The organism is Hymenobacter norwichensis DSM 15439 (assembly GCF_000420705.1).
GTDB classification, from domain to species: Bacteria; Bacteroidota; Bacteroidia; order Cytophagales; family Hymenobacteraceae; genus Hymenobacter; species Hymenobacter norwichensis.
Genome location: NZ_ATVL01000002.1, coordinates 1 through 57,671 on the forward strand (window position 1 = coordinate 1; position 57,671 = coordinate 57,671).

The window sequence follows — 57,671 nt, forward strand, 5'->3', positions numbered from 1 at the left end:
AAAGCTGCCCACTGACGTACTCGAACCTTACGGCGTAGTGGCCGAGCGGCTTTACGTGCCCGTGCAGGCCACGCTCTGGCCCGCCGCTACGCCCGAGGAGCTGCGTACTGCCTTGCTCTGGCCTTGCCAACTCTGGCACCCCCGTATCGGCTTGGTGGGGTTTGATACAACCGATGAACTGGACCTGTTAACGCTACTTGAATACGCTCCCGCACGCGTAACTGATTGGACCCGGGCTCACCCGGGGCTGACTCCCAAGCCCCGTCTGCAGCAGATCCGGGTGCTGCCCACTTCAGTTGGAGAAGTGCTGCGAACCTTGCAGGAAGACATTGGAACGGCTCCCTTAACTGAACTACCCGGCCTAGCTGAATCGACGCCCAGTTGGGGGCAGCAACAGTGGGATGCCGTCCGCTACCGCTTGTTGCATTGGAGCCTGTCGTTGCTGCGTTCGGTGCCGGGAACGGGCAACCGCCAAACTGCCAGAATTCTTGGGCTCTTAGGGACTATTGTCCTGATTGGGATTGCGGGCGTGCTGCTGTTGAGTCTGTTCCGGAGCCTAACCAGTGGCAATATTGGCACGCTAGTCGCGGTGGCAGTTGTTATCTTAATCAGGGCATTGAGCAACGTGTCGAATGGTAAGAGCGGCAGCCCGACTCGACCTAATGTTCCCGCCAGGCCCGGGATATTTCAGCGGTTGGATACGTGGCTGAATGGTAGTATCCAAGGGCTAGAGAAGAAACGCAACCGTGAAATTGAGCGGTTACTGCGCTTGTTTCAGGACAATCCAGCGGAAGCGTTGAAGTATGCCATTCCGCTCGACGGACCGTACCAGGACCGCGGTCGGGCGCCAGCGACGGCTCAACTGGGCCCCCGGGCCACGGACTTCAACCTCGGCCAACTAGGGGGTGGGCGCCCCACGGATGTCTGGGATCTGGCCGAGTATCAGGTGGACCTGCGCCGGCAGTACCTGGCCGCGGCGCGTCAGGAAGTGGCGGCGGGCCGCTACCAGAAAGCCGCCTATATCCACGCTCATTTACTTGGGGATTACCACGCGGCAGCTCAGGTGCTGGAGCAAGGACAGCTCTTCCGCGAAGCCGCCGCGTTGTACCAGGATCATCTCCGTAACCGACCCGCCGCGGCGCAGAGTCTGGAACGGGGAGGACTGCTGTTGGAAGCAGCGGAATTGTTTGCGGATCTGGGACAGCATGAGAAGGCCGGGGACCTGCATCAGCAACTGGCGCAACCGGTAATGGCCGCTCGCCACTACGAGCGTGGCGTGGCAGTGCTACTGGCCAATGGAGACCAGCCCGCGGCCGCCCGCTTAGCAGCCAGCAAGCTCCTGGACCGCCTGCGCGCCCAAACCATATTGCTAACGGGCTGGGCTGGTGCCAAACAGCCCGAAACCTGCCTGGAGCAGTATTTCGACCTAATAGCGGACGAGCCGTCTGCCGACTTGAGTGCGGCGGTGCACACGGTTTACCAAGAGCACACGTCGCTCAGGCAGGGAGTACCCCTATTGCGGGTGCTGGCTACCGTAGTAGAAAGGCACGCTACGCCAACGCTACTCAATGCATCGCGTGAGATAGCCTATGAAGTGGTCAGCCGGGAAGCACAAGCGGGGAATGTGGCCAGCTTAGCGCTGTTGCGGTCCTTTCAGCCCACCGACCGGTTACTTGCCGCCGATTGCAGCCGCTACACCACCCGTCCGCTACGCCTTCCCGTAGCGGAAACGATACCCGTCAATCCCAGCGGTACGCACCTGGACGCCACCATTACGTGGCAAAGCGTCGTCAATCACCACCACCAGTGGGTGGCCGTCGGCATCCGTGACAACCGGGTACAGCTGGCTCGCGGGAACTGGTACGGCAACATCGAATATTACTCGTGGCTGACGCTCGTAGCGCCGCAAACCAATCTCGTCCTGCTGGCGGATGAACGCCACGGCAATCAGCTCCTGTTACGCTGCTCAACTCTGGTGGTACTAGAGCTTCAAGTCCTGCCGCGCAACAAGTATTTTTCGGATGCCCTTACGGTGGACTGTCCGTCCTGGCTGCCCGCCTGGCCCATCCGGGTGGCTCTGCTGCCGGACGGGATGGTTGCAACGGCCGAGGTGCAAGGCAGCACGCTGACTGTGCAACCCTACGCGGCATCCGGGCAGCTCTTGCCTCCCCTGATGCAGTACCTGTCTAGTGACTCCTCTACTTTTGTTGGTATGGAACGCGGGTGGCCCTCTGAGTTACTCTATCGCGACGGCGTGTATTATTCCTATTGGGGAGAGTGGCTAGTTTGGTGGAACGAGCAAGGAAAGGTTGGCACGCATGAGTTAGCGGGCGTAGTCTATCAACTAGTGTGTTCTCCTTACACGCAGGAACTACAGCTGGTGGTGGGACTGGAAGGAGGCATGCAACTGTGGGCACCCACCTCCTTACCAGACGCTAAACCTGACCTCCTTTGCCAGAGCAGCACCCCGGAAGTAGATATGCGTTTTGTTGGACTCGAGCATGTGGTCGGTATCCAGGAAAGCGAAGCACAAGTGCTTCAACTCACGTCGGATGGGCTCCTTGTGACGCAGTCTATCATCGGGGACAAGCCTTTCATCGCTGTCTTGTCTACGGCCGATCGCAAACACTTTGCCTTAGTGGATGTAAGCGGCCGCATCCAGTTATACCCCCTAAATCAACAGGAAGACGAATGACTCCGCTAGCAATTCTAATGCGTAGCATTTTAAGAGCACCCTTTGTAAAATGCCAATTGGACGGAAAGACTTTTAAGCTCCCCTAATCAGGCTTCAGAAAGTCTCGTCCGCTTAACTAGATTTACTTCGCTACATCTTCGGTAATGTCTTCGACTAGGTGCCGCTTCCAGAGCTGAGCCGCGTGGTGGCGAAAGGCGACCGGCGCCACTAGCAGGGCCGCATCGAAGGTGTAAGTTCCACCTTCGCCATAGGGCTTGCCGTTGATGAGCACGCGGCTGGTGCCACGCACGGCATATTTGCGCTGGCCCTCATACATTATGATTTTCTGTATGCTCGGGCTTACGTCACCGCGGCACACGGTGCGGTAGACCAGCCACACTTCGGCCGTACCGTCTTGGTCGAGGTCGGTCACCGTGAGGCCTTGAGGACGAAACCGGGCCTGCAAATCGACGGGACAGTCGGTCACAAAATCGTGGAGTTGCCAGGTGGGGATGGTCCCCGTAGCCGGATATTGGTAAGCATAGAGGTCGGCGCGTTGGGCCTCGTCTACCACCGCACTGGTCGCGCGTACAGCACCGGTTTGGGTCGCCAGGACCGTGTAGGTGCCGGTGCGGTCGGTGTAGCGCAGGGCCTGCACCAAGCGGCCGGTGTGCAGGAGTGTAGTCGGCACGGCGGTTGGCTGCAGTGGGCTGACGCGCAGTTGCGCGTGAGCCGTTAGCGTGGCGAACAGGAAGCTGCCGGTCAGAAAGTAGTGGTTCATCACGAAGGGGGAGAGAAAGCAGAAGACTACGGCGGGGCTTCTCGTTGTCACAGCCTAGGCTGGCCAAGGGGGACGGAGTCAGCTGTCGGATAAAACGTGAAGCATAGGTCCTTGCCATCAGTAACGCTAACCTTCAAGAAAGGAGTTTGTGTTTGCCCTTACAATACTTCCAAGTACGGATAAGTGCTACTAATATCTCTTACGAATTCATTGCTATTACTTTCCATTTTTTAAGGTGGCGCTTATAACTAACATTACGTAAAGCAACTTTTCCGTGGAAATAGCTCAGCTGTTTGTAAGCTTGTGCTAGTAGCAAGATTCAATCTGCGCTCCTTGATGGCTATACGAGAAATAGCATTACTAACTCACTCTAAGACCCAACGGCTCCCATTCAATGCGTCTACAGCTGCCCTGACAAATCTCTACACGAGTTATTTGCCGGCTTTTGCTACGCAGGGGATCGTCAAACTCGTCGTTGACATCGTTGATCAGCCAGGCATTACTACAGCGGCTGACCACAGTGAGGTGGAGAAAGAGTTGCTCCTGCTCAATGTGCTGCAGGTGAAACGTCCCCTGGATCTCACGGTTTATCTTGCCTTATCGAATGACGAGAAGAGCCGCTTACAACTCGAGTTGATCCATACCGCTTGCCTGGTGCTTGGTAGCAAGCGGGAGTGGCCCCAAGCGCCGTTCGAAGAAGCGTATGCGCATTGTTTGCAGGCCAGTTTAACGAATACGTGGGTGATGAAAATTGGGCGCAAGCGCTTTTTTCGCTCCCCGGATGGCCGCTTTACAGCCTGTGCCGTGTGCCAGTGGACCCTCAACCAGTTTATGGTGGACATCGTGCTCATGTCAACGAAGGGGAATGACTACCAGTGTCAGCGGATCGTGGAGAATGAACCGTTCCAGGAGCATGGGTTTAGCGAAGCCCATTGGCTCGATGGGCAAACGTTCCAAGTAACAGCAGCGCGGCCAACTCGACACTGGCAAGCGCATCTAAGAGGCGGAACCTCAACAGCGCTTCACTAACGGTTTGTCCGATACGTAAACGTTACGTTAATTAGTCATTATTCATATATTATCTCGCCGCGAGAAAAGGTGGACATGATCTTGGTACGGGCTTTTCTCGCTGATCTAGGGCAAGCCATCACCACCCATTGTATGAAACTAACTGCACTCTGGCTGGTCTTTTCGTTTCTACTCTCTTGCCAAACTCGAAAAGAAGAACCAACAGATATCTGCGATTGGGGTCGGAATAGCCTCTACCTGTCGGCTTTTCTTTACTCTGGCGAGCACTTACTCGTGCTGCGCGGTAAACAGGTGCTCATTGACACCGTCGCCAGTGCGTCTACCCAGCTGACCCATATTCAACGCGAAGTGCCACGAGCCAAGTCTGGTATTCGAGTCGTCCTCCTCCTAGAGGAGGCAGTCGTATTGGAGCAGCAAATTCCGATGTCAGATCAGATCGCGGCTCTTGGCATTACGCCTCCCCTTGAGAATGCAAAACGAACTGAAGAGACGGACATTTTACTGCCTCCGGTGAAAGGAAAAAGCCGCTTGTTTCGAATAGCGTACTACTTATTCGGTGAGAAAGGCCAGCAGTGAGTAGCTTGCTTGCGTTTACCTCATCCAAAAAAGGCTCGTTTTACGCACACTTTCAGCACCTAGCTCAGCGGCCCCAAAAACGCAGTTTTCTTAGGCTATTTCTCTACCCTTCTATTGGACAGCCGAACGAGGTTGTAAAAGAGCCCTGCTTCTGCTATTCTTGGCCTAAAGCCGGCTAGCTGGTTTGGGTTTTAGCCGCCCTCCATTTCTTATACACGTACTGCTTTCTTGTTTAGCTCTGATGGTGCGTCGGTTACTTCGCTCTCGGTTCTGGTGGTTTCTGCTTTATCCCATCAGTTTTTATGGGACGCGTACGCCCTACGCCTCACGGATGGGTACGTACACGGGCCGCGATACGTGGGGCTTTCCAGCATCAGGGAACCCGAATGGCGGGTACCGTGCTATCTGCGGGCTGGCGGTGAGTGACACCCAATATCAGTTTTGGCAGGGCGTGGCCAGTGGTTGTCTGCTGATCAGTGTTGTGCTGCTCTCTACAGCGCTACGTCGACCAAGACAAGCAACAACTCCTTCCTAGTACTACCCCGAAGAAAGCATGTGCTCTGTCTTTCTGTAGTGTAGTTGACGTACCCCGTAGTTCCTGGACAACTAGGCAAGTGATAACAAGATGACAAAATTACTTCAAGTAGGTTGGCACGTGAGTTGGCGCCTAGTGGTTTCGTTCCTTGGTCTGTCCGGCAGTACCTTCCTAGGCAGATTCGTACACTACCACTTCCGAGGGGAGTACCGCACGCCGATTGCTTGGGTAATTTCTCAGCAATTATGCTTTTATACCTTCTGCTTGTTGGCCAGCGCCTTCGCTATTGGCAGCCGAATGATACGGCCGGCACAACGGACTACCCTGGTCACTGGAATCTGCGTGCTCTATCTCGGGGCCAGCCTGTTTTGGTGCGGAGCCTTCGCGGGCGCACTGGATCGCCCCTATCGCTTCCTGTTGCTTAGTACGTGTGGTCTGCTTGGATTGCTTGCGCCGTGGTCAATCGAGCAACTCAGGAGCAGGTGGACTCGGTCCAACAGCATTAGGTTCACTCCTTAACCGAAAGCTACTAGCGATGGATTTTCTATTGCAACACGCGGCTGAGCCGGAGAAAATACAGTTCGCCTTAACGAGTTTTTATCACCAAGAGGGGCTTGTTAGGGAGCTATGGATAGAAGAAGAGCACTATCACCTAGTTGCTTATGCAGGCGATGTTTCCTGGCTTCTGTCCGTGTATGAAGATGCAGCAGATGAACTAGCACTAGCGCGTTTTTTGGCTCATACCCTACAAACCAAGGTGATTATTAGCGATAGATCCATTAACCCATACACTTGGGTGCTGCTTGATGAAGCAGGAAGGGAGCAGCCCATTTGGCAAGATTCCCTGGCTGAGCAGGAGAGATCTTTTCTCGTCGATCACCGGCACAAGTATCTACTAACTCAGTAAGAGGAACATAAGCAAGTCTGTCGCCTTGTACAATAGACCCTGAACGCTTAAGAAGCAGCGCTCTTAGAATGACAGGCGCTCGAAAAAGAGTGCTATGTCGAACGGTTGCAGCATCCCCGTCAATGCTCCTGAAACGCAGTATTTCGGCGGCATTTTTACCTAGGTAATTCGAACACCTCTAGCGGGTAGGGAGTCTGTTGGCAGGGTTCGCTAGTTTCCTTTCAAAAGAAGCCAGCGCACCCCTCATAGACGCTTTACCGTGAAGAGGAGCTGTCTATTTTTATTGGAAGCGTTCTGCGTTTGCGTTGGATAGGGCGTCACCTCGTGCGCGATCAGTCGGTAGCGGCGATTGTTGGCTTGAATGGTGGCCGAATCGTTCTGGGTGGGCGTGGTCAACCCCACTAAATACAGCCGAACGGCTTGCCGGGTGCCATTTTGTTCTTGCACTTTCAGAACTGTGGCCGCGACGCCAGGACTGAAGCACCGTAGATCCCGCGGGCAGCGCTCGTCTATTAGGCTATCTAGCGTGATGGTCAGTTCTGCTTGTTCTTTGGTGGGGAGCATCACCGGCTGTTGATGGCGTAAGCTTATCGGCTGGTTGAACCCGGATGCAAGAAGCGGGGCCGCGTTTTCTTCTTTCGTGCAGCCACTCAGTAGCAGCAGACCAGTAAGGAGGCAAAGACAGGTTTTCATTAGGATAAAATGGCAAGTAGTATCGGAGAGCAGCCTCTAAGCGACCATCTTCTGTGGGCAGTACTGCCGCGTAGGATTAATATAGTTTATACTTTGTCTATCTGTTAGCTGCTGGCCGATTGTAGGATAGAGCCCTTGCGTTAGAAGCGGCCGGATGGCGGAGATGTTCTACTAAAGCAGCACAGTAACTATTTATTTCGGTGTTACTTGACGTCCTGTTGAACATAACGTTTCCTTACATAGCCATCATACTTGACAGCCTTCTCTTGATCATCTAGCTATTAGGTATTGATAAGCTCGCCTTGCGAAGCCTAACGCATCAACTCAGCTTAGTTGAGTACGAGAGAAAGTGCCCTACTTACTCTATGTCTTCGGTTTTATCTTTATAAAATATAACCTTGCCTTTGGGCTCACCGGCTATTATTTTAATATAGAACGAGTCCCCTTTCGCGATGTCTGTTCGATAGGTTACATTATTGGCCACATAGTTTACTCCTTGGTGAGAAAAGGAATAGGTTAAGCGCACGCCGCCTTTGGCCCCCTCTCGTTCTAAGACGTACGCTCTCTCATAAATCCCGTTCGTTCGAATCTCAGTCATCTTCATACCCCTATTAAGTAGGACCACTCCTAGTAATAGGACAGCCAGCAGGACGCCCACTTTTCTGCTTTTTCCTTCCATCTCTCCTCGTATTTGGCAGGGTAAGAATCGAGCGAGATTGCGGTTGCACTTGAGCAATCCCTACGCCACCGGTTATTTAGGCAAGCTAGCCATGACAAGTAGAGAATGAAAACTGAGTTGCTAATGTCTAGTGGCTGTTGCTTTAAAGCTTTGTACTTCCGCTTCAGTGTATGAATACTACTTCCCTTGCCGGGCTACTTGCAGGCATTAAGCAGCGGCCAGGAATGTATCTAAGCAAATCCTACATATCATGTTTGCAGTCTTTTTTAAATGGCTGGTATTATATGGCCTTTTATAACTCCATAGTAATACAAGATGATTGTATGGGAGAGTTTCAAAAGTGGATAGCGGCGAAGTATCAGGTTACTACTACTCATTCCTGGGCTAGTATTATCTTATTTTACTCTCATGACGAATGCGACGCCCTCAATAGATTCTTTGAACTATTTGAAGAATTTAAACTAGAGTATAAACTCTAATTCTGCGAGTCCGATACGCAACTTTATGTTTACCAAGGTAAGCAGCCAACGAAGGTTAGAAATAGAACTGTAGCGGTTGCAGAAGCTTGTGTTCCGTGTCTGGAACGAGCGAGAGGTGCGCTTTCACAACGCGAAAGGCTGTTTTGAGCGCATTTCCACCTAGCCTCTTTCGGTCAACTTACGGGCAGAGCCCTCCTGGAGGCGTTCGGCAACCGCCACGGGGGATGTTGAGCCTAGAAAATACCATCATGCTTTGGGACTATACCTCTTAGCCCAACGGCCCATGTGCTTTAAGCCGGGGCCGCGGGACTTGGACGTTGAGTGGCGGGCACGGGCGCCGTATGGAAATGCGTTCGCTTCTGCATCTTTCCCTTTGCGCAGCAAGCGCGTTAGGTTCCCGTCTATGATCAAGCTCCTGTTCCTGCTGTTTCTGCTGGCTTATCCCTCGCCTCCCGAGGGACCCGTCATGCCTGTCGTGTATGAATTTCAGCAAGTGCAGCGGCTGGTGGTGACGCCCGAGCCGCCCGGCGGCCTGGTGCCGTTCCGGCGCACCACCGGCACCGGTACCACTTGGGGCTACGCCGATACCACGGGCCGCCTGGTGGTGCAAACCGCCCTGGCGCAGGAGCCGCCACTGCTGGTGGGCGGCTACGCCAAGATGGAGGTAAAGCCGGCCGGCTACTGGGTGCTCAATGCCCGCGGCGAGTACCTGCGCGTGGGTCCCGACGAGGTGGTGGTGCCCGCGAAGCAGGGCGGCCTGATGGTGCGCGCCAAAGCCGACAACACGGGGCAGGTGTACGTGTCGGGCTTCCCGCAGGAGTTCTGGAAAGACGACACCACGCCGCGCCGGTATTGCACTGACGAAGACTACGCCGACCCCACCGGCCGCCGCTACCGGCGCGAGCCGCTGCAACTGGGGTGGCAGGCGCCGGCCCAGTATCCGAAAGCGTTGCCCCTAGGGGACGGCCTGTTTAGCGTTAAGCAATCCGATAACGGTGCATCCGCTGAGTTGTGGCAGCCTGGGAAGTATGCGCTGCTGAACGGCGCCGGTCAGCGGCTGACCGCGTTTCGCTACGACTGGCTGGAGCACTTCCGCAATGGCCGGGCCCTGCTGCAGCGCGATGGCCGCATCGGCTACCTCGACCGGCAAGGCCGCGAAGCCATCGGGCCCCGCTACGCCGACGTCTACGGGGAGAAGTTCGCCGGCGACCTGGCTGCCACCGCCGAGCGGGAATTTAGCTGGGGCGTGGTGCAGGTGCTCGACGACAGCTTGCGCCGCGGCGTGATCGATACCACCGGCCGGGTGGTGGTGCCCTTCCGGCGCTGGTTGGCCCTGTCCGAGCCCGATGGGGCCGGCTTCATGCGAGCCCAGGGGCGCACGGCTGCCGGCGACACGCTCACGCAGTTTTTCCGCCCCGATGGCCGCCCGGCCTTTCGCGCCACCTTCACGGCCGCGACCGATTTCTGGCAGGGGCGGGCTGTGGTGCGCCGGGGCCGCTTTTACGGGCTCATCAACCGGCGCGGCCAGTTGGTGGTGCCCTGCCGGTACGAGGCGCTGTATTTTCCCGAACCTCGGACCAATTTGTTTGACGCGGAGCCCGAGCCCATTGCCGTGCAGAACAGCCTATGCGAATTCGTCTCCTCTTACAGCTCGTTCGAGCGGCCGGAACTGGTGGATACGTTGTACATGCAATTCTGGCACCAGGGTAAAAGTGGCTTCGTGGAGCGCCGCCGCGGCCGCCAGATCGTGCCGCCGCGCTACCACGTGGTGGAAGGGTTTCGCAACGGCTTTGCCTGGGTCCGGCGCGACACCCAGGACTACCTGCTCGACCGGCGCGGCCGTGAAATCACGGCCGCCCACCCGGATTCGTATTTCTGGGACTGGCAGCGGAGCAACGGGCGGCAGACGCACTTTCTGCTCACCACGGAAAGTCGCCAGGGATTCTCTGACACTTGGATGCTGACCGATACGCTGGGCCGGGTGCTGATTCCGCCCCAGTCGCGCGGCCTGTTTCCGCGCGAGGTGACGGGCGGGGGCCTAGTGATCGTATACACCGACGCGGAATGGGGCCTGATGGGCGCTGGCGGCCAATGGGTGCTGCCCCTGGGCCAAGCCCAGCACATCGCGCAATACGATTCATTGGTGGTGGCAGTGCTACAGCCCAGTCCGGTTGGTTCGGCCGTTACGATGCGGCTCTATAGCCCGCGCGGCCAGTTGCTGCGCGAGCTGCCTCACGTCACCAGCCAGTACTATTACCCTGAGCTGAAACGCCTGTTCGTCCGGCAGCAGAACGCCGCCGGTCAGGGGTCGGCGCAGCTGCTGGACCAAGCCGGCCTTACCCGCCTGACCCTGCCCTATGACGTTTTCCCGGAGCAACTTCCACCGCTCGCCCCCCGCCCGCAGCGCCGCCCGCTGCTGCACCTTCCGCCCGAGCACGGCCCCGATGGGTACACACCGCTACCTAACGGGCAGCCGGGCGGATACATCAGCCTTAACGGCCGCCAGTTCTGGGTAGACGAGTCTCAGTAGCCCCCCGTCCACTGGCCGCTATCCTACCCGCCACTCCACGCGTTGGGGGATGGAACGTCGCATGGCTTGGGCGGGTAACAACTACCGTAGAGGAGGATAATTGACCAAAAGTACATCCCGGATCAGTTTCCTAGCGACTTAGCTCGTCCCAAAAGGCTTCATAATGGGCATTTTCAACTATCCAAAAAAGGGGATAAAAAACATTCCTGAAAACCGCGTTTTTGGGGCCACTGAGCTAGCTGCCGAAAGTGCACGTAAATCGAGCCTTTTCTGGATGGCCTAGCATCTTATGCTTGTCTTTCGATTAGAGTCGACGACGGCTTGTATCTTGGGAAGCGGTCCCTATTCCCTCTTTACATGATACCATCTGCCAGAACGATAGCTGCCCAGCAAGAGCCGATTGTGTGGCGTGGTGATTTGCAAGACGACTGTCTCGCCCATTGGGCAGGCCTGCTCCTACGAGCCGAATGGATGGACGACGACTATTGGTGGTGGGCAGTGTATGATATGCAGGACGCAGATGAGCCGCAGATCGATAGTTCCAACAACTACGATACTCGATGGACCAGTGGGGAGCAGGCACGCACCGAAGCTGAGGTAGTTGCCAAGCGTTATTTGCTAGTACCGGAAGGATAAGGTTAACATAAAAAAGACGTATCGGACACTTTGAAGTCGGCTGGTAGCATTTCATCGGCTCCGGTTTGACACCTGATAGGGCATGATAACGGGCCCTTGTCGAAACATACTAGCTGCTTAAGCCTCCGTTTATTGATACCGCTGGCCAGAATTTTAAACATGAGAAGCGCTCTAATCACTCTTACTATCACGTTGCTAGCCTTCTGTTTTCATTCCTGTGGCCCGCAAAAAAGTGAAGTGCATGAGGCCGCTTATAGTGGCGACCTTGATAAGGTAAAAGAGTATGTGGAATCGGGAGGCCCACTGGACACCCTCGACCTATGGAACCGCACCCTTATCGGTAATGCCTTGGCAGGGGGACAGGTAGAGGTAATAAAATACCTCCTGTCCAAAGGCATCGATGAAAAAGGACGGGATGATGGCCGTGCCTTCATTCACCGAGCCGTTACTAGTAAGAAGGTGGAAGCCGTACGATTCTTGGTGGAGCGAGGGGCCGACGTAAATAGTAGAACCCTGGGTGACCCCGTGCTGGGCGACAGCGGAGAAACCCCCTTGCTCCTGGCGGCACACGAACTAGACTACCCCATGGCTACCTACCTACTGAGCAAGGGGGCACAGGTGAATGCGCAGGATGGGTCCGGTGATACGCCCTTGATAACGGCTATTTTTCTCTCGTCTAGCACGGAGGCTACTTCGGCAAAAATCCTTCAGTTTGTGCAGTTACTGGTCGAGCATGGGGCCGATATAAATCAGGCTGATAACAAGGGCTCCACCCCACTGGCACTCGCTGCGCTAACTGAACACCAAGAAGTGGTTGACTACTTGGTGCAGAGGGGAGCTGACATTAACAAGAGGGGAGAAAATGGCGAAACTGCCTTTTCGTATGCCGCTGGGAAAGCCAATAAATCCCTTTGTGAATACTTTATACGCTTAGGAGCGCGCCCCAATGACCGTCTCGATGATGGCAGCACGGTGTTGATGCAGGCGCTTCGAAGCGATGATATTGCGTTTTTGCGCTGGCTCATTCCTACCTACAAGTACAACATCCAAGACAGGGACACCAGTGGTCAGACCCTGCTGATGTATGCGGTAAATGAAAGCTTGGCAACCACTCAGTTCGTGGCAAACGAATTGAAACTGGATGTCAATGCCTGTGACGCTTCTGGCGTAACGCCCCTTATCATCGCGGCCAAGAATCTGGAGCTTGATAAAATCAAGTTTTTAGTAGAGAAGGGGAGCCGGGTGAATGCTCAAGACAAGGAGGGTCTTACGCCCATAATGTATATCGCGCAGGCAGCGCAGGTCAACGATTCAACTCCCCCGAATGATGAGGCTTGTCATGATGCTATCAAGTACTTGATGGCGCATGGTGGACGCACCGATACAAAAGATAAATCCGGGCGGTCAGCAATTGATTATGTAAAAGACAAGCCATTCCCTGACCTGATAGCTCTTCTGAAATAGGAGCGAAATAAATTGATTTTTTCCACTCTGAGGGTTTCTATAAAGTCTCGCCTTGATCTGGGAAAAGTTGATTAACGTAATGCTAGTTATAAGCGCAGTCTTGGAAAAGTGGTGATTTCACTCCTACAGCTATTCCTGTCAGAATATGGTATTTTGGCAAGTGGGATAACACGTTCTCTATCCGAATATTTTCCTGTATGAAACTGTCCGCGATGCTCGCCTTTCTTCTGTTCATGTTAGGTGGCTTACAGTGCACATATGGGCAAGCAACGGCTGATAAGGTCTTTTCAGAACCAGACGAAATCCGATTTGCTAACCCACAGGAAGTGACTAAAGCAGCAAAAAACGTATTCTCCGCATCGGAGCAGTTAGCGCTTTGTCAAAGAGGACAGGGGTTTATCATGTTCGAATGCCGGATAGATACTGCTGGACGAATTGAGGCTATTACTAACACAAAGCTCTATCAGGCTGCGCAATCCCTTCCCACTTCTTTGCTTAACAAAATGAAGGAAAGCGTGCATCAGAATGTGGTCTTTTACGTGCCCAAGGCTTACAAGACACCAAAAATGAGTCCTCTTAGACAGGCCTCATTTACCATCCCTCTGCGATCATATTGTAAGTGAATCTAGCACAGTATGTCACGTGAGTTAATCAAGGCTCTCTAAACAAGGGTAGGCCTTGAGGAATAGGTAATAGAACTCCGTAACGTTTTCCAAACGGTAGTGGCTGTTGCAGAACCCAGCGTGCGCCCGCTCCCTGCATCAAAACAGGTTCAAACAATGCTTAAACAGGCCTACGGTAGCTACCATTAGCTGCCGTAGGCCTGTTTTGCACTAGTTATAGGGTTCTGCAACAGCCAAGGTCAATCACTAAATGTCCAAGCCTATGCTAGGCAACTGAAAAACTACACCGTACGCACGCGCTGCTGCCATTCATCAAAAAGTTTGAAAAAATTGTCAAGGGCATCGCATTCGTCACCGGAGTAAAATAGAATGATATCAGCCCAAGAGTGGCTGCTGGTGATACGATACTTGTCTGTTATCCAATCCTGAAATTCCTGCATGCAGCTGCCATCGATCTCGATGTTGTGTTGGTACGCCATTATGGCCCACCCGTCTAGATACGCTTTGAGGCACGAGATGTAACGCCGAGTCAAATACATAGCCGGCCGTCGCTTAATCGCAGCAAGCAGCTCTAACACTGTGGATGGCAGGTTATTGGCGATCGCAATTTCTTTGTCCATGGATAAAATATAGTGCTTTTTACTAAGCAGACGGGCTATTGCTGTTCAAGAAAACGGTGGAATTAGCTTAGTGAATATCTCCCCTCCGAACGCTGTCACATTAGTTGAACGGTGGACTGTAAAGTGTTATGGCTACTTCCGTTCCAAAGCATAGTCCTTGCGGGCCGCTTCAGAAAAGACAATCGGAACGGTGAAGGGAAGCGCGTAGGATTTGCCCTCCCGATAGGCTGGTTTCCAGCGCGGCATCTGCTGTAAGACCCGTAAGACTTCCTGATCATGAGACGCATCCAGGCTTTTGAGCAGACGTACGTCCTGAATGGCGCCCAGCGAGTCGACAGTAAAGCAGGCAAAGACCCGGCCTTCGCGGCGGGAGAGCCGGGACCATTTCACTTGCTGCCAGACCCAGGGCTGTAGCTGTTCTATTCCCCCTGGAAAGGAGGCCGACTCATTCCAGGTGCCAGTGCGATCTAAACTGTCCGCTTGCTGCTGGGCTTGTTGCGCGAAGTGAGGACCGTATTTGTGCTCGAGCAGCTGCCACATAACCGAGTCGTAGCAGGCAAAGTAGCTGGCCGGGGCCATCTCGCCCACAAAGCGCCACTGAATATGATAGGAACGGGCCAGCACATCGAGATACGTGTTGGGCAAGGGCTGGAACTCGAGCGAATGCAGTTCGTAGCGCCCGTGCGCGAAATCCTGCCGTGCCTGGTTGTGCGCTTGGGTACAGGCAGTGAGCGGCGCACGGGGTTGTTGCGCATCACCAGTGGCGATAGACTCCGGATCGGAACACCCAACAAGGGGAGCACAGAGGCTGAGTAGCAGCAAACAGCAAGAACGCATCGGCAGGCCTTACAAGTCGTTTTCTCGGCCCGTAGCAGCCGCGCTGGATAAGATACCGGTATTTTTACTTCGAGCCGAGAAGCCCCCGTGCAAACTAATAGCCCTAGCGAACACCGCTTGGCTCCGTTGCGCGTTGGGCCAAGCGCTGAACTTGTTTGTGGGTGAAGCGGCAGCCACGACGGGTGCGAAAGCCCAACTCCTCCAGCTCCTGGGCAATCTGGTTATAGCCCAACCCCTGTGCCCGGCGCGCCACAATCAACGCGGTGGCCTGGCGGTTGCCCTCGTGGGTCCGTGCATTCTGCTGCCGGATCGTTAGGCCCTGCGCATGAGCTGTCGGCGTCAAGTTGGCTGGGGTACCAAGTTGCTTGCCCTGCGCCTTGAGCACCTGCAAGGCCCGGCGGGTGCGCTCGCTGATCATGTCGCGCTCCTGCTCGGCCAGCGCGGCAAAGATGTGCAGGGTAAACTTGTTGGCCTGCGGCTGATCACAAGCCACGAATTCCACCCCCGACTCCATCAGCGAGGCAATGAAGGCGACATTGCGCGAGAGCCGATCCAGCTTGGCAATGACGAGCACGGCCCCCTGGCGCTGGGCCAGCTGCACGGCCGCCCGCAGCTGAGGGCGCGTGGCCTTCTTCCCGCCCTCCACTTCGACGAACTCCCCCAGAACGGCTTCTTCCTTTACGAAGCTGCGCACCAGTTGCTGCTGGGCGGCCAGCCCGAGCCCGCTCTTCCCTTGCTGGAGGGTGCTGACGCGGTAGTAAGCAACGTAGGGCATACGAGGGGGCAGTTGGGGAGAAAACAACAGCCCTAAAGGTAGTGGGGTTGGACATTTTCCAAACGACGCATCGGAAAGTGTCCAACGCATCTGCGCCCAGGTGTCGTACCGGCTTCTCAACAGCAGCGGTTTCAGGTAGCGGGAGAAATTGGCCCGCTTCTACAGGACAAGGCCTGGATTTGAGAAATCGGGCTAGCGTTGAAAAGCAAGCCGGTACCTGATAGAAGCGCGCTTGTCCAAGACCCGTCGGTTACTGGCGTACTTGCGGGTCGCGCGCCACCTCTACGCGGCCCACCTCCGCGCCTAACTGCCGAGTTGCTGCTTGTGTGCCGCGACTCTTGGAAGTGAACCCAGGGCTTCCATCTTGAGAGTTGTCTCCTATTGGTGCCATTCGTCAGGCGACGCCCCGCTCCTTTTCATAGTTACGGCGAAAGAATGACACGTCCTTCTGCTATTCGGCGTGGCTAGACCACTTCACCATCTCAGTTGCAGGCTGGCTTAGTCGGTGGGCTTTCGGGCGTACCATTTTCCGGCAACGGGCGCAAAGTCCGTGTAGAAGTACTCGTCCAAGCGGGCCGGTTCGTTGACGTACACCAAGTCGGCCTGCAGCAGGCCGCGCCTGGCAAACCCAACGAAAACATTGCCATTGCCATCGACACGGAGGCGCTGGACGCGATAGCGCAAAAACGCCGCCGTCAACTGCCTGATTTGCGGCTCGGTCATTTGGGGCACGCAGCCCGCCGGAAACGCATGCTCGATCCGGCGTATTTGGCGCGTGGTGGTCGCTACGATGATCAACGTGAGGGGTGTTTCTGCTGAGCACGCAGCAGCGACCCGGCCATCCGTCAGCACGATTACCGTATTCCCGGCGGCATCGGAACCGCGAATAAAGAGGGACACCTGCCGAAACGGGGCGAAGTTGTCGTGCGCGTGGTGTGCTAAAAACGCCTCTTGCCGATCAGCAGCTGAGGTACAACTGCTCAGGCCAGCGGCCGTGGCGAGCCAGGCAACAACAAGCGGAACGATCAGGCGTTGCGTCATACGGTGGTGCGTTTGCCGCTCTGGTTACCAGGCGCGGGGCTGCCCCCATTGTGGTTGGTTCCACGGGGTGGTTCGTTGGGCGAAATTGTGCTGTTGCGCGTACTCATACCCCGCTACAATCGAGAATTGGTCGTCCGCAGAGTCCAGTTGGGGATCGTAGCCATTGGTATCGGAGTGCAGCAAACTATTGGCTTGGGCGCCCGCAGTTAGTTCCGCTACCTTCAGCCCAAGTGTGGCGCCGGCCGCCCCGTACAGGAAGTTGCCGAAATTGAAGTAGTTATGCGCCGCCCCGGCTACATAAAACAAAAAAGGCACTAGCTCGCCCTCGCTATTGGCATTCATATTAGGCTTTACCAAGTTTTTGAGATGCCGCATAGAAAAGTCTAATTGTCCCCCTGCTTGTCCTTCTTTCCAGATGTAGTCGTAACGGTTTTTGTTGTAGTGAGCCTTGTTACGAATGGCAAACACGCCGGCATCGGACAGCATCTTCGCAATTTCGGCGTAGGTCACGGGCCGCAGCCAGCGTGCCATACTGCGCTTCAGCAGCTTTACGTCATTGACCGGGTCCGCAAATCGAAACTCTTCCCATACAACACCAAACGAATCAACCAGCCGGCCTACGGCCCACTGCCGGTGCCGGAGCCCAGTACGCAGGTCTCCTTCGGTAATATTGAGGAAGCGGTAGTTGTCAGAGGAGAAGTTAACAAACTCCACGTCGAACCATCCTAGTGTACTTTGCTGCTGCCGCTCTGCTGCGCCCTGTTGCGCCCACGTAGCCAAGCCGCTGGCCGGCGGCGCCATAGCAGGCACTGCGTTGCCTGCGTGCGCCACTGCGGCCCAAGCGCTGGTCGCCGCCGATTTAGATTCAAGTAGTGCCATGAAACGCGAGGGTTAGACTATAGCCAAACATAATTGTATTTATTCTTTTACTTTGCATGCTAATCATTTTATCCATTTTATAGCGCGTTATATGGCTCGGCAAGTTACTATTCAGGTGCAGGGCGCCGGCAAACCATTGTCTCCGGGAGACGACTTTCTTCGCTTCTCGCTCACGCAACGCCTGTCTGGCCATCATACGTTTTCGCTGGCGGTTCCCTTTGACCGAATAGAAGACCCGCAAACTGCTTTCTTTTCTCAAACCCCAGAGAATCTTTTAGGCCAGCCGCTGTCGGTCAGCATCATGCCGGATACGGCGTTTCACTTCAACACCAAACAGATATTGCAGTTTAAAGGGGTGGTAACTGGCTTAAGTGCTGGCCAAGAATCCGATTATACAGCCAGTATCAATGTGCAGGGCTACAGCCCCTGCCGGTTATTGGCGGATGGCATACAAAAACGCACCTTCGTTAAGCAAACCTTGGCTGATATTTTTCGGCAGGTACTGGCGCCGTATCCCGCCAACTTGTTGCCCACCCGCATTGAGCCTGCGCACACTGCCCCTCTAGCCTACGTGGTTCAATACCAAGAATCTAATTTCACGTTTTTAAGCCGCTTAGCTGCCGAGTACGGCGAATGGTTTTACTACGATGGGGAGAAGCTCCATTTGGGGTCCCCGGCTACTGGACAAGAAATAGAGTTGGTAGCCGATGGCATATATACCAGCTTCCAGTTCAGTTTGGCACTGCAACCAGCCCGCGTTACGCTCTACGACTACAACTACCAGCAGCACCAGCACTTTACCAGTGACACCAGCGCCCAGCAGGTGCCCACCATCAGCCAGCACCGCTACAGTAAGCTGGCACTAGAGCAGTCCGAAAAGCTGTTCGCGCAACCCTCCCATACTACGGCAGAAACTTTTATCCCCAGCGCGGCGGCACTGACCGAAGAAGCCAAGTTTCTAAAAGCCAGCCGGGCGGCCAACTTGGTGATGGTGCAGGGCCACAGCGACAATCCGGCTCTGCAACTGGGCCGCATCATTCGGGTGAACGGAGAGGGCCTGGGCAGCCGCTACACAGCGGCCGAGAACTTCGGGACCTACCGCCTCACCGAACTAACGCACCATGTGGATGCCCGCGGCAACTACCGTAATTCATTTACGGCTATTCCGCATCTGCTCGATGTGCCGCCCATCTACTCCACCTATGCCCCACCCCAGGGCCAATCAGAATTGGCCGAAGTAATTGATGATAAGGACCCCGAAAAATTGGGCCGCCTGCGGGTGCGTTATTATTGGCCTGTTCAAAATAAAAAACACGCCGAAACCAACTGGATTCGCTTGCTGACGCCCTATAGCGGCGACGGCAAAGGGCACCTGATGAAGCCGGAAGTAGGCTCGCAGGTGCTAGTTGGCTATCAGGGGGGACTGGCCGAGCAGCCGTTCGTGCTGGGCAACATGTTTCACGCCAACAACAAGCAGAGCGCCAAGTACTCGCCCGATGGCAACTTGATGAAAGGCCTGCAAACCGCAGGGGGCAATAAGTTCGTGATGATGGATACGAAGGGGGATCAGAAAATCCACATTTCTAATTCCAACAACAAAGGCACCGCCATTACCGTCGGGTTTAATGGCGACGGCAGTATTCATATCCAAACCAGTGGCCCCGTCACAGTGAATGGCTCGACCATCACGCTGGAGGCGGGCGACAAAGGCGAAATTAACATGCACGCCAAGAACATCACCATTGACGCGGAAGAGGAAATTAAGGTGACTTCGGCCTCGAAGAGTATTGCGCTCAAGGCCGAAAAAGATATTACCGCCGACGCTACGGCCAAGATGACGCTCAGCGCCAAAGAGCAAAGTGTTTCCACCACGGGCAAGATGGAAATCAGCAGTGGCTCCACGGTAGATATTTCCGGTACATCCGTCAAAATCAACGGCTAGCCGTTGCGGCCAGCGGCCTTCCTGCTTCGGCTGTTCTCATTCGCTTATGACCTTGCTTCTCCCACAGTTTCCGGCCACGCAGATGTGCACCACTACGGTGCACACGACTAGTCTGCTAGGCAACCTGTTCTACGAGAACACGCGTACTACGCGCTTCCGAAAACAGCCGCTGGAGAAAACGAGCACCGGGTGGCTATACGCAGTTACCGTACTGGACTTTCACCAGACCGAGCAGCATGGCCTCGCGGCACTTGATGCCGATACGGCGGCGCTACGCAGCGAATTACTAATTGAGACTGACCAGACCGGCCAACTACTGCGCGTATGCAACAAGGCCCATCTGCGCCAGCAATGGGCCGCCTTGCACCCTAAACTGCGCCGGAAATATAAGCGCTCCGACACCGTTACCCCGGGCATGGTGGATGGTATTGGCCAAGTGTTGCACGGCGACGGCTACCTGGAAGACATTCTGCGGCGGGGGTACGAATATGGCACCTTGTTCCCGGCGCTTTACGGGCAGCCGTACAGCACCACGCCCACGCCCGGCCAGCCCCGTACGGTGGCGCGTTTTCTGGGCAATCTGGATTTGCCTTTAAGCACCACCGTGCAACGCCAAGAGAAAGTGCCCGACGATATGGCGTATGGCTTGTTGGTGAAAGGTGAATTCAACCCGGCCGAGTACCCAGCTGATGCCGCTCAGCAGGCCTTGCGCACCCTAACCGACCAGTACGACTTGGCTACCACGCTGCGCGTCGAGCACGTGGAAAGCTACGAGTTCGACAGGCACCGAGAGCTATGCCACGCGGCCCAGTTTACGGTGTATGGTGTGGCAGGTGTGTTTATGAACAAAACGCTATGCACTATGGCCGCCCAGGTGGCCTGATACTATTTCTTATTGATACGCTAGCTATAGCTGATCCACCGCCATGGAAAAAAAATACGTACCGGCCGGCGTTTTTCTCACGTGTGACAGGGGTACCCTACCTGCGATTCTCAACGTTACCTTCAACGTCAACACCACTATCAACGGGCAGAAGCAAGCAACAGATAAGGATATGGTGCCGTTGGTCAACATTCCCTCAATGGGCGTGTGTGCCATGACTAAAGGTCCCTGCTTGTACGTGCAAGGACTGCCCTGGAGCCCCGTAAAGACCGATGTCCAACTGGGACTAGGACACCCCTTGCTGGAAGATTCCAAGCTCGTATGTGGGATGACGGGCAGCATCGGGATTCACTTCAGCCTGGCTGCTGCTAAGGCCGCCTGTGCCCCGCCGCCAGCTCCGGAAAAAAGCCTAGCCGACCAGGCCGATGATTTCCTGAAAACGCTGGGGCCTGTCGGTGATATCGGGCGTTTTCAGCTTGGCGTGGCCGAGGGCGTGTGGGAAGGCGGCAAAGGCCTGGCCGAAGGCTTGTGGGGCATGGCCAAGGGCGGCTGGAATGCCGTAACGCACCCCGCTGATACGGCCAAAGCTATTCAAGAGGGTGCGACCAATGCCTACAAGTGGGCCGGCGACTCGCAAAACTGGTCTAATGCGGCCAGCAGCGCCGGGCAGGGTATCAGTGACGCGGCGGCCTGGGCCGGCAACGGCGACAACTGGGAGCAAGTAGGCGACAAGCTGCAAAACATGTCGCCTCGTGACTGGGGTAACGTCACGGGGCAGGTGGCCTTCGAGGTAGGCTTAACAGCGGCTACCGCGGGTGCTGGTACCGCCCTGAATGCCGCCGCTAAAACCAGCCGCGTGGCTCGCATGGCCAGCCGGGCTGCCCGGCTAGCCGATGTAGAAGGGCACGCCTTGCGTTTGGCAGGAAGAGCAGCCAGTACACTTGCCGGCCAGATGAAAGTGCTGGGTAAGGTGGTAACGGGGGCGAAAAAGGCCCGCCGCCTAAGTGCTGCCGCAAGCAAAGCCAAAGCGGCCCTTGGGAATAGTCTTTTGGGCAGAAAGCTTAAAGCAGTCAAGGCGTACGTAGAAAGAAAGCGTAAGTGCCTTTGGGATCCTATTGATGTAGCTAACGGCGTGATGCTGTTTGATCACATTGACTTGGAGCTACCAGGGCCTATTCCTTTTATATGGCAGCGGTGGTGGTATTCCAACTCGGACTATGTAGGCCCGCTAGGACATGGCTGGCACCATAGCCTTGATGTAGCCTTGCTCACGGACGAGAGCAGCGCTGCCGTGCGTTTGGCGGATGGGCGTCTGGCATTGTTTGCGTTACCTAATACCCGCAACAAGTTCAGTGTGTTCAACCGGCAGGAACGCCTAGAACTACAGCAAGACCAAGCCGGCAACTACCACCTCTACAGCCTAGACGAACGCCGCTACTACTGTTTTGCCGAAGCCTCCGCTCCTGCTGAAAAGCTCTATGATGCAACAACCAAGCACTACCAGCTCGTCCGTATCGAGGATACCAGCGGCTTTGCTATCCAGCTAACCTACGACGAACAAGGCCGGCTGCACCAACTCATAGATAGCGCCGACCGGAAACTGCTCCTTACACTCGATACGTACGGCCGCATTACAGCGCTGGAAGCTCCTGCCGCCAGTGGCGACGGCCGCGCTACCGTAGTGCAGTATGAGTACGACGCGGCCGGACACCTGACGGCCGCCGTAGATGCCCTGGGGCAGGCGCGCCGCTACGCCTACCGGGCCGATCATCTCATGACCCGCAAAACGTCGCGCAGGGGTGTTTCTTTCTACTTCGAGTACGCGGGCGTCGGTCCAGAAGCGCAGTGCGTGCGCACCTGGGGCGACGGCGACGTACTCAGCGGCCGCATGACGTTCACGCCGGGCCAGACCGTGGCCCGCGGCGCTACCCCTGGCGACGTGAGTGTGTACGAGCATGAAGATGGCCTCGTGACCCGACACATCGACCCGCTGGGCGCCGTCTATCAGTGGAGCTACAACATCTACGGGGAGCTTATTGCTGAGCGCGACCCACTAGGGCTTACCACCTCGTACGAATACGATGCCCGCGGCAACCAGACCCAGTTAACGCACCCCGGCGGAGCCCAAATTCGAACGCAGTACAACGCGCAGGATTTGCCGGTGCAGGTCACGGATGCCATCGGTGGGGTGTGGCAGTGGACGTACGATGCAAGCGGCAACCAGCTGACCAGCACCGACCCGCTGGGTACCACTACGCACTATGCATACGATGAGCGGGGGCGGCTGGCCGCTGTTACCGACGCGGCTGGCCGCACCACCCGCCTGCGCTATGATACGCAGCACCAGCTGCGGCACCTCGTCGCGCCCGACGACCGGATCAGCTCCCGCGCCTACGACGCGCTGGGTCGCCTCACGCAGGTAACCGACGCCCAGGGCCGCACCCGGCGCCAGCGCTTCGACGTGTTGGGCCGCGTGGTAGAAGCGCGTGAAGTCGATGGTACCGTCCAGGCCTTCGTCTACGACGCGGAAGATAACGTGCTGGAAGCCCGCAGTGCTGAGCGTGCCGTGCAGCTGACCTACACACCCCTAAACCAAGTAGCAACCCGTACCGAAGCCGGGACGCGGATACAGTTTGCTTACGACACGGAAGGCCGCCTGACCAGTCTTCGCAACGAGCACGGAGAGCTGTACATGTTTACGCTGGATGCGACTGGCCGCGTGGTGACGGAGCGTGGCTTCGACGGGCTCACGCGCCACTACCGGCGGGATGCTGCGGGCCGCGTGACGCGCATCGAGCGCCCAGCGGGCCGCAGCACGGAGTACACCTACGACGAGGCCAGCCGGGTAACGGCGGTGCGCTACAACGGGGCCGAATCCGTAGCGTACCGCTACCGCACCGATGGGGCCTTGCTGGAAGCCCGCAACACTGCCGCCACGGTGCAGTTTGAGCGCGATTTGCTGGGCCGGGTACTACGCGAAGTGCAGAATGGCCACGTAGTGAGTAGCACCTACAACGTGCACGGCCAGCGGATGCAGATCACCTCGTCGTTGGGGGCCGACGTGCAGCTGGAACGCGACGCCTGGGGCCAGGTGCGGCGGCTGCAGGCGAACACTTGGCAGAGTGTGATGGAGCGCGACGCCGACGGGCTGGAACTCTACCGCCAGCTCACCGGCGGCGTGCGCACGGCCTGGCAGCGCGACGCGCTGGGGCGGCCCACCAGCCAGCTGATCACCGCCGCCGACGGCCGCCCGGAGCGCCGCCGGCGCTACCAGTGGCAGGGTACCGACCAGCTCACGGAAATCGACGACACGCTGCTGGGCACGACGCGCTACGAGCACGACGCCTGGGGCAACCTGGCCGCCGCCCGCTACGCCGATGGCACCCAGGAACTGCGCCAGCCCGACGCGGTAGGCAACCTATTCCGCACCCAGGCCCGCACGGACCGGCGCTATGGCAAGGGCGGGCAGCTGCGCCAGGCCGACGGCACGCGCTATCAGTACGACGCCGAGGGTAACCTGATCCAGAAGACCACCCGGGCCAAGCACGTATGGCGTTACACCTGGGACGGGGGCGGGCAGCTGACGAGCGTCACGCGCCCCGACGGCTATGCCGTCACGTTCCGCTATGACGCGCTCGGCCGGCGCGTGAGCAAGCGCTACCGCGGCCGGCTCACGCGCTGGGTCTGGGACGGCGACAAGACTCTGCACGAGTGGAGCGAGCTGGAGGTGGGCCCGGAAGCGGGCAGCGCGGGGCAGCTCCTCACCTGGCTCTTCGAGGAGGACAGCTTTGCCCCCGTGGCCAAGCTCACGGCACAGGGTAGCTACAGTGTGGTGTGCGACCATCTGGGCACCCCGCTGGCGCTTTACGATGCGCAGGGCACCCAGACGTGGCAGGCCCAGCTCGACAGCTACGGGCAGGTGCGCCAGGGCCAGGGCAAGCCCCAGGACTGTCCGTTCCGCTACCAAGGCCAGTACGAGGATACGGAAACCGGCCTCTACTACAACCGCTTCCGCTACTACGACCCCGAAGCTGGAACATACATCAGTCAGGACCCCATTCGATTAATGGGTGGAGATGCTCTATATAGCTATGTACAAAATCCAACAAGTTGGACTGACGTCTTTGGCCTAAACCCCAACCCTCTCATTATAATTGGGGAAGGGCAAAAAAGAGTGAATCAGGTAGCTAAACAACTAAAAGCGCAGGGGCACACTGTAAGAACAATCACTGATGATTGGGTAAGGGAATTTAAGACATATAATCCTTACGTACCCGAGTTACATGAGGCCCAATCTATAGACTACAACCGCCGCTGGATAAATGACCGTATGGATGAAAATTATGATATATACGATATTGGCGGCGAGGGGAAAAGCTCTTTTTACAGGGCTGAACACGAGGAAATTATGAGTAGGAATTATGATAAGCATTACAGATTCGACCCAAAATCAGGCGGAAAAACCAGGATAAGCAGAGTTAAGAAGTGTGGCGTTGCATAAATATATATCCATGACCCAACTGGCAACATTCGTAATTTTTGTTAGCAATTTTGAGGCTTCGATTGTCTTTTATTGCAATTTTTTAGGCTTTATGATAGCTTATGATTGGCAAAAAACGGGAGAAGAAAGAATTGTACGCTTGAGAAACAAAGACTACAATATTCAACTGTCTTTGCAATTGCCCACATCAGATTGGGAACAGCAGTTAGCTGGTAAACAATCCGGAAACTATCCATTCATTACGCTGGAGGTGTCCGACTTAGAGCAGCGCTACAATACGTTAGTACAAAACGGAGCTCCTTTCACCAGGGATTTAGTGAGCACGCCCTTTGGCGATTTTGCCTACCTGACTGATCCGGATGGCAATAAGATCTGCCTGTCTGAATACTGGGTAGATGCATGAGCAGGCCTATGAGTAGTGTCACATTAAAATTATCGTGCCTTGATGGATTCACGAGTCGATAAGTTGAAGCGAGATTTGGCTAAAGGCAAATTGCTCGACTGTATAATCGGAGAAAATGTCTATGCCTACCGCAATTTATTCGCGGGTATGCCCACCCACTATAAGTGTTCGGCCCGGTGTCAGTTACAGGGTAGGCCCTAGGATTATTCCTTCCAGAGCCAGTACGAGAATACGGAAACAACTGCTTCCGCTACTACGACCCTGAAGTTGGAACATGCATCAGTTAGGATTCCATTCGATTAATGGGGGAAATGCTCTATATAGCTATGTCAAAAACCCGCAGAAGCAGGTATATGTCTTAGGATTGAGCGGACTTGATCCTTTTGCCGTTGGTGAAATCATACCTTTCCCTAAGGATATACACTCTGGACAAAACCGTATAGCGCCGAAATTTAGTGTAATTGGCTCACAGGCTTCGGATAAAATAGCGGGAAGATCAGTAGCAGAGGTAGGCAATCCTAATGAAAAGGAGATTATCAATCCTAACGAATTTTTGATTTATTACACGGTTGATCCATCTACGGGCAAAGCTATCATTCTTAACAATCGTGGCCTAGCAGCATTGAGTATTGGGGAGAAAGTACCTGATAATGCAAGCTGTGTTCTATATGAAAAAGCGCCTAAATATCTGGTCGCAGATTTTAAGTATAGGTCACCGTCCAAAACTATATCTAGAACGGCTGATAAAGCAGGCAAAGAAGTTTGAGGTCACGTAACCCGTAAATGCTACTTACAATGAAATACAAGCTACAGCCTGTTGAAGTAGATTTTGTTGTTCGTACAACCATATTGTCCTTTCAAGTTAGCGAGCGAGCCTCGTTGCCAATAACAATAGAAGTTGCTATTCCAAATCATGAATTTGAAGAGGAAGTAATTAAAAAAGCAGTAATAGATTTTCCTGTTTTTGCAAAATTAGAATATGCTACGGTTAACTTCTGGGAGGCTAATTATGACGACTTTGAAGTAGTGGATACTACAAGAGACAACCTGGGTCTTTATTACATAAGTAACTCTTCATGGGACCAAAGCTCGTTCGATCCTTTACAGCGGTTTAACCTGGCCCACTTTCTACTTGTGGGATATGATAGTTACATAGAGGTGTTAGCGAGCAACAATTTTGAGGTCGGAATTTTCGACAGCTGATTGCTAGGTTTGACGTATTGCTCACTCGTAACCAGTACGACACGAAAGATAATCTGATCTAGAACCGAGTCTCCAATGAGCACGTATGGCGTTACACCTGGGACGGGGCCGGGCAGCTGACGAGCGTCACGCGCCCCGACGGCTACGCCGTCACGTTCCGCTATGACGCGCTCGGCCGGCGCGTGAGCAAGCGCTACCGCGGCCGGCTCACGCGCTGGGTCTGGGACGGCGACAAGCCCCTGCACGAGTGGAGCGAGCTGGAAGTAGGTCCGGAAGCGGGCAGCGCGGGGCAGCTCCTCACCTGGCTCTTCGAGGAAGACAGCTTTGCCCCTACGGCCAAGCTCATGGCCCAGGGTAGCTACAGTGTGGTGTGTGACCACTGAGGTGGTCCAGTAGAGACGAACAGAAGCAGGACGTAAGGCAGTCCAAAATTCCATAACTTCTAAGCCCTATAGCCTTACGCTCCCAATTGCATGAAAATGCCTTACAAATCGGGGCTAAGCAGTCGGGCCAGGAAGAAAACTAGGTTTAGCTTTCTGGCCTTCGCTTTCTGACCCTGTGCCGCAGCTCTCCTGAGCCCCACTTGACGGACTACTGATCCGTGAGCATGGCCAAGAACGTGGATACCCTTACTGCCGGCGGATTGGCCAAGCTGGTGAACCCGCCGGGCCAGGTTGGCCGGCAAGCCCAGTGGCTGCCAGGCGGGCCAGGTGTTGCAGCATCTGCCGGGAAGTGGAGGCTGCCGGGGCTTGCCGGAACCACGCCCACCAGGTCAGGGCGCTGCCCTGCCGGCGGGTGAGCAGGCTCTCCAACGTCTCGCGGCTTACCGGGATCGGCAAGTTTGCAACGAGCTATAGCAAGCTAAGAAGGCCGTGTAAACGACTTGTTACATGGGTCAGCAGCTATGGCTAACGAGAGCGGCAATAGACACAACCAGTTTATTACCTTCGAGTTGGGATCAGTGTGGTGTACGGACTTGTCAGAGCTGTCTTCGACGCAGGAGCACCTGCAAACAGGTGGACGCCGCCTGCCTCGGCATCCGTCAAGTACAGGGCCAGGCCCGCGGCCTCTTCTTGGAACCAGGGATGGCGGGTAAGCTACCGCAAACCGGAGGGGGCACCTTCTATTCGCCCGGCGGCAGCTGCAGCTGGAAATGGAGTTGCAGCAGCGTTTCAATCTTCTCGCGGGTGAGAGGCTTGCTCACCAGGCCGGCGATGGGCAGCTCATTGAGGCGGGATAAATCGCGCGCGTCCATGGAGGTGGTGAGCATGACGATGACGGTGGCCTGCTGCTGGGCCTGGGACAGGCGCTGGTAGGCGTCCAGGAATTCGATGCCCCCCATGCCGGGCATGTTCACGTCGAGCAGCAGCAGGGTGGGTTCATAGGGTGGGTCCTGGGTGAGTAACTTGAGGGCCTCTTCGCCGGTGTAAGCCGTACGGACGTGGTCCGTGACGTTGAGCTTTTTGAAGAGCAACTCGTTGAGGAAATTGGTGGTGTCGTCGTCGTCGACGAGCAGGATGTGGGGAAGCTTTACCATTATAAGTGGCTATATGGGGCCAAGGGTAGGATTACGGTGAACGTGGAACCCACGTCGGGCTGACTCTGCACGGTGATGGTGCCGCCGGCATTCTCAATCAGGCGCTTGATCATGTAGAGGCCCACGCCCGAACCCTCCACGTGGGTGTGCAGGCGCTTGAACATCTGGAAGAGCTTGCCCTGCTGCTGCGCATTCAGGCCCAGGCCGTTGTCCTGCACTTCGAGCAGCAGCTGGTGCGGGGCGTAGCGGGTGCGCAGGTGCACCACGGGCAGGCGGGTGGGGGCGCGGTACTTCACCGCGTTGCTGAGCAGATTGTAGACGATGCTGCGCAGGTCTTTGGCAGCGAAGCGAACGGGGGGGCATTCCGCCACGTCCAGCAGCAGTTGGGCCTGGGTGCCTTCCAATAGCGGCAGCAAATCCAGGCGCACGTCCTGGATGATGCGGGCCACGTCCACTGCTTCCTGCGGCTGGCCGGGGTGGTACTGCAGGTGCGACACGTCGGTGAGGTGGCCCACCGTCTGCTGGAAGCGGGTGATGGCCCCGCGCATGCGGGTCATCAATTGGGGCACCAGTGGCTCCTGGTCATCGGGAGGCAGGTACTCGCTCAGCACGTCGAGCAGGCCCTCGATATTGGCAATCGGGGCCTTCAAATCGTGCGAGGCCGTGTACACGAAAGTGTCGAGGTCGGCGTTGGTGCGCAGCAGGCGCGTGTTGCTCTCGCTGAGCTCCTCGTTGGTGGCCGTCAGTTCTTCGTTGAGGGCCGCCAACTCTTCGTTGAGCTCCTGCACCTGTTGGCGGGCCAGCACTTGCTCGGTCACTTCCGTACCCATGGCCAGTAGGCCGCTGGGGTGCCCCTGCTCGTCGAAAAGAGGCTGAAAGACAAAGTTGACGAAGCCTTGCACGGGCTGACCGGTGTGGGCCCGGGGCAGCTGCACGGGCGCCTCGGTCACGAAAAAGGGTTGGCCGGTGTACAGCACCTGGGCCAGCAGCTGCTCAAAGCCCTGGCCGGCCGTTTCCGGCAGGGCCTCGAAGTAGGGCTGGCCCAGGACCTGCGCCGCTGCCCGCCCCCAAATGCGCTCCACGGCCGCGTTGGCTAGCTCTATCACCAGGTCGGGCCCGCGCAGCAGGGCAATGGCCACCGGCGCCTGCGCGAAGAGGCGCTGCAGCTCGGCCCGCTGGGCTTCCACGGCCTGGCTGGCGTGCACGCGCTCGGTCACGTCGAAACCGAAGAGGGAAACGCCCACAATGCGCCCCTCTTCCCGGTAGGCCTGGTAGGTGAAATCGAAGTAGCGCCGCAGCGGGGGCTGGCCGGGGCCTTGCGGCACGGATAGGGGCACCTCGCGCTGGAACTGCGTCTGGCCGCCCTCGTACACGCCATCGAAGAGCGTGACCAGGGCCGCGTTGGCGGGCTGCACCTGGGCCAGGGTCTGGCCCCGCAGTTTCTGGCCGGGAAACAGCGCCTGATAGGCTGGATTGAGGTATACGACGCGGTGGTCGGGCTCGCGCAGCAGGCACACGGCAGCCGGGGCCTGCTCGAAGAGCTGGTACGCATTTTCGCGCTCCTGGGCCTGGCGCTGGGTGACGGCCCGCATGGCGGCTTGCAGGGTTTCGGCCTGCTTGCGGGTCTGCACCCGCTCGGTTACGTCCAGGGCAAATACCAGCAAGCCTTCCGTCTGCTGCTGCGAGTCGCGCAGGGGCTGGTAGGTGAAATCCAGGTAGCGCGGCGCGGGCTGGCCGGTGGCCGGGTCCTGGATCATGAGCAGGACTTCGGTGCCGAAAAAGGGTTCGCCGCTGGTGTATACGTGGTCGAGCAGGCCCATGACGCCTTGCTCCACCAATTCCGGGAAAATCTCAGCCACCGTGTGGCCCAGCACGGTGCGGTCGGCCGAGATAGTGTGGTACGCCGCGTTGAAGTAGGCGTAGCGGTGCTCTGGGCCGCGTAGCGTGGCAATGGCGGCCGGCATCTGGCCCAGTATCTGCCCGAGCCGCGCCTGCTGCTGCTGGGCCTGCTCGCGTTGCCGCTCAGCCTCGAAGAGGGCCGCTTTGGCTTCGGCCGAGCGGGCGGTGACCCGCAGTTCCAACTCCTGGTTTAGTTGTTCCAGCTTCCGACGGGTGTGCCCCTGCGCGGTCACGTCCACGGCAAAGTTGAGAATTTCTGTAACCTGGCCCGCCGCATTGCGGATGGGCTGGAACGAGGTATTGTAGTAGCGCTGCTCCAATTGCCCGGTCCCGGTGAAATCGGCCCGGGCTTCGGCTTCCTGCTGGTAGGCCGGCTCCCCGGTCTGATAGACCCGGTCGAGCAGCTCGAAAAAGCCCTGGCCGGCCAGTTCGGGCAGGGCTTCAAGAAAGGGTCGCCCGAGCAGCGTCCGGCCGGGAAACAGCTGGGCGTAGCCGGGGTTGACGAAGGAAAAAACGTGGTCGGGGCCGGTGAGCAGGTTGACGTTGGCCGGCATCTGCGTCAAGGCCGCGTGCAGGCGCTGGCGCTCGGTTTCGGCCGCGCGACGGGCGGCCTGCTCGCGGGCCTGGCTTTCGCGCAGGGCGTGCTCGGCGGCCGGGCGGGGCCACGCGTGGGTGTCGAGGAAGTTGACGACGAGCAGGTCCTCGTAGCGCTGGGCCGCGAGCAGGAAATAACCGTCGAGGCCATCGGCCTGGTAATAGGTCTGGTTGCGCTGCGGTTCGCCGGTCTGGAACGCCTGGCAGCACTGGTCGAATACGCCGTCGGCCTGAGCCGTGGGGAACAGCGTAAGCAGCGAGGCGACAGGGCACTCGGGCTGCTGGAGCAGACGCTGGCCAGCCGGGTTGAGGTGCACCCAGGCAAAGTCCCGGATGAGGGCTGTCTCCGCCGCATAGAGGGGCCGCAGGACGGCAATGGCCGTCAGGGACATGGTGAGTAGCGTGTGCAGCAGCCCGGTAGGGTGGGCTACATCGGCCGGCAGCGCCGGCGCAGAAGGAGTAGGCATAAAAAAGTCCGCTTCGTGCCGAAGCACCCGTCGCCGCTACCGCAGCTAGTTATCGTGGAACGAAAAGAAAAGTAGGCTTCTACCGGACAAACATATTGGTCAGGCATCTAGCAAGGAGACTACCCGCCAAACAGTTAGCCCCCGGCCGGCCGGAATCAGGAACCAAGAGGCGGGCGCACCGGGCTGCTCGCCGGTGGTAGTGGCGGCAACTTTGCGGTGACGGTTTCCCTCAAATTCAGTAGGCGTCGCTGCACTACGTGCAGGGTGGCGTCGGCATGCTGGGCCCGCAGGCGGGGAAGTAGGGCCTGCAACAGGTGGATGTCCTCGATGGCTAACTGCTGCACGGCTGGCCAGCGGTTCGCGTCCCCCTGCTCGGCCCTATACTGCCACCACGTCGCGATGGCCTGGCTCGCGACGGCGGCCAACTCATTCAGCACACCTTCTTCCTGGGCGGTAAAGGCGCGCGACTGGTGGTCACTCAGGCACAGGGCTCCTACCGCGTACTGTTGCTCGAGCAGCAAGGGCGCCCCCGCGTAAAACTCCATGCGAAATCGCTGGGCCGTTTGCCAGTGCGGGGAAGGGCTGCCTTGACTGATGCCGTTGAGCACCAGGGTGGCGTGTTGGTGCACGGCCATGGAGCAGAGAGCCGCCTCGCGGGGCAGCACCCGCAGGTCGGGGACGCCCTGCGTAGCCGGAAAATATACCTGGGCACCGTCGACGAGCGACAGAAAAGCAACCGGCAACCCAAAAAGGTGGGCAGCCAGCGTGGTTAACTCCTGGAAGATGGATTCTTGAAGGGCAGTCGAGATGTGGTACTTCTGAATAACCAGGAGCCGGGCCCTTTCATTGATCGGCTCCAAATGCGAATAAGACATCTACAACGGGTGTGGTAACGACACCCGAGTATGTACGCAAGCCCGACAGTAAAGGATATGCCGGGCAGGGCTGCCCGGCCTTAGTTGTGCTCCAACGAAACGCTGGGTTTGCTCCCCGATGCCTGCAACACCCCCTCCGTTTAGGGCCGGCTTGTGCTTCACCTGTTCGCCTCTTTGACCGAATTGGAGCGGGCCCTACTTGGGGAGTGTACCCACGCGGGGCCGGCCTCAGGTTGGGCGTGCGGTCATGTCGGAGGCCGCCGGCGGGGACTATCGGAAGAAGCGAAGCACGTGGCCCTTGTCGCCGAAAGACTCTACCAGGAGTAGCAGTTGGGTATCTTTTCCGTTTTCTGAGAGCGCCCCTTCTTGCACAAGGTAGCGGCTCGTGTTTCATTCTGAGGAACGTGGCTGTCGCAGAAGTCTGCATACCCCCTGCCGATAAGGTGTCCACGCGCCGAACCAGCCCTAAAGGCGGTTAAACAGACCTTCTACACACGCTACGCAGCAAGCCGCCCACTTGTGGCGTTCTGCAACAGTCACGGCACTCTTAATGTCAGGTTTCCCTCTGCTGTCGAGCTTGTATCATTTTACAAACGCACTCTTGCGTTTTGATACGCCAGGTGTGAGTGTGCAACTGTTGCTGGTTGTACCTTCGGCTACATGAATGATGCTACTTTTCCGGCATTAGCCGATCAACTCAGCCAGCTTCATACGCAAGCGCAACAGGCAGCTTTGCAACAAGTCAACTACTGGCTGACGGCCCGCAACTGGGTGGTGGGCTTCTACTTGGCCGAATATGAACAACACGGCCAGGATCGGTCTACTTATGGAGAACGTCTGCTGACCGAGCTGGCTAAAGCACTGCGAACTCGGGGTGTTGCGGGACTCTCGCTCACCAATCTGAAGCTCTGTCGGCAGTTTTACCAAACCTACCCGACGCTGCTGGCCACCCACGCGGCTACGTTGCAAGCGGCCGGACTCATACTGCCGGCAATTAGTCAGACACTGTCTGACCAATTGCCGGCGACGGCCGGGGTGCCCAGTATCGCCCTGCCCGTGCTGTTAACTCGGCTCAGTTTCTCGCATTTTATTGAACTACTCACGCTCACCACACCGCTGCAACGGGCATTCTACGAGGTACAAGCGGTGAAAAATAACTGGTCGGTACGGGAGCTCAAGCGCGCCATCAACTCCGCGCTGTATGAGCGCACGGGCCTCTCCACGGACAAGGCCGCCGTGCTGGCCGCGCATACGGGCACCCAGCCGCTGCAGGTCGCCGACGTGGTGAAGAATCCCTACGTGCTGGAGTTCCTAGGCCTGGAACAACGGGCGAGCTACAGTGAAAATGAGTTGGAGCAGGCCATCATCGACCACTTGCAAGTGTTCCTGCTCGAATTAGGGCGTGGCTTTTGCTTCGAGGCGCGGCAAAAACGCCTCACCTTCGACAACGAGCACTATTATGTCGACTTGGTCTTTTATCATCGGTTGCTTAAGTGCCATGTGCTCGTGGACCTCAAACTCGGCGCGTTTTCGCACGCCGATGCTGGGCAGATGAACGTGTACCTAAACTACTTCCGGGAGCACGAAATGAGCGAAGGCGACAACCCGCCCGTCGGTCTGATCCTGTGTGCCCAGAAAAACGACACGCTGGTACGGTATGCTACCTCGGGGCTGTCGGAGCAGCTGTTCGTAAGCAAGTATCAAATTAATCTGCCCAGCGAAGCGGAATTACAGCAGTTGCTGCGCGAGGAACAAGAGCGCTTAGGAGCATAAGGAGATGGCCTAGCAATAAAGGGGAGAGTAAGTAGAATAGGATTTCACAGGGGTTAAACGAGTGTTTAACCCCTGTGACAGAGGCGTATCAGATGAACGGTATGCTGTTCTGGTACCCGCGAAAAGTTCGTCCCCAGGGCCATGGCTGATGTCCCCTCCAGCATGCTGGCTTCAGGGAAGTGCTCGGCACCGTTCAGGCGGGGGCTACTGGACTAGTACCTCATTTACGCTACAAACTTCCGCAATCCGGCTACAAGCTGCCCGCCGTAGAGCCAGACCTTTGGCCTGTTCTCTAACGCCTTTTTCATCATGACTTCTCACGCACACAATGCCGGGGCACTCACTACTAGCCCTACCCCCAAAATCTGGTTTATCACGGGCGCTTCTCGTGGTTTTGGCCGAATCTGGACCGAGGCTGCCCTGCAGCGCGGCGACAAAGTAGCCGCTACCGCCCGCCCGCTCGCTAGCCTCACCGACCTGACCGAGAAATACGGAGCTAACGTGTTGTCGCTGGCCCTGGACGTCACCAACCCCGAACAAGTAAAAACGGCCGTGGTCCAGGCCCACACGCACTTCGGGCGGCTGGACATCGTGCTCAACAACGCGGGCTATTTCTTGGTCGGCACCATTGAAGAAGCCAGTCTGGACGACCTCCGGGCCCTCTACGAAACCAACGTGTACGGGGCCGTTTCCGTTATCCAAGCGGCCTTACCACTATTGCGGGCGCAAGGCAGCGGCCACCTTCTGGGCACCTCGAGTGGCCTAGGCCACGTTACCTCGCCAGTCCTGGGGTACTATGCCTCCTCCAAGTGGGCCTTCGAGGCGATTCACGAAAGCCTAGCCGCCGAAGTAGCCTCGTTTGGCATCAAGGTCACCATCATTGAGCCAGGGGCCTACGCCACCGAGTTTGGCAGCCCAGAGTCGTTGCGGTTTGCAACGGGCCTGGCGGCGTACGCGGAGTTCAAAAACCATTTTTTCGCGGGCCTCAGCCGCCTAGAACGAGGCAACCCAGCCGCCACCCCGGCCGCCCTCTTTGCGGTGGTCGACGCCGAGCAGCCGCCCCTGCGTCTATTCCTGGGTAGCCACAACTTACCCGCGGTGCGCGCGGCCTACGCCGAGCGACTGGCTACCTGGGAAGCTTGGGAAACCGTCGCCAATGCGGCCCAGGGCGTCGTCAACTAAATTACCCCGGGCAGCTGGCAGCTAGCTGCCAGCTGCCCGGTATTACCTTAAGAACATGAAAAAGCTAGAAAATGCGCCGTTGCGGTTTGCTTCTTTGTCCGAGGCGCACCGGGACCTGGGCTTGCCGCCGCCCCTGCATCCGCTCATTAGCCTCCTCCACGGCGCCCCGGCCCCGGCAGAAAATAGAGACGCGCCCCACACCCATGTGCTGAGTTTTTACAAAATAGCGTACCGGCCCCGGCTCAGCAGCCGGCTTTTGTACGGGCAAGGCTATTACGACTTCGAGGAAGGCGGCTTATTGTTTGCCGCCCCCAACCAGCTTATTGGCGGCACGGAAGAGCACGAGGGAGCGGCGTGCGCGCAGTATACGTTGCTGCTGCATCCAGATTTTTTGGTGAATTACCCGCTGGCCAAGAAGATCCGGCAGTACAACTTCTTCACCTACTCGATCAACGAGGCACTGCACGTCTCAGAGCAGGAGAAAGAGCTGCTGCTGGCGCTCTTCAAAACCATGGAAGCCGAGTTGGCCAGCCGCCTTGATGAATTCAGCCAGGAGGTAATTATTGCGCAGTTAGAGTTGCTGTTCACGTACGCCCAACGCTTTTACAAACGCCAGTTTCTCACGCGCAAAGCCGTGCACAACGATTTGCTGCAGCGGCTGGAAGAAACGCTAAGGGATTGCTTCCGCCCGGAAAACTTGCTGCGCCGCGGCATTCCCACGGTGCAGTATCTGGCGGAGTGCCTGCACGTGTCGCCCAGTTACCTAAGCGATATGCTCCGCGCCCTGACTGGTCAAAGCGCCCAACAGCACATCCACGACCAGCTCATTGCGCAGGCCAAGGAACAGTTAGCCACCACGGGCTTGTCGGTGAGCGAGGTGGCCTACCTATTGGGCTTCGAGCATTCGCAATCCTTCAGCCGGTTTTTCAAGACCAAGACTGCCTTTTCTCCTCTGGCCTTCCGGCGGTCTTTCCAGCACCACTAAAGCGAGCGGGTAGACAGACTCAGCTCTCTGATACAGCGCCTACGGTCTGCTTGGCAGTAATGTTGGAAGAAGGTCGCCCAAGAGAAAGGCCATTTATCAACTGGCCAAGAACCCCAGAAAACGGTCATTTAAATGGACGGACAAGACAAGGTTCGTTTAGTAGGCCGAATCGCTGAACAGCCTCTTTATTTATTTCGGGAACATCAGCTTTTTTAAATCAATCTTCCCGCCAGGAATTGCTTTTTCGTTGACTCTATAAACGAGGTTTGGGTGTTCTAGGCTGAATCCGGTTCGCAAGGTGCCGCCGACGCCACGGTTTGAGAGCGTGACGACGTAAAAAGCACTTGAGTCGGTGGAGCGGATAGTTCTTCTTATGGAGGTTGGTTTGCGTAAATTCTGATCTAAAAACGGTTTTGCGGCCAGTCCGTAGTCTGATAACAGCTCTTTATCGGGAATAAGGGTGTCGGGCGGGAGCAGGAGCTTCATGTAATTGCCCGAGGAAGCTGGAAGTTCAAATGAATCTGCGGGGAAATCAATTGCTAATTCAAGTGAAGTAGGTGTCTTATTAATTATCTGGGTCCAGAATACCGCGTAAATATATTTTCTGCCGGTTGGTTCGGTGTAGTTTATTCGGCTCTTCGGAAAGCTGTTTTGGATTAGTACACGGGCTCCGTTCGTCTCCACGTATTCATGCCGTGAGCTGAAGCGTCTTGTGGGGCGGCTGGTCGCGTGCTTTGTTGGATTCGGCGTTTTGCCGCCAACCGCATTCGAAGTCGATTCGCTGCTTTGGGTGCAGGAAAAAAATACTACTGTTGCGGTGATTAAGGTGGTCGTGCTTTTTTTCATCTCGTGCTATGATATCCCAGGTGCCCGTACGTTCGCAATATGCGCTTTCCTACCGTATACCTCTGCTGACCGAATTCGCCGCCCAACTTAAGGACGCCACGCTCAAGTTCGAGCAGGTGAAAAAGGAGCTGGCCCAACTCAACGAACGGTGGGAAATGCTGGCCGAGATGTAAGCCGGTTGATTGACTTAAGTAAAGAAGCTGTTTAGGAAGTCGTTTGTCGGGCGATTTTACGCAGAAGGAGTGTGGTAAATGCAAGCCAGTGTAAGGTAAGCTAGTTTAGCAGGCACGTTTCGTAGCGCACCAGTTAGGCCTTGAAGCCGTCGAGCTAGGCGTTCATCTGCTCAATGACCAGCCGGCGGCGATAGAGTTCGGGGCCAAGTGGTGTGTTCTGATCTGTTTGCCAATCCACGGCCCGCCGGTTGCGGGCGATGTTGGCCTCAATGCCGTGGGCCGCACAAGCTTGCCGTAATTCATTTGTATCAAAGGCATTATCGGCGTTCAGCAACACGCCGTCTAGGCTTAGACCGGCCTGGGCCAACAGGTCGCAGAGTTCGGCAAACACCCGTCCAAGACCAAAGGCGTCGTGGTGGTTGCCCGCTTGGGGCGGGGCCACGTCAGTGGCTGACCGGTATTGTCGGCCAGGAACAGGGCGTTGGTGGTGCGCGCCGCTTTGCGGCCCTAGTAACCAACGGCCGCTCCGCCTTTTTTGGCCGGTGTATGGCTGCCGTCGAGTTGAACGCTCGACAGGTCAAGTTGGCGCTGGTGCTGGCGCAACACGCACAGCCAGACCCGTTTCCAAGCGCCTTGCTTGCACCACTCATCGAAGTGGTAGAAGACGCCCTGCCAACTCAATGGCCGCTGGGGCAGCAACTGGCGCACGGGCAGAAAGCGCCACTAGCAGCTGGTTCTGAGTTTGTAAAGAATCGCGGCCACGACTTCCGTCGGCTCAGCGGCCGGGCGCCGCCCGCCCGGGCGAAATGGCAAATGAGGCAAAATCCAGGTAACGATGATATCTTTGGGCAGGACTTTTATGGTAAAGTGAAAGGAGATAGGTCACACCTCAAGTTTCGCTCATGTCGTGAGAGTCCGTTCTATTTTAGTCGCTGTGCCCCTTCCTCAACAGCTTCGATAGCTGCGAGGGGTCGCTCCAGCATGGCCACCTCTCTACCCGCTTCGGCTAGGTGCGTAATACAACCGACTATAGCATCAACCGAAGCTAGCACTGGTTTATGACCCTCAGTCGCACACCACCTGGCGAATCGCTTCAGGTCAGCACCATAGGCCCGGGCCGTGTTGCCCCCCCAGTAAACTCGCTGCGACTGAGGTGGTCTAGTTACGCTGGACAGAATAAAGGCTACTCTTTTCCTTGTCCTGAAATATAGTCCTCAACCCACTATACGCCGATGCTAGGATACGGCCTTCCGGGCGGAAGCCTTCCGCATCGCTAACTAAAGCTGCGGGCTATTCCATTTTACATGTTGGGGACGGCACTCTTAAACAGCAAGTTTTCCTCTAGTGTCGAGCTTGTATCATTTTACAAACGCCCGATCAGAATACGCTACACGGGTGGCCTTAAGTATAAGTGATTACAAGCCTAATTCCTTAGCGGCATTGTGCTGCTGCACATTATCGAGGCGCGTATAGCGGCGAATCATGGCGCTGGTCTTGTGTTTGGTTTGGTTCATGATCTTGCTGTCATCAACTCCATTCAATTTAGCTACTGTTACGAAGGAGGCCCGCAAGGAGTGGGCCGTATAACCCGGCCCAAGGTAGCGTTGTACCAAGGTATTGATGGTCTGGTCAGAGAGGCGGTTGGTGGTGAGGCGGTTGCCCTTACGCAGCATTACGAACACGGGTCCTTCGGTCCGCTCTAACTGCGCTAGCCATGCCTTCAGGCAGCGGATGGGACACACGGCGGATTCTGGGGAGTAGAAGATGGCTTTTTCCTCGTAGTCACCTAGCTGATTAGTTTTGCTCTTGCCCAGCGATACCACTAAACAGTCCTCGGTGAACCGCAAATCCTGCACATTGAGGGCGGTCAGTTCCGAGCGACGAAAGGCCCCGGTGAAGCCCAATAACAAAATCGCTCGATCACGGAGTCCTGTCACCGTTTCCGTATCTAGGCTGCGGACTAACTGCTTTAACTGCTGCAAGGTGAACGCTGGGGCCTGCTTCTGCCGCACACCCTGCAAACGGCGTACGCCATCCATAAAAATCTTGAACTGCTTATCATCCGTAGGCGAGTCCACGCCGCGTACGGCGTGCACCTTGCTGATGGCGGCGAGGTGGCGCTCCAGGGTAGCCACTTTCTTCCCGGCTTCAGCCAAGTGCGTAATAAAACCAACTAACGCGTCAACAGTAGCCGGTAACGGCTGGTAACCTTGGACGGCGCACCACGCCCCAAACCGCCGCAAGTCGGCACCATAGGCCCGAGCCGTATTGGCGGCTCCGAGCAAGCCGGCTTCGACAAAGCGCGCGGCGGCGCCCGTGTGATGCGAGAGGCCGTGGCCGACCGCATGCAGGGTGAGGGCGTCGGTTTTTTTCATGTAGTGTATATATTAAGGAGTAACCGCCCGTTTTTAGGTCTCGGCGGCAAGATAGCACATAGGTAGTGATAACGTTTACTTATCGCTACCTATCAAGTTGAAGCATAATCGCCTAATTCGTCGGTTGCTCAGGTGCGATTTGTAACCTTTATCCGGAGTAAGGAAAATGTATAATCTACTATATAAAGTGCAATTTTATGAACATACGGTGTTATGGTACAGAAAAAGCTAACACAGCTCTAGATAGGTTGGCTGACCTGGACTACCAGCAACCGCGTATCTTAACTTAAGGATCTAACGAGAAAATTTCAACCTTCTGGTATGGTGTAGTAACCACATGCCTAGCTTTCTGTACTTGGCTCAAGCATAGAAAGCTGCTGTCAGCGACTCTATGAATGGAGATTGCTCAAGAAGGCCGACTTTCTTTGGATGAAGATCTGCTTGGTTAGCGGAGGCCTACCATTTTCAAGAACAAGCCCCCGGGATTCTTATCGGCCTTAACTTTGCCTGTTTTGTGCTTATAGCAAAAAGAAAACAAGGCGTTTAGCTTTTTGGCGTCGGAGAGAATCTGGTTAATTAGCTTGGGATCCCGAATCTCGAGTTCCTCTAAGTTAAGTAGAGCCCGCCGTTGCTTTTCTTCTTCTGCGCCGTCTTCGAAAGGAATGGGAAGCTGGTGAGGAACCTGATTGTTTACGAAGAAGCGGATGCTGTGAAAAGACCTTCCTTTTTTGATCAACTCGTAGTTGATCCGCAAATCCGTGTGCTCATTGATTTGCGTGGTTGCCACGTCCAGCACATATTTTTGCAAGGCGGAAATCTTCTCGTACTGCTCGGCCTCAATTCCTTTGGGGTCCTTTAAGGCGAGCATTATCTTTAGTTCATCAAGAGTAAATGTTTTAGTCTCCCCGATATCTTTCCATTGCGACGCGATTTGATAGATACGTTTGGCGTATTTACTCGATAAGCTAAAGACCGACTGCAGACGATAAGAAGTGAAATTGTTCTTAAGATCAATCAGGTAGCGCCGCATACGCTCGGAGATCTCTAGTTCAATAATACCCTCACCTTTGATATACAGAGCAGAAGCTAATAAACCTACCTGCAGCACGTGCTTGTTGTCCTCGATCACGTACTCGCGGCTACGCAGGTTGGAAGTGGCCTCCAGCAGTCGCTGATAATTCCACACCCGCCCGGTGAGTTGCTCAAGTTCCTTGACCCGGATGCGATAGATAGTACCTGCTCTGTCTTCCTTACGTAGCACCGACAAAAGCGAGAACACAATGTCCATCTCACAAGCACTCATTTCGTAACGAGCCGTCGTAATGGCGTTGTGTTGACGGATCTCAACGTGATTCGCTTCGGAGGTGGCGAGAACAGACATGCGGTGCAGAAATGAGAGCTGATATGACCAAATCTACGAATAGTAGTGACAATAAGGTAAGTCTTCCTTAACTTTCTATCCTTTCACTTACCATCTCTATCCTTTACACTTACCATCTCTATCCTTTCACTTACAAATCCTATCCTTTCACTTACTATTGCTATCCTTTGCGCTTACAAATGCTATCCTTTCACTTACCATCTCTATCCTTCAGTGTAGATAACGTACATGAATTCAAAGGATTACGACCCCTGCAAATAGAGTAAATAATTGACAAAAAATTAAATACTCACAAATTTGTTGATGTCCGATCAAAACATCTGCTTTGAACAGTACAAAGTAGAAGAACAAGCAAAGAAGCAACAGAAATAGCAGTCTAAACAAGCATAAAAAGGGATTGCATTATTATAAGATTTTTTTGCCTTTTTTTACTTGTATACCTTGCTAATTGTAGTGCTACTGGATATAAAGATTAATCAGATAGCATAAACCCGCATTTCTATACTCTTATCTGGATGTAGTTACTCTGCCTACGTGTTTGCAGGTTCTCGATACCTGTTATTGCCTGCGATTCACACCCATGATGGGGAGATCGAAAGGATAGAAAAAGTAAGCCGCAATCTGAAATCAGGGGTGAAAGGATAGAAATGGTAAGCGAACCACCAAGTCCTAGCTTGAAAGGATAGAAATGGTAAGCGTTTCCCGTTGATTTAGGGGGTTTTCTTAACAGAGGATGTAGTCCGTGAGCATTACACTCAGAAATCACTTACCATTTCTATCCTTTCAAATTCTTACCCTTTACCCACTTTTCACACACTTCGTGGCGAATCACAAGTACTTACGGGCAATGTATTAGCGCTTACTTCCCTACTTAGTCAAATAAACGAAGGTGATTGAGGTGTATCTTATGATTCCAAGCAGAAGAGCACGCTTACCATTTCTATCCTTTCGACTTACAAAATCTATCCTTTCGACTTTAAGAATTATAAGTAGTGTCTTTACACAGCTACCTTCAATTAGCTTATCACGAGTGAGGAATTTCCGTACGCCGGAGCCGCCATCGCGGGTGTGGCGGGCCCCGTACCGGAGCGCCTGCGCCAGTTGGTGTTTCTGGCCGCGGCACTGGTGGAAATTGGTCAGAGCCTGCTCGATATGCACCCAAAGAAAATACGGGCGGATTTTGCCGCTGCGGCCGCCCCGACCCATGGATTGAGTTTGCCCATCCGACCGACTGCTAGCTTCAGTGTAACTGATCCAGCCATGGGCCGCTGGGCCGATGTTCGTTTGACTCACGAGCCCTACCTCTGCTTTACCCAACCGATCGCACTACAACACCCCTATGGCAATGGCTTACCCATGAGCTATATTGCTTGTACCCAGCCCGAGCTATCGGTGCTCGAAGTGTTTGCCGAACGCACCCGCCACAACCCGAAGTGGACCTACTAAGAGCTGACTACCGGCCATGATGCTATGCTTAGTCAGCCCACCGAAACCGCAGCCCTGCTGCACCGAATCAGTCAACACTAACTTAAACAGGCTGTCCTACTCTGGGCAGCCTGCATCGGATCACCGGTATACACCCTATGCAACACCTCCCCTGCTCTGCTCTATCCTGAATCAAAAGACATTCGGTAAGCTAAGCTACAGCGAGAAAACTAAGCCGGCCATGCAGCGTGGGTTCGTCTCATCAGTGCTATTATAGAAGTGGGGCGAGCGTAAACGGACAGTGCGTTGCGTTCTGACTTATCTAGTGTAGCATTTCTACCCTTTTCTATATGGTTAATCTTCCTGGTATGTCTTATACATATCATATGCATAAGACATACCAGGAAGATTAACCATATGATATTATAATTTTTGCTAGTCCATGTACCTATGTTTAAACAATGGACGCAAACTCAGGGGTATCCGCCGTTCCTTAGACTACTTCGGTTAACTGAGCACCTACAGGTCGCGGGTCTGTTGCTCCGCAGTGCAGGTCGGTCTCTCTACCGACATCAAGCTTGGCATGCGTAGAGTATCTCATCCCCTATTTGCTGGGAGCCATTAGTACCACCATAAGAAGTACGCCTCTTGACAACAGCTTTAAAAGAGAAGTGCCTGAATGTAGAGGCTGATTTCCCACCGCGAAAAGCAACCAGGTAATTTGGCCTAAACACTACCCATAATAAAGCCATAGGGGGTTCTTCGTATTCCTTGTACATATGATATGTATGAGGAATACGAAGAACCCCCTATGGCTTTGTTCTATCTACTTGTATTCACTTTCCATCGTCGTTCACTTAGCTCAACTGTTCATTGTTGCTCGTTCCTAAGGTTAAAATGACCTTCACAGTTATCATGAGACATACGTTGCTGCTTATAACAGTTGTACTTGCGAAGAAAGCAGGACTCTCGCCTAAAGAGTATCCGCAATAAAATCTTCTTGATATTCCTTATGCATATGGTATGCATAAGGAATATCAAGAAGATTTTATTGCGGATACTCTTTAGGAATACTATGTTTGCTATCTGTATAAAGCATAGATGGAATAAGATGCAGATTCTGACGATGGCAAATAGAAAGGGAGGGACTGGGAAATCCACTTCCGTGTGGGCAATTGGGCAGTGCTTGGCCCACGCTGGCCATCGCGTCTTGCTAGTGGATGCGGATGCACAGCGCAACTTGACTCGCTGCCTACCAATAGTAGGGGCTGACAAGCACTTAACCAGTGTTGTCAATGGGACTGCGTCATTAGTAGACGTCATGCAGGCAGTAGGAGAGAAGCTGTGGCTGGTCGCGGCTACAGATTCCTTAGTAGCCGCCGAGAAGGTGCTAGGGGCTGACATGGCATATCCAATGCTATTTAAAAATTCCCTTGAGGGCCTGGAGAACTTATTCGATTATGTACTGATTGATACCCCTCCTTCACCTAACTCGCCGCTGTCTGTAGCCGCCCTTACAGCTTCCTCCAAAGTGTTCGTTCCCACCCAACCAGAACTGTTCAGCTTCGAGGGAGTACAAAGCTTGTTGGAGTTGGTTGCCAAAATCAAGAAGAATTACAACCCTGGACTCACAGTGGGCGGAATCTTTCTTACCAAGTATTCCCCCACCTATCGCCGCAATCTTCATCATGGATTCGTAGCCATGATGAAAGAGCACCCGGAATTAGGACCTCTGGTGATGGAAACTACCATTCGCGATAATGTAGCAATTGCTGAGGCCCAGGTCCAACGGCAGTCGCTTTACCAAACAGCACCGCAAAGCAATGCCTTGGTTGATTACGAAACATTAACCAAGGAAATACTGGCTGCATAAGCTGTATTGTATGTATAATGCATAACATCTGTTTCATATGGCTGCCAAACCTAAACTCAATCTCAACGCATTAGTGGCTGCCCCAACCAGCCCGGATGAGTTGTTATTAGCTCCATCCTCAACGGGTAATGCAATTCAAGTTGAGCCAACGCACGCGGAATCACCTCCCCCAAAGATTCGATTCACCAATACTATTCCCGCTGACTTATTCCAGCAGCTGCACCAACTCTCGTTCTGGAGTAGGGAGGATATGAGCGCTATTCTGGAAGCAGCATTAACAAGCTACTTTGCCGAAAGACCAGATTCTCAGAAGGAACTCCCGCACAAGGAAAAGGTGAAAAGAAAGTTGCTGTAGGATAAAGATTAAGTATGTATGTTATCGCTATATCATACGGTAAAAATTAACCTTGGAAGCCCAGCGGGCCGCCGTGCACGCCTTCGCTCCCCAGCCCGGCCAACTATTGACCGAGTTTGTGGAAGTGGAGAGTGGCCGGAAAAACCAGCGGCTCTCAACTGCTAGCCGCCATTGCGGCCGTGCGCCAACACAATGCCACCTTGCTGATTGCCAAACTGGATCGGCTCAGTCGCAATGCCGGCTTCATCCTGGCGCTACGCGATAGTGGGGTGGACTTCGTCTGCTGTGACATGCCGGATGCCAATACCCTTACCGTTGGGATCTTCACCCTCGTCGCGCAGCACGAACGGGAGACCATCAGTAAGCGCACTAAAGACGCTTTGGCCGCCAAGAAGGCCAGGGGAGCGGTGTTGGGGCAGCCTCAGAATTTGACGCGGGCCGCGATTGCCAAGAGTTTGCAGGTGCGTAAGATCAACGCGGTCGAGAATCCGCAGAACCGGCAGGCCATGCGACTGGCCGAATCGTTGCATAAGCAAGGCCTTTCTTTACAGCAGATTGCCACGGAACTCAATGAAGCTGGTTTCCGCACCCGCCGTGGCCAGGCCTTCTTCAAGATGTCGGTGCAACGGCTATTGTGCCGCGTTACTACCAAAAAGGAGTAATCAACCTGCGCTGGAGTGGTTGGTCGAAAGCGAGATCCTTGCTCGTTACTAAAGAGCATTGTAAGGGCAAAAAACCGGGTTTCAACATACGAGATACTGTGTTGAAATTTAGTGTAATTATATGAAAATCAGGCATTTGTTAAATAATCATTGTTTGAAGTATTTCTTGCCTTTATAAAGCTGTATTGCTCAGTAGGAAGCGTTTTAAGCAGGAGAAGGTTCTACTCATTTTTTCACTCCTGGACACACTCATTCATCAGATGGTAAGGCACAGGCAACCTTCCCTCGTAGCAGTGCTTCTCTCGACCTAATCTACAGATTTATTTCCTACCTAAATAGAGATGGAGGGTTATGGCTCAGGACCAAGTTTCACTACTCTTACCCAATTGAAACCAGTTAGAACGCATAGCAAATAAGCTATCGTTACGAGGGGCGTGTAATCATCACGGTTTTCCCTTGCTGGTAGGCTAAATCAAATGGTTGATTTTTTTTCCAAAGCGCATAACACAACAAAAGCAATTTGCGCATTACGGCGATAAGCGGCATTTTACCGTTCAATTTTCGGGCTTTCAGGCCTTCAAAAAAAGCTTTTAGTTGAGGATTCCAGCGTTTACTAGTTAGCGCCGGCATATACAATGCTTTGCGCAGACGCGGATTGCCGCGCTTCGAAATGCTGGTTGGTTTGGCCATTTTTCCGCTTTTCCGTTGGACCACATCTAGTCCGGAATAGGAGGCTAATTGGCGTTCATTCTCTATAAGGGCAAACCCGTTCGTTTCACTCACCACTGCAACCGCTGTTGCCAGCCCGACTCCGGGAATGCTCGTTAGCAAGTCCATCTTAGCCTTTAGCTCGCCGTCACCAGCCACTAATTGAGTTAATTCCTGGTTTATAGCTAGGATATGTTGATCCAAGAATTGTAGTTGTTCCTTAAGCCGAGTTATCGTGCACAAATTTGGCTTATAGCTGTGTTCGTAGGCATGCAATCGGTTTTGAAGCCGCGTGCTGTCTTGCTTGAGTGCATCAAGTTCGCGGTATAACCCGCGCATCGCACGCATGGTAACTGTAGCCGCGGTCCACACCGGCAGATTCCGCTCCAACCCCATCCGACTTAGTAGTTCAGCATCTTCTGGATCGGTTTTACTCTTTTTCTCTGTGCTCTGAGCAAAATGCTTGACCTTGTAAGCTAATAGTACGCTTACCTGGTAGTGCTGATCAGTCAGGAAATAAGTCAACTCTTCGTAGTATACCCCAGTCGCTTCAAGCACAAACTGAACTGGTGCATCGGTGACCTGCTTTTTCTTCACCCAACTCAAGAAAGAAACAAAGCCGGCGGGAGTATTATCAAACTTGGCATTCTCAGAAAACCACGTCCTTAGATCAGCATCCAGAGTACCAAACCTGACAACAAATTGGTCTTTAGCAACGTCAATCCCAACAGCATATTTAAAAGGTTTAGGGGAAGAATTGGGCATAAGTTTAGGCTAAAAATGGTGGACTGGATATCACTAAGCTAGATTTCGCTGCAACTATACTCGCAAATTCGAGATGCTATCGCTCTCTATATACTGTTCAGCTTCATAGCGAAAATAAGAGCAGGGCACTGTTTCTGGACCTCAAGGTCACTGTGTAGTGCCTTTAGTACCGGCCGGTGTCCCTGCTCCCTGTTTTAGCGACTATCTCACTATACTTTACATCATACTAAATGGTTGTATTTTTGCACTTTGAAACTAAAGTTAGCTGCGTCGCTTTTGAGCTATAATGGCTTATTAAATATAACATAAACTAGTTTTTTAATTACATAAACGTTTATTAGTTACGTGAAATAGAAATTGGTATTGTATCTATATACGCACACGATCAGGCAATTAAAACATTGTATGCACAATTCATAACCGGGGTATACGACAACTAGTCTTATTGCATACGCCTTATATGACATCACCGATTCATGAACGTTTTACAACCTTGCTTGATGTTCTTAATCTAAGATAACTGGCTCTTTCTATAGCGTCCACTTCGGTTAAAGCGTGACACCGTAGAGGCCTACGCAAGGACGTTATTAGATTACTTATCCTTCTGCCAGGACTCTTCCATCGAGCAAGCAACCGCTACCCGCGAACACATTGCCGCTTACATGCACAATCTCGCCAACCGGTACATGTAGTGAGGTCGCGCGCATTCGCATATATCCTTGACGGATGATGATGTAAACAGCAGTAAGGCATCCAGGCTTCGCGAAGGGCAAACGGTGCTGGTACCCTATTATCCCTTTGCAATGGTTCGGGCCGTTGTCATCGTTTGGCTCTTCGCAGGGTCAAGGGCCAATGAAATCAGGCGGTTGTCTGTTGGTTGCATTCGGTGGGAAGAACAAGGGGAACTGGAAGGAGCGGACCCTAAAGGTGCAAACGCTGTCTGCTGGCTAACTGTACCCGTGAATAAAACTTCCAAGGAATTTGTCAAGCCCGTTGACTCACTTGTCGGTCATGCTATTCGAGGATGGGAGAAAATGCGTCCCACAGGTCCGCCTCAGTGGGATACCAAGTCAGGAAAAGACGTACAGTTTCTATTTCGGTGGCGTGGAGAGCTGCAGGGAAGCATTATCTCAATAAGTTTATAATCCCGATGCTCTGCCGAAAAGCAGGCGTCTCAGTAAAAGACGCACTAGGCTCTATTACCAGCCACCGGGCCCGCGCAACGCAACACAACTCTACCATGCCCCGATGGACTCAGCATATACGGGGTAAGCAAATGGCTGGGGCATAAATCCCTCTGTTCCACGCCGAGTTACGTGCTGCTAACACCGACCCGACTGGCTGAGTCATACGTCAAAGCAGGCTATGGCGAGCGCAACAGAAGAATGATGGATGTGTTGTTGGACCAAGATGCATTGCGCAACAAGGCAGTTGCTGTGGGTCATTCGCGGTTACTACACGACCTCGGACCTGGCCTCTGCACCTATGATTTCTATGCCCAGTGCGAAAGCCGCCCGGCTTGTACCCCATATGCCTTTTACCAGCCAAAAGACTCTAGATACGCTCAGATAGTAGAAGCGAAAGGCAATCTGCTACGCCTAAAACAATCCGTCAACCTACCGGCGGCGCAAGTTGAGGCAGTGCAGGTTGGCATTGCCGCTCTTGAGAAGCTTATTAAATATCTGCAGGAGGTTGCAACTCCTTAGGGACCGCCGCCGCGTAAGTTGCTTGGTTGATACCATACGTCACGAAGTGAGTTGCGAATCGGAGGTGCAACTTGACCTTTCTTCGGGGCGAACGTCCTTTTCGTGCGGTACTCCGGCCTTGGCTAAAAGGTTGGTACAATGACGCCGGTCTACCCCGCTCGCGAAGCCGCCCCGGCCCTACGACAGTTCGGGGTAGAGGACTGATGTCCCACCTAGCGACAGCTAAGCAGTTACTGGAGCGCCCTGCAAGACGTGGTGATTATGCTGGCGTTCGGGCGGCAGCCCGGTTGCCAGCGCCTCGAAAGGGAATCAACCGCATGGGGTCGACTTTCGTTGGATGTCCGTGTTCCCGGAAGTCTGGGTGAAGTACAAACAGCAGGGGCTCCACACTGGATAGGCGGCCTGTAGCAGCACAGCATGCAGAAAGGGCGCCAGCAGTTGGCCTAGCGGAGCAGGAGCAGTGACGCCACTTCGACGGGGGTAAATGAGGCGGCCAACTCCAGCCAGTACGTCCTGAAGTGGGGGTTGAATTCGCCGGTTATCCGTTCCGTGTCCTCGTCCAGGCTTAGGCTGGTGAATAAGACAGTGTAGTCGCTGCAGCGATGGCCCTGCCGGAGTGTCTCGTATTTGAGGGGCTGCGTGAGCCGCGTTTGGGCAGCCTCTAATGCGGCGTACCGCTGCCGGCCCGTGTTGCCGCCCGGCAAGGTGTCCTTCGAAAGGACGTCGTCAAAAGCCAAATCGAAGGTAAGCTGCGGTGCCTGTTGGCGCAGGCAGCCCAGGGCCTGCGCCAACAGGCAGGCTTCTACCGATGTAAGAACCAGACGGGACGGGCCGATCAGCCTGCTAATAAAATCATCTTCCGTCATGGTGGGTATGCTGGCTACGATGGAGGAACAAGAAAAGGGTTCGTTGCGTGAGTCCGTACGCTGGGGGCTAACCTTACCCCGCGGAAGAACCCGGGCTGGTTGGCCAGCTGGCCCGGCTCGTCCAAGGGAGGAGATAAAAGAGATGGCCTGGAGAGAGGGCGTTGATCATTAGCCGGTGCGTGCTGGAAAACGCTGCTAGGCGAGCAAGGCTGTAGGCTAACGCGCCGGGACCATCGGGGCAGCAGATGACACACTGGCAGGAAGGACTTTACTCGGTCGGGACTGACAGGCTCCGCATTGATCGCTGTCGGGAACCTCCTGCAGGCCTGGGTCATAGCTCAGGTAGGAAACGGCATCGCCACAGCGGGGCAGGGACTCCCCCGCTTCGTCGTAGTGATAGGGCACGGTGTAGAGCGACGCCGAGCGCCATCCGGCCGACTGGGCCTCTACCGGAGGCAATAGCCGCTGGAAGGCGCGCAGGTCCGCTTCGCTCAGCACCAGCCGCCGGGGAGGCAGCAAGTGCTTCAGGGCGTGCAGGACTCCCTGCTGGACCTGCGTCAGCAGCGGGCGCAGAGCAGCGGGAGGAAGCGACTGGCCCGCGTCCAGGGTGGCCATGACCGGCAACAGGATCCGGTGCAGGTTGGCCAGCGGCTCCCTGGCCTGGAGCAGTTTCTCGTTTTCAAAGATGTCGCGAAACCCTCGTACGGGAATAGCCGCGTTATCAGGGGTCAGCACCCAGGCTAAGTTAAAGCCCATGCCCTGGTAAAAGTGTAGCACTGCCGTCAGGACTTGAGTGCTCTCACGGCCCGTGCGTTCCAACCGGGTGTAAGCAGCGAGCGAGACCCCGGCCTTATGGGCCAGCAGGGAACGGGGCCAATCGTTGGGTACCAGGGACTCCGCCGCCAGCATCGCCCGGAGTTGGAAGAGCCGTTCGCCAATAGGTACTGAGTTCATAAGCTGAAGAAGGAAAACGCGAAACTGTAAAACCGTACGGTCCCCTACTAGGGCGTGCTTCCTTCATCATCTGCCTGCAGTTGCGCGCGCTGTTTTGCCTGCTGTACACTTCCAGCCCGTCCTGCACCGGAGACGTCAGCTTGTCGGAGGACATCACCCGCATTCGTTCCCCTTCCCAGTCGGGGTCCTCGTTACAACGGCAGGAGTGGGGATGCCAGCAAGGAGCAGGATAAAGGGAGGACACTAAATGCGTGTCGACGCGGGGGGACGAGGGCCGAGTAGGCCATCCGCCTCCTCCGCCGGCTCCAGTTGCGTGCGCGGTCTTACGCCGGGTCCGTGCTGGCCCGCTGCGGGTTGTTTCTTGTCTCCCGCAGCACGCGCTCGACGACGGCGTTCCCGGTTGCCAGCTGCTCCAGCAACGCCATCAACCGGGAGTGACCGGCCAGGGGGCCGGCTGCCAGTTCGGGGAGCAGATTACGGGCCACCTGCTGGAGGTGGTCCAGGAGTTCGGCCAGGTAGCACGCGTCGCCGCAATAGATCGGAGGGTCGAGTTCGGGCACCCGCGGCGAGTGGGCCAGGTGCTGGGTCAGGCGGGCCAGGTCTACGTAGTCGAGGTCGATGCCCGCACGGCTTTCCCACAGGTCGGGCTGAAACTGGTGATAGGCCTCCGACAGCTCGGTCACGGACAGGGTGGGAAAGTGGTTGTGGAGGTGCTGCTCCACCCAGCGCACGGCCTGGGCGTGTTGGCCGGGCGTGGCCCGGTGGTAGGGAATGGCGCGCAGGTCAAGGCGGTTAGCGGGAGCGGGTTGCATACGGACGAAATAAAGCAAGCATGAGGTACTGGGAGGAGGCGTCGTGAGGTAAATGCGAGGGCGGGGGGGCTAGGGAACAGAAGCGGCCCGAAGCGGTGCCGGGCTTGTCTTCTCCTAATAGACCGGCTACCCGCTAGGTAGGTGTACCAGCGCCAGCTGGGGTTACCCAGCGGGGCTAGATAGGTGGGGCTTCTGCCCCTTGCTCCACTGGCCTGGTGTCTGCTAGGCTCATGGGGCATGCTCCTTTTTAAGCTGGTCGGCCTGTGCCTGTGCCTGTGCCTGTGCCTGCTGGCGTGCGAAGGCCTTGCTTTGTACCAGCAGCGTATTCACGGGGCTCGGCCCCTGCTTATCCAACGCCGTCCAAGCCTCCGCACGGCGGCCGGCCCAGCGAAAGCCATTAGTCGTCGGTGCGCCAGGACCGTACAGGTATTCGGCCTGCTGCTGCAGGGCGTGGCTCATTCTGCCTCGGCCACTGGCCGAAAAGGAGACAAATTTGCCGGCTGCGAACGTGTAGAGGGTATAAAAATCGTGGGAATGCTCTTTGGTGCACTGGCCGAACCAGCCGGTCTCCCCTTGGTGAACATAGTAGTAGGACCGAGCCCCCAACCCATTCGTGCTGAGCAGCACGAGGCCGGGGAAGGCGCTAAGGGGTTCGCCAAAGTGGTGACCCGGGATGCCGTTGAGGGAGTCCACCCGAGGGGCCCGGGTAGTCGCCGTTACTTCAGTTGGCGCCGGTTGATTCCCATCCCCCATGTTGGTTGGGGAGCCGGAGTCGGTACAACCACCCAGCAATACGGTGGCGAAAAACAACACCAAGGTATTGGAAGAAAGAGTAGGCATTGAGAAGAAAGTAGCTATTGAAATAAGGGGATGTGAACAGCTCAATTAACCTCTACACTAAGTTTTTAATCAAAGCCAAGAATATACCCGCGACAGGGCTATTGCTGACCAGCCAAATATAAGCCACACAACAATAATAATGACAAATATGTCATTGTGAGCTGCGGGGATGGGCCGGACTTTGGCGCCAGATGTCAATCCCCCTCTCTGATACGCTTCCGCTGGAAATCGTGCACCGATTGCAGCGCCTGCGCCAAGCGCGGGGGCACACGTTACAGGAGGTGTATGATGCCACAGGCATTCACGTCGCCCGACTGGAAGCCAGCAAGGCCAACATGCGGGTGGCCACTCTGGCGGTGCTGTGCCAGTACTACGAAATTTCCCTGGAGGAATTCTTCCAGGGTCTCTAGTTACCAAGGTGAGGTAGGCTGCTTATCCCAACCACTCCATAACTCAGCCTAGAGTCACAGTCAGTGCGGTTTGGTTTGGCTTGGCTAGACCAGTTCGCTGGGAATGCCTGCCACCTGATTAATTTCTGGGGCCCACCGCTCCAGGCAGTGATGGGGCCATGCCAAGCAGGGGTAGAATACATCCAGCAAGGGCGGTGCCTTTACCGGAATTCGGTCATCTTGCACCATGCGCTTACCCTATCCCAGCCTGTTGAGGCCCACTACTACAGAAGCCTTCACGAGCGCGGAGCGAGTGCTGACTGTTCCCAAGGTTGAATTGCAATTGCGGCGGTGGGGTGGTGCGCCCATCAGCCACACGTTCGGCAACAAACCGCTGATTGACTTCGGGGGCCGGCCGGTGTTTGCCGAGCTTTGCGTGTACGAACTGGCCCGCCTATCCGGGTGGCAGGCCCGGTGGGTGGAAACCTACGGGGCCGGGGCCATGACACCTCACCACTTTACGACCTAGGCCGATGCCGGCCTAGCCGGCCAGCAGCACAACCCTATCCCTGAGCTGGCGATTCAGGACCTGCTGCACCAGATTGCCCGAGCCAATAGCAACAGCTACGCGGGGTGTTGGGATGTGGTCTGCTGGAACGGCGAGGCGGTGGTGTTCGCCGAACTCAAACGCCATAAAAAAGACCGAATCCGTCCTACGCAGCCGCGTTGGCTGGAGGCAGCCTTGCGGGTGGGCCTGGAGCCGAAGAACTTCCTGCTAGTCGAGTGGGACTTGGCCAGCGAGTAAGGGGCTCCGTGCTGCCTCACTGGTAGATTGGTAATCCTGCCATGTCGCACTTTCTGGCACGTAGCTTTTTACAAGCCGGCGTTTGTAAAATGATACAAGCTCGACATTAGGGGAGAACTTGGCATTTTAAGAGCACCATAGCTGTTGCAGAACTCCCCGGTGAATGCTTCAGTCATACGTATGTGAGAGGCCGTCCTAAAAAGCACTTGGAACAGCGTATCGCTTGGCCAAAGCCTACGACTAAGGGGTTCGAGGCATGAGACAGGGGTAGCACACTAGGTGGAACAAAAATTCCCGCTACGCATATCCGCGGTTTCAGCCGCCGGAAAAGGGTAGCGGTGACTTGGCTAAAATGATCTGGCCAAACGGAAAGCTGAACCAGAAATACGCATCGCAGACGGTCACTAGTTTGCTTATTTCAACAACTGGCTTACCTTTGTGACTGACTAAACAGTCGGTAATCATTTACAACCATTTTATACATGGGAACCAAAGAAGTTGTCGAGCAGTATTTCGCGGCTATGAACGAAGGCCGCGCGGCGGATATGGAAAAATTGAAAGCGCCCCACTCCGCCTACTGGATGAGCGGCGAAGGGTCTTGGCCGTTTGGCGGGGACGTGAGCGGCGAAAAATTCGCCCAGCTTTGGGCCCTCGTCCAACACCGGTTTGTAGAAGGGCCGGCCTTGGTCGTGCAGGCCATTATTGCAGAGGGGCAGCGAGCAGCGGTGCACATCCAGGTGCGGGCCTTGCGCCAGGACGGCCGCGTGTACGACAACCAGGTGGTGATGCTGCTGACGGTGGTGGATGGCCTCATCACGGAGCAACGCGAGTTTCTGGACACCATCCACGTCAACGAGCTGTTTTGCGGACCGCTGGACGAGCAATAGTCTCCGTTGGTCAGACTACCAAGTAGGTGGCTACCTTGTGGTCTACTTCATCCGCTCGCTGCCTACTTCGTACCTAATGCCTGCCAAACCCGATAAAAGAGAAGTGCTGTTGCAAACGGCCCTGCGCTTATTTGTTGAATCGGGATTCAACGACACGCCAACCAGCCGTATCGCCAAGGAAGCGAACATTGCCACGGGGACCCTTTTCTACTTTTTCCCGACCAAAGACCACCTGATTCACGCCTTGTACGCGAAGCTGAAGAGCCAGTCGCAGGAGTACATGCTGCGGGCAATTACAGAAGGGGCCTCCCGGCCGGAAATTATCAAAGCCTACTACGTGGAATCGTTGCACTGGGCGCTAGACCACCAACCGGAGTTTTCGTTTCTGGCACAGTACGTGCATTCGCCCTACGCCCGCCAAGCAGGGGAGGCAAGCGCCGCTCCCCATCCGATCCTGACCCATCTGGAGCAGGCCATCGCGCACCAGGAAATACAGGCGCTGGATACCGCCCTGGTCTACGCCCTGCTCAATAGCCACGTGCTAGGGGTGCATCAGTTTATGCTTTCCAACGCGTTTACGGGCCAGCAGCGGCAGGAAATTATTCAGACGACATTCGAGCTCTTCTGGAAAATGATTAGCCCTTGATTGTCTGGGCAATAGACGGGTAGTGGTGCCCATGCCTAGTCAACACAATAAAAGAAAATGAAGATCATCTTAACGGGCGCCACGGGCATGATGGGAGAAGGCGTGCTGCTGGAATGCCTGCGTCACCCCTTCGTGAACACGGTACTTATAGTCAACCGGAAGCCCGTTCGGTTGACGCATCCGAAGCTACGCGAGTTGGTCGTGCCGGACTTTGGGCAGCTGGCCGCCCATACCGAGGCGCTGAGCGGGTATGATGCCTGCTTTTACTGTGCCGGCACCAGCTCCGTGGGCATGACGGAAGCCGACTACACCCAGGTGACGCTCACCCTGACGCTGGACTTTGCCCGCGTCGTGGCGCGCTGTAACCCGGAGTTGGTGTTCAACTTCGTCTCCGGCGTGTACACCGACAGTTCCGAGAACGGTCGGCTGATGTGGGCCCGGGTGAAAGGAAAAGCCGAAAATGCCCTGTTGCGGTTGCCCCTCAAAGGGGCGTACAATTTTCGCCCGGGCTTCCTGCTGCCCACCCCGGCGCAGCAGAATGTCAAGCGGCTGTTCAAGGTGCTGCAGCTTTTTTATCCTTACCTGTTCCCGAAGGCAACGCTCACGTTTGCGCAGCTCGCACAGGCCATGATCCAGACGGCCACGGCCGGCAGCCCCCAGCATACGCTGGAAATAGCCGATATTAAGCGGTTGGCTGCGCTTGCGAGGGGTTAATGCTCGGCAGGCGTGTGCCCTTCGCGCTACCGGGCAGGACGACCCTGTGCTGCGTGCCTTCAGCGAGGCTTCAATTGTAAGGGGCACGGGGCATACCTCGGCACTTCGCCGGTCAGCAGTTGCACGGCGGCAATGGTCAGGCCCACGAAGCAGACGCCCAAGCCGGCGTACTAGAGAGAACGCAGCCAACTGATGGGATAGCAATACGTCCACTCACCTGATTAGGCTAGACACCCTAATTCATAGAAGAATTGGTGTACACTTTTCAAACGCACGTGGCTGTTGCAGAACTCCTCGACGCGCGCTTCAGTCGTCAGTTTAGCGGGAGGAGGACGCTGGAAAGTGCTTGAAACAGCATGTCGCTTTGCCTAAGCTCACGGCTAACAGGTCTGAGAGACAAAACGCAGACTTCTGCAACAGCCACGCACGTTTACTAATCCATTACAAGCGAGCAAAAGTTACATGCTAAGGAGGAACGTTGTAGGTTCGATTCCTGCGTGAGGACGAAGAAGCCCTGATCTAGTTGGACCAGGGCTTCGGTTCTTAAGAATGCTTGGGGACCAATTTGATTGGTCGGTCCTCGTCGTCGGGCTCTGGCTCTCGGGCCTGGACCTTGCCACTAGTGATCTGGTTGACCACGTGCTGGACCGTTGCATCATAATCGGCCTGATCGTGAAAAATGCCAGCGGTAAATAAGGCGGGATCCACATAGCCGGGAACCCGGGTAGGGACGGGTATGGCCACATGACGTACCGGCGCGCCCTGCGGGCCGCGGGCCGACAGCGTCGGCTCGGGAACGGGAGCAATGCGCTGGCCAGGATGCGGTACCTGAGGCTGACCACCACCGGGATACTCGGACGAGTCGGGACGTTTGCTAGCAGCCATGTTAAGCAGGGATTTCAGTGGAAAATAAGGCCCGATATTCCGGACGGGTACTCTTGTAACAGGTAATGACCACACAACGTGCGGGCCAGCCGTCTAGTTCAGGCACCAAGTGGACGTACGTCTCATAGACGGTGCCTTGGTAGACCGTCAGGCAAACATGCACGTAGGGCTTGCGCACCCCACGACCCGACTTCGCAACAATATACCGCGCCCGTTTGAGAATACGCGAAATCGTCGTGTGATCTACTCCGTGGCCCGGATCAGCGTAATTCTCCAGTACGTGTTGGGCCCACTGGCTGGTCCAATAAATCGAATACGCTTTTCCTTCGTGGGTGATATAACTGTTGAGATACATGTACGGGTGGGAGGCTCAGACGGCAGCAATAGCGGCCCCAAAGGTACGCGCAAGGGATGGGTGCTTCCTACCTGTAAAGCCTATCACCTATTTCCAGTCCGGTAAAGTGGCATTGCTGAAGAGGCGGGTGCGCAGCAGCCCCGACAAGCTGACGGTCCACACTTCCGGCGGGCTTAGGTTATCGTTGACCACGTTGACAAAGATGACCCGGCTGCCATCCGGCGACAGGCGCGGATACAGATCATTCGTACCGAGGGGCTTGCCAGCGATGGTACCAACCGTTGAAATCGACAGGTCCACCAGGCCCGTGCCATCCAAGTTTTGCACGAACAGGTGCGCATTGAGCTGCCGACCCGTGGCATTCTCGAAGCCGTCGACGTCGCGGGTGTAGTAGATCTGCTGCCCGGTGATGCTGAAGCTGGGCGAGTCCAGACGCCCGGGCAGGTTGGCCAGCACCAAGGTGCGGTTGGTCCCATCGGCATTCAGCAGGTATATTTCCGCCTCGTACACGTTCGCCCCGACGGTCTGCACCAGGATCCGGTTGCCCTGGGCGGTCCAGTCACATTCGCGGAAGTGTCGGCCGGCCGGCGCGGTAGCCAGCAACGTCAGGCCCGTACCATCGCGGTTGATGCGGTAGAGCTGGTCATAGTGGGCGTAGATGAGCTGCGCTCCATCCGGCGACCAGCGGTAGCCCAGCCCGGCATTGGCATAGCCTTCCACGGCCAGCATGGTGATGCGCCGGGCATCGCTGCCGTCGCGGTTCATGGTGTATAGCTGGTACTGCCCGGTGGCATTGGAGGTGTAGGCAATCCGGTCCCGGGTGGGACTCAACTGTGGGGATGTCTCCACGAACGGGGACAAAGTCAGCCGCTGGGCGGCCCCGGCCGTATCGGCGGCGTAGATATCGGTGTTGCCGTTGATTTCGCGCACGTACAGGTACCGATTGTCGGGCAGAGGTCGGGTCTGGAAGCTCCACACGCTTCCCCGCACCACCGCTCCGCTCTTATCGCGCACGGTGACCTGCCAGAAGTACACCGTGTTGAATTTAAGATTGGTCACGCGCACCGTGGTGTCGCGGGAATTGGTCAACAATTGCTGCCGGCTGGTCGAGGCACTCTCGTAGAGCAGCACGTCGCTGCGGAGCGAATCGCTTTTGCCGTCCGGATCGCTGAGGCGCCAGCGCAACGTCAGGGCGGTGGCGGCCTGCCCGGTGGCCTGGTCAACCGGACTCGGACTAAAGGGAAGAG

General features: G+C 55.6%; 52 protein-coding genes (1 of these 52 running past the window's edge). 30 read left to right on the top strand and 22 right to left on the bottom strand.

What is annotated here, in order from left to right:
* Positions 1-2,695, top strand: a 2,695-nt coding sequence (locus G536_RS32450; RefSeq protein ID WP_033369450.1) for a hypothetical protein, incomplete at its 5' end; no start/stop codon positions are given.
* Positions 2,696-2,816: 121 nt separating this feature from the next.
* Here G536_RS32450 and G536_RS25560 read toward each other — a convergent pair.
* A complete protein-coding gene (locus G536_RS25560) occupies positions 2,817-3,455 on the bottom strand; it encodes a M949_RS01915 family surface polysaccharide biosynthesis protein (RefSeq protein WP_022821637.1) in 639 nt (212 codons plus the stop codon).
* Between the two features lie 435 nt (positions 3,456-3,890).
* On the opposite strand from G536_RS25560, the gene G536_RS0100570 reads away from it, so the two are divergent.
* From G536_RS0100570 to G536_RS0100580, 3 genes are all read left to right on the top strand, one after another.
* Positions 3,891-4,484, top strand: coding sequence for a hypothetical protein (locus G536_RS0100570; protein WP_157530250.1), 594 nt, complete (start codon positions 3,891-3,893; stop codon positions 4,482-4,484).
* A gap of 132 nt (positions 4,485-4,616) precedes the next feature.
* Positions 4,617-5,060 (top strand): hypothetical protein, encoded by a 444-nt coding sequence (locus tag G536_RS0100575; RefSeq protein WP_157530252.1) that lies wholly within the window; start codon positions 4,617-4,619, stop codon positions 5,058-5,060.
* Between the two features lie 1,070 nt (positions 5,061-6,130).
* Complete coding sequence (locus G536_RS0100580; RefSeq protein WP_022821640.1) at positions 6,131-6,502, top strand: hypothetical protein; 372 nt, start codon at positions 6,131-6,133, stop codon at positions 6,500-6,502.
* Positions 6,503-6,745: 243 nt separating this feature from the next.
* On the opposite strand, the gene G536_RS0100585 is transcribed toward G536_RS0100580, so the two are convergent.
* Positions 6,746-7,195 (bottom strand): hypothetical protein, encoded by a 450-nt coding sequence (locus tag G536_RS0100585; protein WP_157530254.1) that lies wholly within the window; start codon positions 7,193-7,195, stop codon positions 6,746-6,748.
* 1,561 nt (positions 7,196-8,756) lie between these two features.
* On the opposite strand from G536_RS0100585, the gene G536_RS0100600 reads away from it, so the two are divergent.
* From G536_RS0100600 to G536_RS0100615, 4 genes are all read left to right on the top strand, one after another.
* Entirely contained in the window at positions 8,757-10,883 is a 2,127-nt protein-coding gene (locus G536_RS0100600) for a WG repeat-containing protein (RefSeq protein WP_022821644.1), read from the top strand.
* Between the two features lie 357 nt (positions 10,884-11,240).
* A complete protein-coding gene (locus G536_RS0100605) occupies positions 11,241-11,519 on the top strand; it encodes a hypothetical protein (protein ID WP_157530256.1) in 279 nt (92 codons plus the stop codon).
* Positions 11,520-11,678: 159 nt separating this feature from the next.
* On the top strand, positions 11,679-12,983 hold the full coding sequence (locus G536_RS0100610; protein WP_157530258.1) for an ankyrin repeat domain-containing protein: 1,305 nt from the start codon (positions 11,679-11,681) through the stop codon (positions 12,981-12,983).
* Positions 12,984-13,180: 197 nt separating this feature from the next.
* Positions 13,181-13,606: a hypothetical protein gene (locus tag G536_RS0100615; RefSeq protein ID WP_022821647.1), complete on the top strand. Its 426-nt coding sequence runs from the start codon at positions 13,181-13,183 to the stop codon at positions 13,604-13,606.
* Between the two features lie 281 nt (positions 13,607-13,887).
* On the opposite strand, the gene G536_RS25565 is transcribed toward G536_RS0100615, so the two are convergent.
* The 5 genes from G536_RS25565 to G536_RS0100640 all read right to left on the bottom strand — a co-directional run bounded on the left by G536_RS25565 (position 13,888) and on the right by G536_RS0100640 (position 17,758).
* Entirely contained in the window at positions 13,888-14,226 is a 339-nt protein-coding gene (locus G536_RS25565) for a hypothetical protein (RefSeq protein ID WP_022821648.1), read from the bottom strand.
* A gap of 132 nt (positions 14,227-14,358) precedes the next feature.
* A complete protein-coding gene (locus tag G536_RS0100625; protein ID WP_022821649.1) occupies positions 14,359-15,048 on the bottom strand; it encodes an energy transducer TonB in 690 nt (229 codons plus the stop codon).
* Between the two features lie 118 nt (positions 15,049-15,166).
* Positions 15,167-15,865 carry a recombinase family protein gene (locus G536_RS0100630; protein WP_026879713.1) on the bottom strand — a complete coding sequence of 233 codons (699 nt, stop codon included), beginning with the start codon at positions 15,863-15,865 and terminating at the stop codon, positions 15,167-15,169.
* 471 nt (positions 15,866-16,336) lie between these two features.
* Positions 16,337-16,879 carry a hypothetical protein gene (locus tag G536_RS0100635; RefSeq protein ID WP_022821651.1) on the bottom strand — a complete coding sequence of 181 codons (543 nt, stop codon included), beginning with the start codon at positions 16,877-16,879 and terminating at the stop codon, positions 16,337-16,339.
* A gap of 24 nt (positions 16,880-16,903) precedes the next feature.
* Positions 16,904-17,758 carry a polymorphic toxin type 44 domain-containing protein gene (locus G536_RS0100640; RefSeq protein ID WP_157530260.1) on the bottom strand — a complete coding sequence of 285 codons (855 nt, stop codon included), beginning with the start codon at positions 17,756-17,758 and terminating at the stop codon, positions 16,904-16,906.
* Positions 17,759-17,849: 91 nt separating this feature from the next.
* Here G536_RS0100640 and G536_RS0100645 point away from each other — a divergent pair, with 91 nt between their 5' ends.
* From G536_RS0100645 to G536_RS0100675, 7 genes are all read left to right on the top strand, one after another.
* Positions 17,850-19,700 carry a type VI secretion system Vgr family protein gene (locus tag G536_RS0100645; protein WP_022821653.1) on the top strand — a complete coding sequence of 617 codons (1,851 nt, stop codon included), beginning with the start codon at positions 17,850-17,852 and terminating at the stop codon, positions 19,698-19,700.
* Between the two features lie 46 nt (positions 19,701-19,746).
* Positions 19,747-20,583: a hypothetical protein gene (locus G536_RS0100650; RefSeq protein WP_022821654.1), complete on the top strand. Its 837-nt coding sequence runs from the start codon at positions 19,747-19,749 to the stop codon at positions 20,581-20,583.
* A 43-nt stretch (positions 20,584-20,626) separates the two neighbouring features.
* Positions 20,627-25,084, top strand: coding sequence for an RHS repeat-associated core domain-containing protein (locus G536_RS30080; protein ID WP_071837645.1), 4,458 nt, complete (start codon positions 20,627-20,629; stop codon positions 25,082-25,084).
* 10 nt (positions 25,085-25,094) lie between these two features.
* Positions 25,095-25,487 carry a VOC family protein gene (locus tag G536_RS30085; protein ID WP_022821656.1) on the top strand — a complete coding sequence of 131 codons (393 nt, stop codon included), beginning with the start codon at positions 25,095-25,097 and terminating at the stop codon, positions 25,485-25,487.
* 274 nt (positions 25,488-25,761) lie between these two features.
* Positions 25,762-26,253, top strand: a complete 492-nt coding sequence (locus G536_RS29925; RefSeq protein ID WP_022821657.1) for a hypothetical protein — start codon at positions 25,762-25,764, stop codon at positions 26,251-26,253.
* 29 nt (positions 26,254-26,282) lie between these two features.
* Complete coding sequence (locus tag G536_RS0100670; RefSeq protein WP_022821658.1) at positions 26,283-26,690, top strand: hypothetical protein; 408 nt, start codon at positions 26,283-26,285, stop codon at positions 26,688-26,690.
* Positions 26,691-26,872: 182 nt separating this feature from the next.
* Positions 26,873-27,073: a hypothetical protein gene (locus G536_RS0100675; protein ID WP_022821659.1), complete on the top strand. Its 201-nt coding sequence runs from the start codon at positions 26,873-26,875 to the stop codon at positions 27,071-27,073.
* Positions 27,074-27,319: 246 nt separating this feature from the next.
* On the opposite strand, the gene G536_RS0100680 is transcribed toward G536_RS0100675, so the two are convergent.
* From G536_RS0100680 to G536_RS0100695, 4 genes are all read right to left on the bottom strand, one after another.
* Positions 27,320-27,529: a hypothetical protein gene (locus G536_RS0100680; protein WP_022821660.1), complete on the bottom strand. Its 210-nt coding sequence runs from the start codon at positions 27,527-27,529 to the stop codon at positions 27,320-27,322.
* Positions 27,530-27,813: 284 nt separating this feature from the next.
* Positions 27,814-28,227: a response regulator gene (locus G536_RS0100685; RefSeq protein ID WP_022821661.1), complete on the bottom strand. Its 414-nt coding sequence runs from the start codon at positions 28,225-28,227 to the stop codon at positions 27,814-27,816.
* Entirely contained in the window at positions 28,227-31,187 is a 2,961-nt protein-coding gene (locus G536_RS30090; protein ID WP_157530262.1) for a PAS domain-containing sensor histidine kinase, read from the bottom strand. Before G536_RS30090 ends, G536_RS0100685 begins: the two co-directional genes overlap by 1 nt.
* Before the next feature lie 155 nt (positions 31,188-31,342).
* Positions 31,343-32,062: a GAF domain-containing protein gene (locus tag G536_RS0100695; RefSeq protein ID WP_022821663.1), complete on the bottom strand. Its 720-nt coding sequence runs from the start codon at positions 32,060-32,062 to the stop codon at positions 31,343-31,345.
* Between the two features lie 660 nt (positions 32,063-32,722).
* Between G536_RS0100695 and G536_RS0100700 the strand changes: the two genes are divergently transcribed.
* From G536_RS0100700 to G536_RS0100710, 3 genes are all read left to right on the top strand, one after another.
* Positions 32,723-33,835, top strand: a complete 1,113-nt coding sequence (locus tag G536_RS0100700) for a PDDEXK nuclease domain-containing protein (protein WP_026879714.1) — start codon at positions 32,723-32,725, stop codon at positions 33,833-33,835.
* Positions 33,836-34,144: 309 nt separating this feature from the next.
* Entirely contained in the window at positions 34,145-35,017 is an 873-nt protein-coding gene (locus tag G536_RS0100705) for an SDR family NAD(P)-dependent oxidoreductase (protein ID WP_022821664.1), read from the top strand.
* Positions 35,018-35,072: 55 nt separating this feature from the next.
* Complete coding sequence (locus tag G536_RS0100710) at positions 35,073-36,002, top strand: helix-turn-helix domain-containing protein (protein WP_022821665.1); 930 nt, start codon at positions 35,073-35,075, stop codon at positions 36,000-36,002.
* A gap of 189 nt (positions 36,003-36,191) precedes the next feature.
* On the opposite strand, the gene G536_RS0100715 is transcribed toward G536_RS0100710, so the two are convergent.
* Positions 36,192-36,848, bottom strand: coding sequence for a hypothetical protein (locus tag G536_RS0100715; protein ID WP_157530264.1), 657 nt, complete (start codon positions 36,846-36,848; stop codon positions 36,192-36,194).
* Between the two features lie 8 nt (positions 36,849-36,856).
* On the opposite strand from G536_RS0100715, the gene G536_RS31935 reads away from it, so the two are divergent.
* Complete coding sequence (locus G536_RS31935; protein ID WP_022821667.1) at positions 36,857-37,021, top strand: hypothetical protein; 165 nt, start codon at positions 36,857-36,859, stop codon at positions 37,019-37,021.
* A 154-nt stretch (positions 37,022-37,175) separates the two neighbouring features.
* Here G536_RS31935 and G536_RS31290 read toward each other — a convergent pair whose 3' ends face one another.
* From G536_RS31290 to G536_RS0100740, 4 genes are all read right to left on the bottom strand, one after another.
* The gene (locus tag G536_RS31290) at positions 37,176-37,463 is read right to left on the bottom strand and encodes a hypothetical protein (protein ID WP_026879715.1); all 288 of its coding nucleotides are present in this window, start codon (positions 37,461-37,463) and stop codon (positions 37,176-37,178) included.
* A 65-nt stretch (positions 37,464-37,528) separates the two neighbouring features.
* On the bottom strand, positions 37,529-37,729 hold the full coding sequence (locus tag G536_RS31295; protein WP_026879716.1) for a hypothetical protein: 201 nt from the start codon (positions 37,727-37,729) through the stop codon (positions 37,529-37,531).
* 707 nt (positions 37,730-38,436) lie between these two features.
* Entirely contained in the window at positions 38,437-39,396 is a 960-nt protein-coding gene (locus tag G536_RS0100735; protein WP_022821669.1) for a tyrosine-type recombinase/integrase, read from the bottom strand.
* A 445-nt stretch (positions 39,397-39,841) separates the two neighbouring features.
* Entirely contained in the window at positions 39,842-40,777 is a 936-nt protein-coding gene (locus G536_RS0100740) for a replication initiation protein (protein ID WP_033369451.1), read from the bottom strand.
* Positions 40,778-41,845: 1,068 nt separating this feature from the next.
* On the opposite strand from G536_RS0100740, the gene G536_RS29935 reads away from it, so the two are divergent.
* The 4 genes from G536_RS29935 to G536_RS29940 all read left to right on the top strand — a co-directional run bounded on the left by G536_RS29935 (position 41,846) and on the right by G536_RS29940 (position 45,092).
* Positions 41,846-42,223, top strand: coding sequence for a hypothetical protein (locus G536_RS29935; protein WP_051166808.1), 378 nt, complete (start codon positions 41,846-41,848; stop codon positions 42,221-42,223).
* A gap of 1,090 nt (positions 42,224-43,313) precedes the next feature.
* Complete coding sequence (locus tag G536_RS0100750) at positions 43,314-44,075, top strand: ParA family protein (RefSeq protein WP_169515019.1); 762 nt, start codon at positions 43,314-43,316, stop codon at positions 44,073-44,075.
* Positions 44,076-44,112: 37 nt separating this feature from the next.
* Complete coding sequence (locus tag G536_RS0100755) at positions 44,113-44,430, top strand: hypothetical protein (RefSeq protein ID WP_022821671.1); 318 nt, start codon at positions 44,113-44,115, stop codon at positions 44,428-44,430.
* Positions 44,431-44,546: 116 nt separating this feature from the next.
* Entirely contained in the window at positions 44,547-45,092 is a 546-nt protein-coding gene (locus G536_RS29940; RefSeq protein ID WP_245575730.1) for a recombinase family protein, read from the top strand.
* 423 nt (positions 45,093-45,515) lie between these two features.
* On the opposite strand, the gene G536_RS0100765 is transcribed toward G536_RS29940, so the two are convergent.
* Positions 45,516-46,565, bottom strand: a complete 1,050-nt coding sequence (locus G536_RS0100765) for an IS110 family RNA-guided transposase (protein WP_022821672.1) — start codon at positions 46,563-46,565, stop codon at positions 45,516-45,518.
* A gap of 1,316 nt (positions 46,566-47,881) precedes the next feature.
* Here G536_RS0100765 and G536_RS30100 point away from each other — a divergent pair.
* On the top strand, positions 47,882-48,271 hold the full coding sequence (locus G536_RS30100) for a hypothetical protein (protein ID WP_157530268.1): 390 nt from the start codon (positions 47,882-47,884) through the stop codon (positions 48,269-48,271).
* A gap of 443 nt (positions 48,272-48,714) precedes the next feature.
* Here the strand turns inward: G536_RS30100 and G536_RS0100775 are convergent, their stop codons facing one another.
* The 4 genes from G536_RS0100775 to G536_RS0100795 all read right to left on the bottom strand — a co-directional run bounded on the left by G536_RS0100775 (position 48,715) and on the right by G536_RS0100795 (position 51,743).
* Positions 48,715-49,137, bottom strand: coding sequence for a hypothetical protein (locus G536_RS0100775; RefSeq protein WP_022821674.1), 423 nt, complete (start codon positions 49,135-49,137; stop codon positions 48,715-48,717).
* A 216-nt stretch (positions 49,138-49,353) separates the two neighbouring features.
* Complete coding sequence (locus G536_RS0100785) at positions 49,354-50,091, bottom strand: hypothetical protein (RefSeq protein ID WP_022821676.1); 738 nt, start codon at positions 50,089-50,091, stop codon at positions 49,354-49,356.
* 323 nt (positions 50,092-50,414) lie between these two features.
* Positions 50,415-50,903, bottom strand: coding sequence for a hypothetical protein (locus tag G536_RS31940; RefSeq protein ID WP_022821677.1), 489 nt, complete (start codon positions 50,901-50,903; stop codon positions 50,415-50,417).
* A 228-nt stretch (positions 50,904-51,131) separates the two neighbouring features.
* Positions 51,132-51,743 (bottom strand): hypothetical protein, encoded by a 612-nt coding sequence (locus G536_RS0100795; protein WP_022821678.1) that lies wholly within the window; start codon positions 51,741-51,743, stop codon positions 51,132-51,134.
* 191 nt (positions 51,744-51,934) lie between these two features.
* Here G536_RS0100795 and G536_RS0100800 point away from each other — a divergent pair, with 191 nt between their 5' ends.
* The 6 genes from G536_RS0100800 to G536_RS0100825 all read left to right on the top strand — a co-directional run bounded on the left by G536_RS0100800 (position 51,935) and on the right by G536_RS0100825 (position 55,184).
* Complete coding sequence (locus G536_RS0100800) at positions 51,935-52,153, top strand: helix-turn-helix domain-containing protein (protein WP_022821679.1); 219 nt, start codon at positions 51,935-51,937, stop codon at positions 52,151-52,153.
* A gap of 226 nt (positions 52,154-52,379) precedes the next feature.
* Positions 52,380-52,661 carry a hypothetical protein gene (locus G536_RS0100805; protein ID WP_022821680.1) on the top strand — a complete coding sequence of 94 codons (282 nt, stop codon included), beginning with the start codon at positions 52,380-52,382 and terminating at the stop codon, positions 52,659-52,661.
* A 114-nt stretch (positions 52,662-52,775) separates the two neighbouring features.
* Positions 52,776-52,937 carry a hypothetical protein gene (locus G536_RS31945; protein WP_157530270.1) on the top strand — a complete coding sequence of 54 codons (162 nt, stop codon included), beginning with the start codon at positions 52,776-52,778 and terminating at the stop codon, positions 52,935-52,937.
* A gap of 482 nt (positions 52,938-53,419) precedes the next feature.
* Positions 53,420-53,824 carry a nuclear transport factor 2 family protein gene (locus G536_RS30105; RefSeq protein ID WP_022821682.1) on the top strand — a complete coding sequence of 135 codons (405 nt, stop codon included), beginning with the start codon at positions 53,420-53,422 and terminating at the stop codon, positions 53,822-53,824.
* Between the two features lie 76 nt (positions 53,825-53,900).
* Positions 53,901-54,470 (top strand): TetR/AcrR family transcriptional regulator, encoded by a 570-nt coding sequence (locus G536_RS30110; RefSeq protein WP_169515020.1) that lies wholly within the window; start codon positions 53,901-53,903, stop codon positions 54,468-54,470.
* Positions 54,471-54,527: 57 nt separating this feature from the next.
* The gene (locus G536_RS0100825; RefSeq protein ID WP_022821684.1) at positions 54,528-55,184 is read left to right on the top strand and encodes an NAD-dependent epimerase/dehydratase family protein; all 657 of its coding nucleotides are present in this window, start codon (positions 54,528-54,530) and stop codon (positions 55,182-55,184) included.
* A 1,327-nt stretch (positions 55,185-56,511) separates the two neighbouring features.
* Here the strand turns inward: G536_RS0100825 and G536_RS25620 are convergent.
* Positions 56,512-57,671, bottom strand: partial view of a carboxypeptidase regulatory-like domain-containing protein gene (locus tag G536_RS25620; protein WP_022821687.1) — the 3' portion only. The gene runs 367 nt beyond the window's last position; the window shows 1,160 of its 1,527 coding nt (coding positions 368-1,527); its start codon lies off the right edge, out of view — the gene reads right to left on this strand; it ends in the stop codon at positions 56,512-56,514.

Excerpts from the sequence above, each read along its gene's own strand:
- G536_RS25560 (WP_022821637.1), bottom strand. The coding sequence starts at position 3,455 with ATGAACCACTACTTTCTGACCGGCAGCTTCCTGTTCGCCACGCTAACG.
- G536_RS0100575 (WP_157530252.1), top strand. The coding sequence starts at position 4,617 with ATGAAACTAACTGCACTCTGGCTGGTCTTTTCGTTTCTACTCTCTTGC.
- G536_RS0100580 (WP_022821640.1), top strand. The coding sequence starts at position 6,131 with ATGGATTTTCTATTGCAACACGCGGCTGAGCCGGAGAAAATACAGTTC.
- G536_RS0100585 (WP_157530254.1), bottom strand. The coding sequence starts at position 7,195 with ATGAAAACCTGTCTTTGCCTCCTTACTGGTCTGCTGCTACTGAGTGGC.
- G536_RS0100600 (WP_022821644.1), top strand. The coding sequence starts at position 8,757 with ATGATCAAGCTCCTGTTCCTGCTGTTTCTGCTGGCTTATCCCTCGCCT.
- G536_RS0100605 (WP_157530256.1), top strand. The coding sequence starts at position 11,241 with ATGATACCATCTGCCAGAACGATAGCTGCCCAGCAAGAGCCGATTGTG.
- G536_RS0100610 (WP_157530258.1), top strand. The coding sequence starts at position 11,679 with ATGAGAAGCGCTCTAATCACTCTTACTATCACGTTGCTAGCCTTCTGT.
- G536_RS0100615 (WP_022821647.1), top strand. The coding sequence starts at position 13,181 with ATGAAACTGTCCGCGATGCTCGCCTTTCTTCTGTTCATGTTAGGTGGC.
- G536_RS25565 (WP_022821648.1), bottom strand. The coding sequence starts at position 14,226 with ATGGACAAAGAAATTGCGATCGCCAATAACCTGCCATCCACAGTGTTA.
- G536_RS0100635 (WP_022821651.1), bottom strand. The coding sequence starts at position 16,879 with ATGACGCAACGCCTGATCGTTCCGCTTGTTGTTGCCTGGCTCGCCACG.
- G536_RS0100640 (WP_157530260.1), bottom strand. The coding sequence starts at position 17,758 with ATGGCACTACTTGAATCTAAATCGGCGGCGACCAGCGCTTGGGCCGCA.
- G536_RS0100645 (WP_022821653.1), top strand. The coding sequence starts at position 17,850 with ATGGCTCGGCAAGTTACTATTCAGGTGCAGGGCGCCGGCAAACCATTG.
- G536_RS0100650 (WP_022821654.1), top strand. The coding sequence starts at position 19,747 with ATGACCTTGCTTCTCCCACAGTTTCCGGCCACGCAGATGTGCACCACT.
- G536_RS30080 (WP_071837645.1), top strand. The coding sequence starts at position 20,627 with ATGGAAAAAAAATACGTACCGGCCGGCGTTTTTCTCACGTGTGACAGG.
- G536_RS30085 (WP_022821656.1), top strand. The coding sequence starts at position 25,095 with ATGACCCAACTGGCAACATTCGTAATTTTTGTTAGCAATTTTGAGGCT.
- G536_RS29925 (WP_022821657.1), top strand. The coding sequence starts at position 25,762 with ATGCATCAGTTAGGATTCCATTCGATTAATGGGGGAAATGCTCTATAT.
- G536_RS0100670 (WP_022821658.1), top strand. The coding sequence starts at position 26,283 with ATGAAATACAAGCTACAGCCTGTTGAAGTAGATTTTGTTGTTCGTACA.
- G536_RS0100685 (WP_022821661.1), bottom strand. The coding sequence starts at position 28,227 with ATGGTAAAGCTTCCCCACATCCTGCTCGTCGACGACGACGACACCACC.
- G536_RS30090 (WP_157530262.1), bottom strand. The coding sequence starts at position 31,187 with ATGCCTACTCCTTCTGCGCCGGCGCTGCCGGCCGATGTAGCCCACCCT.
- G536_RS0100695 (WP_022821663.1), bottom strand. The coding sequence starts at position 32,062 with ATGTCTTATTCGCATTTGGAGCCGATCAATGAAAGGGCCCGGCTCCTG.
- G536_RS0100700 (WP_026879714.1), top strand. The coding sequence starts at position 32,723 with ATGAATGATGCTACTTTTCCGGCATTAGCCGATCAACTCAGCCAGCTT.
- G536_RS0100705 (WP_022821664.1), top strand. The coding sequence starts at position 34,145 with ATGACTTCTCACGCACACAATGCCGGGGCACTCACTACTAGCCCTACC.
- G536_RS0100710 (WP_022821665.1), top strand. The coding sequence starts at position 35,073 with ATGAAAAAGCTAGAAAATGCGCCGTTGCGGTTTGCTTCTTTGTCCGAG.
- G536_RS0100715 (WP_157530264.1), bottom strand. The coding sequence starts at position 36,848 with ATGAAAAAAAGCACGACCACCTTAATCACCGCAACAGTAGTATTTTTT.
- G536_RS31935 (WP_022821667.1), top strand. The coding sequence starts at position 36,857 with ATGATATCCCAGGTGCCCGTACGTTCGCAATATGCGCTTTCCTACCGT.
- G536_RS0100735 (WP_022821669.1), bottom strand. The coding sequence starts at position 39,396 with ATGAAAAAAACCGACGCCCTCACCCTGCATGCGGTCGGCCACGGCCTC.
- G536_RS0100740 (WP_033369451.1), bottom strand. The coding sequence starts at position 40,777 with ATGTCTGTTCTCGCCACCTCCGAAGCGAATCACGTTGAGATCCGTCAA.
- G536_RS0100750 (WP_169515019.1), top strand. The coding sequence starts at position 43,314 with ATGCAGATTCTGACGATGGCAAATAGAAAGGGAGGGACTGGGAAATCC.
- G536_RS0100755 (WP_022821671.1), top strand. The coding sequence starts at position 44,113 with ATGGCTGCCAAACCTAAACTCAATCTCAACGCATTAGTGGCTGCCCCA.
- G536_RS0100765 (WP_022821672.1), bottom strand. The coding sequence starts at position 46,565 with ATGCCCAATTCTTCCCCTAAACCTTTTAAATATGCTGTTGGGATTGAC.
- G536_RS0100775 (WP_022821674.1), bottom strand. The coding sequence starts at position 49,137 with ATGACGGAAGATGATTTTATTAGCAGGCTGATCGGCCCGTCCCGTCTG.
- G536_RS0100785 (WP_022821676.1), bottom strand. The coding sequence starts at position 50,091 with ATGAACTCAGTACCTATTGGCGAACGGCTCTTCCAACTCCGGGCGATG.
- G536_RS31940 (WP_022821677.1), bottom strand. The coding sequence starts at position 50,903 with ATGCAACCCGCTCCCGCTAACCGCCTTGACCTGCGCGCCATTCCCTAC.
- G536_RS0100795 (WP_022821678.1), bottom strand. The coding sequence starts at position 51,743 with ATGCCTACTCTTTCTTCCAATACCTTGGTGTTGTTTTTCGCCACCGTA.
- G536_RS0100800 (WP_022821679.1), top strand. The coding sequence starts at position 51,935 with ATGTCAATCCCCCTCTCTGATACGCTTCCGCTGGAAATCGTGCACCGA.
- G536_RS0100805 (WP_022821680.1), top strand. The coding sequence starts at position 52,380 with ATGCGCTTACCCTATCCCAGCCTGTTGAGGCCCACTACTACAGAAGCC.
- G536_RS30105 (WP_022821682.1), top strand. The coding sequence starts at position 53,420 with ATGGGAACCAAAGAAGTTGTCGAGCAGTATTTCGCGGCTATGAACGAA.
- G536_RS30110 (WP_169515020.1), top strand. The coding sequence starts at position 53,901 with ATGCCTGCCAAACCCGATAAAAGAGAAGTGCTGTTGCAAACGGCCCTG.
- G536_RS0100825 (WP_022821684.1), top strand. The coding sequence starts at position 54,528 with ATGAAGATCATCTTAACGGGCGCCACGGGCATGATGGGAGAAGGCGTG.